This window comes from Janthinobacterium sp. GMG2, assembly GCF_033949445.1.
Taxonomy (GTDB): Bacteria; Pseudomonadota; Gammaproteobacteria; order Burkholderiales; family Burkholderiaceae_D; genus Janthinobacterium; species Janthinobacterium aestuarii.
The window spans coordinates 1-57,671 of record NZ_JAXAWA010000007.1 but is presented as its reverse complement, the minus strand read 5'-3'; the positions used below and the strand labels follow the sequence as shown (position 1 = coordinate 57,671).

Annotated in this window: 47 protein-coding genes (1 of these 47 running past the window's edge); 15 read left to right on the top strand and 32 right to left on the bottom strand. The window is 63.9% G+C overall.

Features of this window, described 5'->3' with window-relative positions; all coding sequences use genetic code 11:
- Nucleotides 1-907: the 3' portion of a sulfate ABC transporter substrate-binding protein gene (locus tag SKZ59_RS22555; RefSeq protein WP_319993012.1), read on the top strand. 149 nt of this gene lie to the left of the window's left edge; 907 of the gene's 1,056 nt are visible here — the last part of the coding sequence; its start codon lies off the left edge, out of view; the stop codon is at nt 905-907.
- 43 nt (nt 908-950) lie between these two features.
- Here SKZ59_RS22555 and SKZ59_RS22550 read toward each other — a convergent pair whose 3' ends face one another.
- Entirely contained in the window at nt 951-2,099 is a 1,149-nt protein-coding gene (locus tag SKZ59_RS22550; RefSeq protein WP_319993011.1) for a LuxR family transcriptional regulator, read from the bottom strand.
- Between the two features lie 4 nt (nt 2,100-2,103).
- Nucleotides 2,104-2,259: a hypothetical protein gene (locus SKZ59_RS22545; protein WP_161781524.1), complete on the bottom strand. Its 156-nt coding sequence runs from the start codon at nt 2,257-2,259 to the stop codon at nt 2,104-2,106.
- On the opposite strand from SKZ59_RS22545, the gene SKZ59_RS22540 reads away from it, so the two are divergent.
- On the top strand, nt 2,258-3,397 hold the full coding sequence (locus SKZ59_RS22540) for a hypothetical protein (RefSeq protein WP_319993010.1): 1,140 nt from the start codon (nt 2,258-2,260) through the stop codon (nt 3,395-3,397). The two genes, SKZ59_RS22545 and SKZ59_RS22540, sit on opposite strands and share 2 nt — an antisense overlap.
- 12 nt (nt 3,398-3,409) lie before the next feature.
- On the opposite strand, the gene SKZ59_RS22535 is transcribed toward SKZ59_RS22540, so the two are convergent.
- On the bottom strand, nt 3,410-3,895 hold the full coding sequence (locus SKZ59_RS22535) for a hypothetical protein (RefSeq protein WP_319993009.1): 486 nt from the start codon (nt 3,893-3,895) through the stop codon (nt 3,410-3,412).
- A 173-nt stretch (nt 3,896-4,068) separates the two neighbouring features.
- Here SKZ59_RS22535 and SKZ59_RS22530 point away from each other — a divergent pair, with 173 nt between their 5' ends.
- Nucleotides 4,069-4,287, top strand: a complete 219-nt coding sequence (locus tag SKZ59_RS22530; RefSeq protein ID WP_034757699.1) for a TOBE domain-containing protein — start codon at nt 4,069-4,071, stop codon at nt 4,285-4,287.
- A gap of 30 nt (nt 4,288-4,317) precedes the next feature.
- On the opposite strand, the gene SKZ59_RS22525 is transcribed toward SKZ59_RS22530, so the two are convergent.
- Both SKZ59_RS22525 and SKZ59_RS22520 read right to left on the bottom strand, forming a co-directional pair.
- Complete coding sequence (locus SKZ59_RS22525) at nt 4,318-5,067, bottom strand: LytR/AlgR family response regulator transcription factor (protein WP_034757697.1); 750 nt, start codon at nt 5,065-5,067, stop codon at nt 4,318-4,320.
- Nucleotides 5,064-6,323: a sensor histidine kinase gene (locus tag SKZ59_RS22520; protein WP_319993008.1), complete on the bottom strand. Its 1,260-nt coding sequence runs from the start codon at nt 6,321-6,323 to the stop codon at nt 5,064-5,066. The genes SKZ59_RS22525 and SKZ59_RS22520 overlap by 4 nt, the downstream gene beginning before the upstream one ends.
- 416 nt (nt 6,324-6,739) lie before the next feature.
- Between SKZ59_RS22520 and SKZ59_RS22515 the strand changes: the two genes are divergently transcribed.
- On the top strand, nt 6,740-7,618 hold the full coding sequence (locus tag SKZ59_RS22515; RefSeq protein WP_034758101.1) for a serine hydrolase: 879 nt from the start codon (nt 6,740-6,742) through the stop codon (nt 7,616-7,618).
- Between the two features lie 46 nt (nt 7,619-7,664).
- Here SKZ59_RS22515 and SKZ59_RS22510 read toward each other — a convergent pair whose 3' ends face one another.
- A complete protein-coding gene (locus SKZ59_RS22510) occupies nt 7,665-8,597 on the bottom strand; it encodes a DMT family transporter (protein WP_319993007.1) in 933 nt (310 codons plus the stop codon).
- Nucleotides 8,598-8,706: 109 nt separating this feature from the next.
- Between SKZ59_RS22510 and SKZ59_RS22505 the strand changes: the two genes are divergently transcribed.
- Nucleotides 8,707-9,606, top strand: a complete 900-nt coding sequence (locus SKZ59_RS22505; RefSeq protein ID WP_319993006.1) for a LysR family transcriptional regulator — start codon at nt 8,707-8,709, stop codon at nt 9,604-9,606.
- 7 nt (nt 9,607-9,613) lie between these two features.
- Here SKZ59_RS22505 and SKZ59_RS22500 read toward each other — a convergent pair whose 3' ends face one another.
- The 16 genes from SKZ59_RS22500 to SKZ59_RS22425 all read right to left on the bottom strand — a co-directional run bounded on the left by SKZ59_RS22500 (nt 9,614) and on the right by SKZ59_RS22425 (nt 36,971).
- Nucleotides 9,614-11,533 carry a methyl-accepting chemotaxis protein gene (locus tag SKZ59_RS22500; protein WP_219328374.1) on the bottom strand — a complete coding sequence of 640 codons (1,920 nt, stop codon included), beginning with the start codon at nt 11,531-11,533 and terminating at the stop codon, nt 9,614-9,616.
- A gap of 150 nt (nt 11,534-11,683) precedes the next feature.
- A complete protein-coding gene (recD, locus tag SKZ59_RS22495) occupies nt 11,684-13,657 on the bottom strand; it encodes an exodeoxyribonuclease V subunit alpha (protein ID WP_319993005.1) in 1,974 nt (657 codons plus the stop codon).
- Nucleotides 13,647-17,306 carry an exodeoxyribonuclease V subunit beta gene (gene recB, locus SKZ59_RS22490; protein WP_319993004.1) on the bottom strand — a complete coding sequence of 1,220 codons (3,660 nt, stop codon included), beginning with the start codon at nt 17,304-17,306 and terminating at the stop codon, nt 13,647-13,649. Before recB ends, recD begins: the two co-directional genes overlap by 11 nt.
- Nucleotides 17,303-20,722 carry an exodeoxyribonuclease V subunit gamma gene (gene recC / locus SKZ59_RS22485; protein ID WP_319993003.1) on the bottom strand — a complete coding sequence of 1,140 codons (3,420 nt, stop codon included), beginning with the start codon at nt 20,720-20,722 and terminating at the stop codon, nt 17,303-17,305. Before recC ends, recB begins: the two co-directional genes overlap by 4 nt.
- Nucleotides 20,723-20,797: 75 nt before the next feature.
- Nucleotides 20,798-23,836 carry a CHASE domain-containing protein gene (locus SKZ59_RS22480; RefSeq protein ID WP_319993002.1) on the bottom strand — a complete coding sequence of 1,013 codons (3,039 nt, stop codon included), beginning with the start codon at nt 23,834-23,836 and terminating at the stop codon, nt 20,798-20,800.
- Between the two features lie 142 nt (nt 23,837-23,978).
- Entirely contained in the window at nt 23,979-24,758 is a 780-nt protein-coding gene (gene cobA, locus SKZ59_RS22475) for a uroporphyrinogen-III C-methyltransferase (RefSeq protein ID WP_319993001.1), read from the bottom strand.
- Nucleotides 24,759-24,772: 14 nt separating this feature from the next.
- Complete coding sequence (locus SKZ59_RS22470; protein WP_319993000.1) at nt 24,773-25,951, bottom strand: CmpA/NrtA family ABC transporter substrate-binding protein; 1,179 nt, start codon at nt 25,949-25,951, stop codon at nt 24,773-24,775.
- Between the two features lie 157 nt (nt 25,952-26,108).
- Nucleotides 26,109-26,747 (bottom strand): ANTAR domain-containing response regulator, encoded by a 639-nt coding sequence (locus SKZ59_RS22465; protein WP_070303064.1) that lies wholly within the window; start codon nt 26,745-26,747, stop codon nt 26,109-26,111.
- Between the two features lie 74 nt (nt 26,748-26,821).
- Nucleotides 26,822-28,321, bottom strand: a complete 1,500-nt coding sequence (locus tag SKZ59_RS22460; RefSeq protein WP_319992999.1) for a CoA-acylating methylmalonate-semialdehyde dehydrogenase — start codon at nt 28,319-28,321, stop codon at nt 26,822-26,824.
- Nucleotides 28,322-28,334: 13 nt separating this feature from the next.
- Nucleotides 28,335-29,132 (bottom strand): 5-deoxy-glucuronate isomerase, encoded by a 798-nt coding sequence (gene iolB, locus SKZ59_RS22455; protein WP_072454587.1) that lies wholly within the window; start codon nt 29,130-29,132, stop codon nt 28,335-28,337.
- Nucleotides 29,129-30,049 (bottom strand): myo-inosose-2 dehydratase, encoded by a 921-nt coding sequence (iolE, locus tag SKZ59_RS22450; RefSeq protein ID WP_319992998.1) that lies wholly within the window; start codon nt 30,047-30,049, stop codon nt 29,129-29,131. The genes iolB and iolE overlap by 4 nt, the downstream gene beginning before the upstream one ends.
- Nucleotides 30,046-31,872, bottom strand: a complete 1,827-nt coding sequence (iolD, locus tag SKZ59_RS22445; protein ID WP_319992997.1) for a 3D-(3,5/4)-trihydroxycyclohexane-1,2-dione acylhydrolase (decyclizing) — start codon at nt 31,870-31,872, stop codon at nt 30,046-30,048. Before iolD ends, iolE begins: the two co-directional genes overlap by 4 nt.
- Complete coding sequence (locus tag SKZ59_RS22440) at nt 31,869-33,815, bottom strand: bifunctional 5-dehydro-2-deoxygluconokinase/5-dehydro-2-deoxyphosphogluconate aldolase (RefSeq protein ID WP_319992996.1); 1,947 nt, start codon at nt 33,813-33,815, stop codon at nt 31,869-31,871. The genes iolD and SKZ59_RS22440 overlap by 4 nt, the downstream gene beginning before the upstream one ends.
- Nucleotides 33,816-33,823: 8 nt before the next feature.
- Nucleotides 33,824-34,609 (bottom strand): ATP-binding cassette domain-containing protein, encoded by a 786-nt coding sequence (locus SKZ59_RS22435; RefSeq protein ID WP_034757661.1) that lies wholly within the window; start codon nt 34,607-34,609, stop codon nt 33,824-33,826.
- Between the two features lie 3 nt (nt 34,610-34,612).
- Complete coding sequence (locus tag SKZ59_RS22430) at nt 34,613-35,746, bottom strand: ABC transporter permease (RefSeq protein WP_319993144.1); 1,134 nt, start codon at nt 35,744-35,746, stop codon at nt 34,613-34,615.
- Nucleotides 35,747-35,921: 175 nt separating this feature from the next.
- Nucleotides 35,922-36,971: a sugar ABC transporter substrate-binding protein gene (locus SKZ59_RS22425; RefSeq protein ID WP_034757655.1), complete on the bottom strand. Its 1,050-nt coding sequence runs from the start codon at nt 36,969-36,971 to the stop codon at nt 35,922-35,924.
- Between the two features lie 248 nt (nt 36,972-37,219).
- Between SKZ59_RS22425 and SKZ59_RS22420 the strand changes: the two genes are divergently transcribed.
- From SKZ59_RS22420 to SKZ59_RS22410, 3 genes are read left to right on the top strand one after another with little or no spacing between them, the layout of a single operon-like run.
- Complete coding sequence (locus SKZ59_RS22420) at nt 37,220-38,086, top strand: MurR/RpiR family transcriptional regulator (RefSeq protein WP_034757651.1); 867 nt, start codon at nt 37,220-37,222, stop codon at nt 38,084-38,086.
- Entirely contained in the window at nt 38,079-39,065 is a 987-nt protein-coding gene (iolG, locus tag SKZ59_RS22415; RefSeq protein WP_319993143.1) for an inositol 2-dehydrogenase, read from the top strand. Before SKZ59_RS22420 ends, iolG begins: the two co-directional genes overlap by 8 nt.
- 27 nt (nt 39,066-39,092) lie before the next feature.
- Nucleotides 39,093-40,115 (top strand): Gfo/Idh/MocA family oxidoreductase, encoded by a 1,023-nt coding sequence (locus SKZ59_RS22410; protein WP_070303056.1) that lies wholly within the window; start codon nt 39,093-39,095, stop codon nt 40,113-40,115.
- Nucleotides 40,116-40,130: 15 nt separating this feature from the next.
- On the opposite strand, the gene SKZ59_RS22405 is transcribed toward SKZ59_RS22410, so the two are convergent.
- Complete coding sequence (locus tag SKZ59_RS22405; protein WP_070303055.1) at nt 40,131-40,466, bottom strand: DNA-binding protein; 336 nt, start codon at nt 40,464-40,466, stop codon at nt 40,131-40,133.
- The gene (locus tag SKZ59_RS22400) at nt 40,435-40,809 is read right to left on the bottom strand and encodes a type II toxin-antitoxin system RelE/ParE family toxin (RefSeq protein WP_413774592.1); all 375 of its coding nucleotides are present in this window, start codon (nt 40,807-40,809) and stop codon (nt 40,435-40,437) included. The genes SKZ59_RS22405 and SKZ59_RS22400 overlap by 32 nt, the downstream gene beginning before the upstream one ends.
- Nucleotides 40,810-41,060: 251 nt before the next feature.
- Between SKZ59_RS22400 and SKZ59_RS22395 the strand changes: the two genes are divergently transcribed.
- The gene (locus tag SKZ59_RS22395; protein WP_319992994.1) at nt 41,061-42,281 is read left to right on the top strand and encodes a hypothetical protein; all 1,221 of its coding nucleotides are present in this window, start codon (nt 41,061-41,063) and stop codon (nt 42,279-42,281) included.
- 12 nt (nt 42,282-42,293) lie between these two features.
- Here the strand turns inward: SKZ59_RS22395 and SKZ59_RS22390 are convergent, their stop codons facing one another.
- From SKZ59_RS22390 to SKZ59_RS22380, 3 genes are read right to left on the bottom strand one after another with little or no spacing between them, the layout of a single operon-like run.
- Nucleotides 42,294-43,757, bottom strand: a complete 1,464-nt coding sequence (locus SKZ59_RS22390) for an ATP-binding protein (RefSeq protein ID WP_319992993.1) — start codon at nt 43,755-43,757, stop codon at nt 42,294-42,296.
- On the bottom strand, nt 43,750-44,463 hold the full coding sequence (locus SKZ59_RS22385; RefSeq protein WP_319992992.1) for a response regulator transcription factor: 714 nt from the start codon (nt 44,461-44,463) through the stop codon (nt 43,750-43,752). The genes SKZ59_RS22390 and SKZ59_RS22385 overlap by 8 nt, the downstream gene beginning before the upstream one ends.
- Nucleotides 44,438-45,766: an ABC transporter substrate-binding protein gene (locus tag SKZ59_RS22380; protein WP_319992991.1), complete on the bottom strand. Its 1,329-nt coding sequence runs from the start codon at nt 45,764-45,766 to the stop codon at nt 44,438-44,440. The genes SKZ59_RS22385 and SKZ59_RS22380 overlap by 26 nt, the downstream gene beginning before the upstream one ends.
- A gap of 355 nt (nt 45,767-46,121) precedes the next feature.
- Here SKZ59_RS22380 and SKZ59_RS22375 point away from each other — a divergent pair, with 355 nt between their 5' ends.
- From SKZ59_RS22375 to SKZ59_RS22350, 6 genes are all read left to right on the top strand, one after another.
- Nucleotides 46,122-47,384, top strand: a complete 1,263-nt coding sequence (locus SKZ59_RS22375) for an ABC transporter substrate-binding protein (RefSeq protein WP_319992990.1) — start codon at nt 46,122-46,124, stop codon at nt 47,382-47,384.
- Nucleotides 47,385-47,498: 114 nt separating this feature from the next.
- A complete protein-coding gene (locus SKZ59_RS22370; protein WP_046685503.1) occupies nt 47,499-48,413 on the top strand; it encodes a carbohydrate ABC transporter permease in 915 nt (304 codons plus the stop codon).
- A gap of 8 nt (nt 48,414-48,421) precedes the next feature.
- Complete coding sequence (locus tag SKZ59_RS22365; protein ID WP_046684851.1) at nt 48,422-49,261, top strand: carbohydrate ABC transporter permease; 840 nt, start codon at nt 48,422-48,424, stop codon at nt 49,259-49,261.
- A gap of 10 nt (nt 49,262-49,271) precedes the next feature.
- Complete coding sequence (locus SKZ59_RS22360; RefSeq protein WP_319992989.1) at nt 49,272-50,405, top strand: sn-glycerol-3-phosphate ABC transporter ATP-binding protein UgpC; 1,134 nt, start codon at nt 49,272-49,274, stop codon at nt 50,403-50,405.
- A 90-nt stretch (nt 50,406-50,495) separates the two neighbouring features.
- Nucleotides 50,496-51,731 (top strand): carbohydrate porin, encoded by a 1,236-nt coding sequence (locus SKZ59_RS22355; RefSeq protein WP_319992988.1) that lies wholly within the window; start codon nt 50,496-50,498, stop codon nt 51,729-51,731.
- Between the two features lie 99 nt (nt 51,732-51,830).
- A complete protein-coding gene (locus tag SKZ59_RS22350; RefSeq protein ID WP_319992987.1) occupies nt 51,831-52,859 on the top strand; it encodes a ParB/Srx family N-terminal domain-containing protein in 1,029 nt (342 codons plus the stop codon).
- A gap of 82 nt (nt 52,860-52,941) precedes the next feature.
- On the opposite strand, the gene SKZ59_RS22345 is transcribed toward SKZ59_RS22350, so the two are convergent.
- The 5 genes from SKZ59_RS22345 to SKZ59_RS22325 all read right to left on the bottom strand — a co-directional run.
- Nucleotides 52,942-54,051 carry an ABC transporter ATP-binding protein gene (locus tag SKZ59_RS22345; protein ID WP_070303050.1) on the bottom strand — a complete coding sequence of 370 codons (1,110 nt, stop codon included), beginning with the start codon at nt 54,049-54,051 and terminating at the stop codon, nt 52,942-52,944.
- 9 nt (nt 54,052-54,060) lie between these two features.
- Nucleotides 54,061-54,936 carry a carbohydrate ABC transporter permease gene (locus SKZ59_RS22340; protein WP_034757607.1) on the bottom strand — a complete coding sequence of 292 codons (876 nt, stop codon included), beginning with the start codon at nt 54,934-54,936 and terminating at the stop codon, nt 54,061-54,063.
- On the bottom strand, nt 54,933-55,817 hold the full coding sequence (locus tag SKZ59_RS22335; protein WP_010397323.1) for a carbohydrate ABC transporter permease: 885 nt from the start codon (nt 55,815-55,817) through the stop codon (nt 54,933-54,935). Before SKZ59_RS22335 ends, SKZ59_RS22340 begins: the two co-directional genes overlap by 4 nt.
- A gap of 112 nt (nt 55,818-55,929) precedes the next feature.
- Nucleotides 55,930-57,183 (bottom strand): ABC transporter substrate-binding protein, encoded by a 1,254-nt coding sequence (locus tag SKZ59_RS22330; protein ID WP_034757604.1) that lies wholly within the window; start codon nt 57,181-57,183, stop codon nt 55,930-55,932.
- 244 nt (nt 57,184-57,427) lie between these two features.
- On the bottom strand, nt 57,428-57,671 hold a 244-nt coding region (locus tag SKZ59_RS22325; protein ID WP_319992986.1), incomplete at its 5' end, for a carbohydrate porin.

Here is a 57,671-nt window from a genome sequence, read left to right as displayed (position 1 = left end):
CGCCTCGTACGACGTTATGCGCGAACTGTTCAAGGATGTGAATCCCGCATTTATTGCTGACTGGAAAGCCAAAACGGGTGAAACCATCACCATCAAGCAGTCGCACGGCGGCTCGAGCAAGCAGGCGCGCTCCGTCGCCGATGGCCTGGAAGCGTCCGTCGTGACCATGAACCAGGCCAATGACATCGATATCCTCGTCGACCGCGGCCTCGTGGTGGCCGACTGGGCCAAGAAATTCCCGAACAATGCGGCGCCGTTTTATTCGACCATGGTGTACCTGGTGCGCAAAGGCAACCCGAAACACATCAAGGATTGGGACGACTTGGCCAAGCCCGGCATCAAGGTCATCGTGCCGAACCCGAAAACCTCGGGCAATGGCCGCTACACCTACCTGGCGGCATGGGGCTATGCCGTGAAAAAAGGCGGCAGCGAAGCGCAGGCGCGCGACCTCGTTACCAAGCTGTTCAAGAACGTACCCGTGCTGGACGGCGGCGGCCGCGGCGCCACGACCACCTTCACGCAGCGTGAAATCGGCGACGTGCTGGTGACGTTTGAAAATGAAGTACAACTGGTGCGCGCCGAATTCGGCGACAACTTCGAAGTCGTGTATCCAAGCATCTCCATCCTGGCAGAGTCGCCGGTGGCCGTCGTCGACAAGGTCGTCGACCGCCGCGGCATCCGCAAGGAAGCCACGGCCTACCTGCAATACCTGTATTCGGAACCCGGCCAGGAACTGGTCGCCAAGCACTATCTGCGCCCCCGTTCGGCAGCAGTCGCCAAGAAATACGCGGCCAGCTTCAAGCCGATCACGCTGTTCACCATCGATGACGTGTTTGGCGGCTGGAAACAAGCGCAAAAGAAACACTTTGACGATGGCGGCGAGTTCGACAAGATTTATCAGAAGTAATCTTCGCCATACCAGCACAAAACCGGGACATGTCCCGGTTTTTTTATGGCTGCGCGCCAGCGTGCCATTCAAGCGCGCTGAACAGGCTGGCGATCTCGCTGCTGCGGTGCGTGCCTGTCTTGGCCAGGATGGCCTGGATCTGGCTGCGTACGGTACTCATGCACACGCCCTGGCGCTGCGCGTACTCGGCTGGCTCCATGCCGTCGGCCAGGGCCAGCGCCAGCGACCACTCCGCGCCCGTCAAGCCGCATGGCCGCTCGGCCGCGCCGGGCCAATGCCGCCGCCCGCTCCTGAACAGTGGCCGCAAGGACAGCATGGCCAGGCTGGCGCCCTCCCCGTCTGCCGGGCCGATACGCACGGGCAGCGGCAGGATGCCGATTTCCAGCGCAGGCCGGCCGTCTGCGTCACTCGCATACAAGGGAGCGGGACGGTGGCACGCCAGTCCGACGCAAGCCTGCCGCACGCGCTGCGCCAGTTGCTGTTGCAGCTGGCTCACGCGCACAGCCACCTTACCGCCATGCAAGGTGATCACGGAGGCGAGCGGCGACGTCGCGGCCAGCAAGCGCTGCGCCGCCAGGTTCATGAAAACCAGCCGCAGGCAGGCATCGGCCAGCAAGATGGCGCGCGGCAAGGCATCGAGCGCCTCCCAGGCCAGCGCGCCATGCGCCTGGGCTTGCTGCGCCGTATCGCGCAGGCAAAAAACATTCGGCAGATGGTCAAGCACGCGCTGCAGCTGGCCGCGCGTGTTCGCGTCATACGGACCCTGGCCCGCGGCGCGGTGCGCGGACAGGATGGTGAGCGCGCCGTTGTCGCGTACGACGCCGCTGCACGAATAGCGCACGCCCGCGCGCAAATAGAAATCCTGGAAATACTCGCTGCGCGCCACGGCCTGCTCGCTGAAATAATCCTGCATCAGGTGCATGCGCCCGGGCGGCCCGCGCGTGAGCACCGCATAGCCGGGATCAAGCGCATGGTAGTAGCGCCGGTAGCCGTCCTCCCAGGCGCTTTGGTCCAGCCCGGTCACATAGCCGCGCGACGGCACCGCGCCCGTTTCCGCCTTCAGGAAACAGCAAGCCACATCGCCACCGGCCAGCCGGGCGAACGCGCGCATGGCCACGCTCCACTGCGGCGGTTCCAATGCCGCCCGGTAAAAGGCGGCGATAACGGGATCCGCGCCTTCCTTGTCCATCATTGCCCTACCTGTAAAAAAAACGGCAAACCAGTACCGCATCCTTCACTTGAAGGATGCGTGGCAACGGGCCGGCACGCACCATGGCATCGACGGCTGCCGCCATGCGCATGCCATCGCCAGTGTTCTCCCTAACCTCGTCCTCATCAAGGAGTAGCATCATGCCTTCAATCGATACCGGTCGCCACACTCTCCACTTGATCCGAGCAGGCAACAAGCCCTTGCGCATGGCCGCGAGCGCTTCTCTCCTGCTGACGCTATCGGCCTGCGCCAACCTGCACACCATCCACCGCACGACCGACTTGCCAGGCGATGGCATGGCCGTCCACCTCGACGCGGCCCAGCGCGTGATTCATGTCACCAAAGACGGCAAAGCCTGTGCCGAGCCGACACCCGATGCCCTGCAATCGTATGCCTCCTCCTTCGGTGGCACCCTTAGCGCCGGCCCCGACAGCGCCGCCGTCTCGAATGCCCTGCGCGCCAATGCCGCCAGCGTGGGCCTGCACTCCCAAAGCATCACCCTGATGCGCCAGCAACTGTTCAATATCTGCGAATACGCGCAAAACAAATGGCTCAACGATGCTGACGTCATGCTGCTCATGGAGCGTTCGCAAGACCTGACCCTGGGTATCCTGGCCATCGAGCAACTGACTGGCGCCGTGGTGGCGCGCCAGCCGGTGCTGGCAGAACATACCGACATAACCGCAGAGGCACAACGGCGCCTCAAGGCGTCCCAGGATGCCTTGGCAACGCAAGCGAAACTGGATCTTGCCATCAAAAAAGAACAAGCCCTGCAAGCCAATGCCGATGCCGATGCCGCCGTTCAAGTCAAGCCAACGGCCCTGGCCACTACGGGCAAGGAAGTCGTCATGCTTAAGACCGCCCAGGAAGGTGCAAGTTCCGCCAGCGCCACGGACGGCAAGGCCGGACAGGTGGAGGCGAACGCGGGGCTGGCGCAAGCACAGGCCGAGCGTGTCGCGCTCGAAGAGGAACTGGCCGACAAGCTGGCGCAAAGCCAGCCCGGTGCCAGCACCATCAATGCAGGAACGGCAGAACACCTTGCCAGGGCCAGTACCGACATCGTCAAGATGATCTTGAACAAGGGGCACTTGACCGATATGTGCATCACCTTTATCAATCATCCGAAGAAGTATGTGGAAATGTGGCAGCACTACAAGGAAGTCATGGACCAATGCAAGGCGGTACTGGCGGCGGATTTGCTCCCGGGTACTGCTTATCCATACAGCCACACCATGCCTAGGCCCAGGGATGCCACGCAGGCCAAGCCGGAACTGGAATAAGGGAAACCAGCCTTACTGCTTCTTCAGCAGCAGCTTGAACTGCGGCACCCAGCGCCCGTCCAGCAGCATCTCGCTGGCCGCCTCATAGGCATCGCCCGATGGTGTCCAGCGCACGCGGTAGGTCAAGGTCTTGCCCTTGGCGCCCACGTAGTCGGTGGCGGGAAAGTCGATCCCGCCGTCCACCGGCTGCATCGTTCCGCGGCTATGGCCGCCGCTGTTTTCCAGATACAGGAAGGCGACCTTGTTTGCGGCGGGATCGTGGTAATACGTGGTTTCGCCCACGTAGTCGGGCTTGCCGGGACTGCGCACCGTGTGCACGTCGCGCAGCATCTGCCCGCCGTACAGCCACTGGAAACAGTGCTCATCCGTTTGCTTGCCACCAGAGAACTCGCCCTTCCAGCAATGGCCCGCCAGGAAGGCCATCGGCTGCAGCGCCGCGACCGGTTGCGCCAGCACGGCAAATGAGGGCAAGAGCAGCAGCAAGGGCAATGGACGCATGGCAAACCTCCAGGATGTTGCAGCCAAGTATAGGCGAATAAAGTGCTAGCGTCAGTGCTGGCGCACGCTTTGCGCATATCGATATGCGCATCGATTCGTGGTCAAAAGCGTGCGCGGGCCGTACTCTGGCCTTGTCGCGCCGCATGGCGTATTACGGGCACAAAGGAAATATCATGGCTATCTCGGAAGTGAATGTACGCAACCAGTTTCGCGGCAAGATCAAGGAAATCATCTTTGGCCCCGTGGTCTCGGAAGTGGACGTGGAAACGCCGCACGGCATCGTCACGTCGGTGATCACCTCGCGCTCGATCAAGGACCTGGACTTGAAGGTGGGCAGCGAAGTCATCGCGCTGGTCAAATCGACGGAAGTGTCGATCGCGAAGATCCAGTAAGCGCGCGGCGTTTGCCTTGCCAGCTAATCGCTAATCGCGGAACAGATACGTAAACGTGCGGCTGACGGGCAGCTTTTCCGTGCTGCCGCGCACCAGCACCTGCATGCGCTCGGCGTCGATGCGTTCAGCCGCCTCGATGGCTTTCACGTTGACCATGGTGCCGCGGTGGATTTGCCAGAACTGTTCCGGATCGAGGCCGCCCAGCAAATCCTTCAATGGCGTGCGCACCAGCGCTTCCGAACCGGCCAGCACGACGCGCGTGTACTTGGTGTCGGCCTGGAAGAACAGCACGTCGTCGATGTCGATCAAACGGATCTGCTTGCCCACGCTGGCCTTGATCCATTTCAACTTGTCGCGCGGCGGCGCCGGCAAGGCCGCGCGCAGCGACTGCAGTAAATTGGCCATGTCGGCAGGCTGGGCGCCGAGCTTGTCGCGCAGCCGGGCCAGCGCCCGCTGCAAGCGCTCGGCCTGCACGGGTTTGAGCAGGTAGTCGACGGCGCCCGCGTCGAACGCGTCGACGGCGTACTGGTCGTACGCCGTGACGAACACCACGTGGGCGCGCTTGCCGATGCGCTCGGCCACTTCCAGGCCCGACAGGCCCGGCATGCGGATGTCGAGAAAGACCACGTCCGGCTCATGCTCGAGGAAACCGTCCCAGGCATCGTTGCCGTTTTCCGCCACCAGCACGACGTGCGCTTCGGGCCAGGCTTGCGCCAGCAGCATTTGCAGGCGCTCGCGCATCAGGGGTTCGTCTTCGGCAATCAGGATGGTGGGGTTCATGCGGCGGGGTCTTTCAGGATGGATGCAATTTTGATGGGTAGCAATATTTCAGCGGTCGCGCCGCCCTCCTCGCCGTCGTGCAGGCTCAGGCTGGCGGACGGATCGGACAGCAATAGCCGGCTGCGCACGTTTTCCAGGCCCAGTCCGCCGCCCTGTGCGCTGTCGGTGCCGCTGGCAGGCAAACCCATGCCCGTATCCTGCACGCGCAGGCACAGCATGCCGCCCACCCGCAGCGCCGACAGGCGGATCTCGCCGCCGCGCAACGACGGTTCAATACCGTGCTTGATGGCGTTTTCCGCCAGGGTCAGCAAGATCATGCTGGGTATCGTCGCGTGCGCAAACTCGGCCGGCAAGTCCAGCGCATAGCGCAGGCGCGAGCCCATGCGCGCCTGCATCACGCGCAAATACGCCGCCACCATGTCGAACTCGCTTTGCAAGGGCACTTGCTCGCTGCGCATCTCCGCCAGGCTGGCGCGCAGGAAGGCGATCAGGTCGGCCGTCAAAGCGGCGGCCTTGCCGGCGCCTTGCGCTCCCTGCTCGGCCAGCTGCTGCACGGCGCCCAGGGTGTTGAACAGGAAATGCGGCTCGATCTGCGCGCGCAGCAGGCGCAGCTGCGATTCGCTCAGTTCGCGCGCCAGACGATCGCGCTCGGCATCCTGCTGCAGTTGCAGGGTCAGCGCTTCGTACTGGCGGTTGCGCCAGGTGGTCACGATCGCCAGCGGCACCATGTAAAACAGGCAAGCCACGAGCAAGGCCGTGCCGCCCACGCGCAGCAAACGCTCGAAGGCCATGTCCATGGAACCGGTATCGCTGAGGCCGGCCATCAGCACGCCAACGGCCACGCCGGCCACGCAGGTCGACACGATCAGCAAGAGTTTCTTGAGCTTGTTGCGCACGGAACTGCGGTAATTGAACCAGACGCCCACCAGGCCCCACGCCAGCGCAAACCCCAGGCCGTTGCTAAAGACCAGGGCCTTGAGCAATTCGAACTTGGCTGGCAGCAGCAAGTGCAGTGCGACGCCGATGGCGCTGAACAACAGCATCAGCTTGAACGCGGCGATGTAAAAACCGGCGCCGCGGTACTTGAGCAGGAAATCGTGCAACTGCTGGCGCTCGATCGGCGTCAGCTTGACCAGCTTCATGGCGATGTAGCGGCGCATCCGTCCCTGGACCTGCTCCGCCATCTCGGGGTGTTTCAGCACCAGCAGCGATTCCTCATCGACACTGCGGTACCAGTCCGTATATTTTTTTAACACGATGCGTTCTCCGTGGTCTGTGATTCAGGCATGAACGCAGTCTACGGCGCCCCTGTTGCAGGGCATAGCGCGGGGCGACGAAGCACGAAGCGGCAGGCATCAACGACGAAGCGCGCGGCGCCTGCCTGGCCCTCGCCATCAATATTGCTCAAATCATACGAAGTTTCCAAGGTGAAATCAATAATTGCGTAACAATTTTCACTACGGCAAGAATAGCCGTTTTTATTTGCCAAATTGGCCGCAACGCCGCCTGTTACGGGCCTGTACCGTAGACATCGCTTGATCTTTAATGGTATTGTCTAAGCTTGGCAAATATTGCCTCCGAGATACACGCCGCGTCCCCGCGCGGCCCCGTTCCGGATTTGCGCGCAGCGCCCACGATGGCGCCCCAAAACTGCTTTTCCACATACAATCCCATGCTCAAAAAAATGTTCGCCGCGGTGCTGATGACGCTTTCGACAGCGGCCATCGCCGTGCCCTTCGGTTCCCAGTCGATACTGGTGGTCGAAGACGGCACAGGCAAAGTCTTGCTTGAAAAAAACTCCAACGTGGTGGTGCCCATCGCCTCGCTGACCAAACTCATGACAGCCATGGTCGTGCTCGACTCCAAGGCGAACATGGAGGAAGAGATCAGCATCGACCGCGAGGACGTCGATACCCTGAAGCACAGCACCTCGCGCGTGCCCGTGGGCGCCACCCTGAGCCGTCACGACGTGCTGCAACTGGCGCTGATGTCGTCCGACAACCGCGCCGCCGCCTCGCTGGCGCGCACCTTCCCCGGCGGCCCGACGGCGTTTGCCGTGGCCGTCAACGCCAAGATCAAGGCCCTGGGCATGCGCCAGACCGTGATCGAAGAGCCGACGGGCTTGTCGCCGAACAACCAGTCGACGGCGGCCGACCTCGTCAAGATGGCCGTGGCCGCCTCGCGCTACCCGGAAATCAGCCGCATCACCACGGATTCGAAGGACGTCATCCAGATCAAGGGCCGCGACGTGGAATACCACAACACGAACCGCCTCGTGGGCGCCAAGGGCTGGGACATCGGCCTGTCGAAAACGGGCTACACGAATGAAGCGGGCCGCTGCCTGATCATGCGCATCAAGTCGGCCGGCAAGTTCGCCACCATGATCCTGCTCAACGCGCGCGCCAATTCCGTGCGCGCCATGGACGCCGTCAACATCCGCCGCATGCTGGCGGCCGAGAACGGCATCGAAGAGCCGAAGGTGATGCGCGCCTCGGTCAGCCGGCACAAGAAGGCGCCGGCGAAGCCGAGTAAACGCCGCCGTGCCCGCTAAGCACGGCTGAATGCTGGGGTCAGACCCGACGGGTCTGACCCCGGAACTATTTCGCTTGCCGGTTGGTCATGATGACGCCGGCAATCGTCACCGCCCCGCCCACCAGCATCGAGGCGAGCACCGGCTCGCCCAGCAGCACCGCCGCCAGCACGATGCCGAACACGGGCACGAGGTTGTTGAACACGGCCGTGCGCGACGGCCCCAGCGCTTTGACGCCCTCGTAATACCAGACAAAGCCGATCACCGTGCCGAACACGCCCAGGTAGCCGATGGCGGCCCACACTTGCCAGCCGAAGCTGCGCCATGGCACGCTCGGGAATTCCACGGCCGCCCCCACCAGCAAAAAGGCCAGGCCCCACATCGACGCATATGTGGTGGCGGCAATCGGCGACAAGCCCTTCAGCGCGACCCGGCCGATCAGGGTATAGGCGGCCCAGCTGGAAATGCCGCAAAACATGAACACTTCGCCCATGCCGATGCCGCCGCCCGTGCCGTGCAGCACGCCGGCCAGATCGCCGCGCGTGATGACGATGGCCGTGCCGCAGAACGCCAGCATGATGCCCAGCCACTTGAACGATCCGAGCCGTTCGCGGAACAGCATGGCCGAGGCCAGCGCCGTGACGATGGGGTTCAGCGCGACAAATAAAGCCGTGCGCCCCGCCGGCATGCGCGACAGCGCGGCCAGGAAGCACAGGTTGTACAAGAAGATGCCCGTCAGGCCCAGGGCCGCCGTCGTCATCAGCTGCTTGCGGTCCAGGCTCGGCAAGCCCCCTTCCAGTTTCCAGGCCAGCACGACGAGCAACAGCACGGCCACGCCGAAGCGTCCGCTGGCAGCCGTCATGGGCGGCATCTGCTGCGCCAGCACGCGCCCCGCGATAAAAGTGCCGCCCCAGAACAGGGCGACGAAAATCAGTTTCAGGTAGACGAGCGGCGATTGCACGGAAGGCAAGGCGGCGGAAGGTATGGCGGTAGTGCGCATGGAAAGTCCTATGATGTCGCTTGTGCAGCGGATGCTGCAGATATATATTAATACTAATATCAACTCATGAAATAATGAGTAAATACTCATAGCACAAAGAAACCACACCATGACCTTCACGCAACTGGAAATTTTTACCTTGGTGGCTGAACTGCACGGCTTTTCCGCCGCCGCCGCGCAGCTGGGCATCAGCCAGTCGGCCGTCTCGCACGCCTTGAAGGCGCTGGAAAAGGAGATGGGCGTGGACCTGATCGTGCGCCACCAGGCCTCGGCCGAGCTGACCGACGTGGGCCGCCAGCTGCTGGTCCGCGCGCGCGAAATCCTCGGGCTATCCGAAGCCATGCGCCAGGAAGCGGCCGACGTGCTGGGCCAGCGCCAGGGCAGCCTGCGTATCGGCTCATTCGGCCCCACGTCATCCCTGAATCTGCTGCCGGCCATCACGGCGCAATTCCGCCTGCGCTATCCGGGCATCGACCTGCGCATCGACGAAGGCGCCGACCATGAAGTGGTGCAGTGGATACGCGAGCGGCGGGTCGACGTGGGCTTCGTCGTGCTGCCCGACGAACGTTTCGATACGGCGCCGCTGGTGGAAGACCAGATGATGGCGCTGGTGCCGCGCAGCCATGCACTGTCCAGCGAAACGTCCATCACCCTGGCCCAATTGTGCGAAGGGCCGCTCATCATGTCCGAGGCGGGCTGCGCCTGCCTGATCGAGCCGCTGTTCGCCAACGCGGGGCTGCAGCCGCAGGTGCCCTACCGCATCAGCCAGGTGATCACCATCCTCGACATGGTCAGCCGCGGCGACGGCCTGTCCATCGTGGCAGAACTGGCCCTGCCCCAGCGGCTGCGCGAGCAGTATCCGGAGCTGGTCGCCCTGCCCTTGAATCCCCCCGTCAGCCGCAAGGTGGGCCTGGCCGTGCGCGACCGGCGCCAGAACACGCCGGCCACCAACGCTTTTTTCGAGGTGGCGAAACAGATGGCGCCGACCCTGGCGCCACGGCGCGCTTGAACGCTACTTAGAAAGTTTCCCACTCCTCGCTGCGTTCCGGCTTGGCGGCGGGCGCCGGTGCTGGCCGGCTGGCGATGCGCGGCGCGATGGCTGCCCGCGCCACCGGTTTGACGGGCGCCGGCGCCTGCCCTTCATCGAGCTTGAACACGCCCACCACCTGCGCCAGGGTACTGGCCTGGTCTTGCAGGCTTTCCGCTGCGGCGGCCGCCTCTTCCACCAGGGCAGCGTTCTGCTGCGTCACCTGGTCCATCTGCGCGATCGCCTGGTTCACCTGTTCGATGCCCGAACTTTGCTCGACGCTGGCGGCCGTGATCTCGCCCATGATGTCGGTGACGCGGCGCACGCTGTCGACGATTTCCTGCATCGTCGCGCCCGCCTCGTCGACGAGGCGCGCGCCAGAATCGACCTTGCCCACCGAATCGTCGATCAGCAGCTTGATTTCCTTGGCCGCCCCTGCGGAACGCTGGGCCAAACTGCGCACTTCCGTCGCCACCACGGCAAAGCCCCGTCCCTGTTCGCCCGCGCGTGCCGCTTCCACGGCCGCATTGAGCGCGAGGATATTCGTCTGGAAGGCGATGCCGTCGATGACGCTGATGATGTCGACAATCTTCTTCGACGAATCGTTGATCGAGGCCATGGTATCGACCACCTGCGCCACCACTTGGCCGCCCTTGCTCGCCACGCCGGATGCCGATTGCGCCATCTGGTTGGCCTGGCGCGCATTGTCGGCATTTTGCTTGACGGTGCTGGTCAGCTCCTCCATCGAGGCGGCCGTCTCTTCCAGCGAACTCGCTTGCTGCTCCGTGCGCGACGACAGGTCCTGGTTGCCGGCGGCGATTTCCGACGACGATACCTTGACCGACTCGCTGGCCGTGCGGATTTTTACGAGCACGGCGGCGATCTTGTCGATGAAGCGGTTGAAGGCGCCGGCGATCTGCGCCAGTTCGTCCACGCCGGAAGCGTCGAGGCGGAGAGTCAGGTCGCCCTCGCCCGAGGCGATATCGTCGAGCGCGTCGCGCACCAGTTCCAGGCGCTTGAGCATCTTGAACACCAGCAGCGACAGCAGCAGCGCGGCCAGCCCGGTCAGCAGCGCGGCCGTGACGGTGGCCGTCGTCAGCATCGTCTGCAAGGCTTGCATGGCTTCCTGCTGGTCGAGCACCACGGCCAGCAGCCAGTCGGTGCCGGCCACGCGCGTGACGTACAGCTTGCCGTCGCGCTCGTTCAATCGCACGGCCTCGCTCGTGCGCGCGCTTTCCAGCCGGTTGACCTGTGCGGCCGACAGCGACGCATCGAGTTTCGCCACCGGCTGCAAGCTCAGGTCCTTGTTCGCGTGGGCGATGATGATGCCGCTCTGGTCGACGAGGAAGGCAAAGCTGTGCGGCGTCGGCTTGATCGCCACCACGTTGGCAATCACGGTATCGAGCAGCACGTCCGCGCCCGCCACGCCCACCAATGCCTGTTTCGGCCCGACGGGCGCCGTGAACGACACCACGAGCTTGTGGCTGGCCGCATCCACATACGGCGGCGTGAGCATCGGCACACCCGCCTTGACGGTGTCCGTATACCAGGCGCGCGCCGTGGGGTCGAAATCGGCCGGGCGGCCCGGATGGGTAAACACGGAACGCTTGTCCGCGTAGCCGATGAACACTTCCGCAAAATCGCCAGCCTTTTCCGCGATCTCGAAGGCGCGCAGCGGATCGGGCGTCTCGGCCGACATGACGACGGACGCCATGACCTTTTTCTTGCCATCGACCCACTGCGCCAGCACCGCCGACTGGCTTTGCAGCAGCTGCTGCATCTGCTGGTCCGACGACGCCAGCATGCTGCTGCGCGTGGTGACGTAATTGGCGACCGACAAGGCGAGCATGGACAATACGACGATGGCCACGCAGATGAGCACCAGCCGCGTGCGAAGGGAAGACAACATGATGGACTCCTCGTTTCGATTTGAGTGACGAGAAACAGTGCTCTGCACTACTTTCTCTATGAAAGCATTTTCACACAAAAATCGGAACAATTATCATCAATATTCGGAATACAACACATATATTTCCACATGGAAACCTGTCAAACCCTATCAGCCGATCAGCCCTCTCAAGCCGCTGGCCCGCTGCGTACGGCGCAGAATCGCGTCGAACAGCACGGCTTGCGTGGGCGAGACGAGGGTAAAGAAGTCGCGCGCGCGCGTGATGCCCGTGTAGACCAGTTCGCGCGCCAGCATGGCTCCGCCTTCCTGGGGCAGCACCAGCACCGTGTGGCGGAATTCCGAACCCTGCGATTTATGCACGGTCATGGCGAACGCCGTCTCCACATGGCGCAAGCGCGTGGCCAGCACGCTGCGCACGTTCTCGCCTTCCAGGAAGTACACGCGCAATGAACCCGGCCGCGCCGGATCGCGCAGGGTCAAGCCGATGTCGCCATTGAACACGCCCGTACCGTAATCGTTACGCGTGACCATTACGGGACGGCCCACATACCATTCGCTGCGGCGTATCAAGCCTTCCTTTTCCAGCCGCAGTTCGATGGCCGTGTTCAGGCCGGCCACGCCCCACTCGCCCTCGCGCACGGCGCACAGGATGCGGAACGATTCGAAAGCGTGCAGCACGGCGCGCACCCAGTCGTCATGCTGCGCGTACGCCGCTTCGCCCGCATTCACCAGTGCCAGGTAGGGCTGGTAGCCGCCCGGCGCGTCCGCGCGGCCACGCAAGGCCAGGCGCAGCACCTCGTCCGGCTGCGCGCTCACGCTCCACGCCAGCTGGCCGCCGCTGTCGCCGGCAAAACACGCTTTGGCAAGATCGGGCCTGCCGCCATTCACGGCCAAGGCCAGCTCGCCGATCGGACCGCTGAAACGGTGGCTGTGGCGCAGCATCACCGTCTGCTGCGCCAGCGCGCCGGCCGCCCCCGCAAAGGCGGGCGGAATGGCCACGCCGCTGGCCGCCTGCGCATACGCGATGGTAGCCGGCGTGTAGCCGCCCGCCTGCGCGTCGTGGCACAAGTCACCGAGCACGGCGCCCGCTTCCACGGACGCCAATTGATCCTTGTCGCCGAGCAGGATCAGGATCGCCGTGGGTGGCAAGGCGTCGAGCACGGACGCCATCATCTCCAGGTGCACCATCGACGCTTCATCGACGATCAGCACGTCGACGTCGAGCGGATTGCCCGCGTGGTGGGCAAAGGCGCGCGTATCGGGCCGCGCGCCCAGCAAACTATGCAGGGTGCGCGCCGCGCCCATGCGCCGCGCCAGTTCCAGCAGGGGCAGCGCATCGCCCGCCTTGGCCGCCAGCCCCTCCAAAGCCTTGTCGATCGACTGTTTTAAACGCGCGGCCGCCTTGCCGGTCGGCGCGGCCAGCGCGATGCGCAGCTGCTCCGGCTGCGGCGAGACGGCAAACAGCAAGGTCAGCAAACTGGCCACCGTGTACGTCTTGCCCGTCCCCGGGCCGCCCGTGATGATGGCCACCTTGCCGCGCAGGGCGATGGCGCATGCCACTTTTTGCCAGTCCGGCCCACCGTCCTGCGTGGGCTGGTCGAACAGGATGTCGAGCCATAGCCGCACCTGCGCCAGCGGCGGATTCGTCAAATCCCGCGCGCGCGCGGCGATTTTTTCACCCACCAGGGTTTCGTCGCGCCAGTAGCGGCGCAAATACAGGCGGTCGCCATCGAGCACCAGCGGCTGGCGCACGTCGGCCTCGCCCACCGTCCACACCTGCGGCGCGCCGGCCAGCAGCGCGCGCCAGCCCTCGGCGCTGCCTGGCAGCGGACCGGAGACGGCCAGCACGCCATGCCACAGCTCTTCGCTCCAGCCCAGCAGCTGCGACGGCTCGCTGGCCAGGTCGGACAGCATCAGACAGCTGTGCCCCCGTCCTTCCAGTTCGGACAGCACGACGCACGCCACGGCCACGGCGGACGCATTCGGCGCGCCCTCGTCCAGCGTGCCGATGAAGCGGGCAAACGCGGCGCTCAGGCGGCGCAGGTGCCCCGCCTCGGCAACGCCGTCGATATGGCTGAACAAGGCATCCATCTGCAGGGTATCCAACTGCGCGTCATGCTGCATGGTGTTCCGTTTCTTCTAACAGTTGATCGAGGCCGTCCAGCAGTTCCAGCTGCGGCGCCAGCCAGTAGCAGCCATGCGTGTCCGCATTCGCGATGCCGCGCAAAAACAGGAAGATGGCGCCGCCCAGGTGCTCGGCCGGGTCGTAGGCGTCGCCCAAACGGCTTTTCAGCAACCGGTGCAAGGCCAGCATGTAGATGGCGCCCTGGATATCGTAGCGGTGCTGCGCCATGCCGGCCGCCAGCGCCTGCTTATGGTAGGCCGCGTCGTTGGCGCCCAGCGCATTCGACTTGTAGTCGAGCACCCAGTAGCGGCCATCCCGTTCGATGACCAGGTCGGCAAAGCCTTTCAGCATGCCGTGCAGCTGGCGCCGCGGCAGCACGGGACGCGGTGCGCCGTCGAGCAGCAAACGCGTGCACAGCTGGTCGAGCGCCGCCGTGGACAAATGCTCGCTGGGGAACCAGAACTCCATCTCGGACAGGGTGCTATCCAACTGCGACAGCGATGCATCGAGCAGCGGCAGCGGCGTGATGGCGATTTCCCTGAGCCAGGCGATGGCGTCGTCCTGGCGGTGGCCCCAGCCCGAGCGCTCGCAGCGCGCGGCCAGGCGGGTGTCGAAGTTGTCATCGTGGACGCTGTCAAACCCTTCGCTGCCCATCCACTCGAGCTGCTCGTGCAGGAAATTGCCGGGCACGGAGCCGCGCGGGAAGCGGTGCCAGGGCGCGTCGCCCATGTGCGTCGGCGAGGCCACGGCGACAGCCGTGCCATCTTCCAGCAAGGTTTCTTCCAGCGCCCGCTGCGGCACGTGCGCGGCCGTCACGGCGCCGATCTGGCGCGTCAGCGACGTGAAGCTGCCCACCGACCAGTCGCGCTCGAATTCGCCCGTGAACACGGGCGCGGGACGCAACTCGGGCCGCCGCTCCACCCGGTCCAGCACCGTGCAGGCGTCGGGCTGCCCCAAGGTGCTGACATAGATGGCGTCGCAGCTGCCCGCCACCTGCTGCCAGCGCAGCAGCAGCTGCTCGAACGGCAGCTTGTCGCCGCCTGTCAGCAGGTAGCCGAGCGCCGATTCGTGCAAGGTGTTCTCGCCCGCCTTGCGCGCCGCCTGGGCGGCCACGCCCAGCCACAGGAAGTGGCGCGCCCGCGTCAGGGCCACGTACAGCAGGCGCAAGTCTTCCTCGATGCGCGCTTCTTCCACAAACGCCATGGCCTCGTCGGACAAGGACAGGTCGAGGCGGCGTTCGCCATCGTCGCCCGCATACTCGAAGAAGCTGCGGTTGCGTTTATCCACCTTGCGCGCCGTGACGGCGAACGGCAGATACACGAGCGGATATTCGAGCCCCTTGGATTTGTGCACGGTGATGACCTTCACCAGTTCCGCATCGCTTTCCAGGCGCAGCACGCGCTCGTCGCCGTTTTCTCCTTCGCCGGCGATCTGCTCGGCCAGCCAACGTATCAGCGCCTGCTCGCCATCGAGCTGGCGGCTGGCCGATTGCAGCAGCTCGGCCAGGTGCAGCAGATTCGTCAAGCGCCGCTCGCCGCCCGTCTGCTGCAGCAGCATGGCCGGCAGCTGCAATTCATGGATGAAGCGGCGCAGCATGGCCAGCACGCCCTGGCGCTGCCAGATCAGGTGCAGGGCCTTCAGTTGCTCGACCCGGCGTTCCCATTCCATTTCATCGCTCGACAGGCGCGCCAGCTCGCCCAGCGACAGGCCGATCGTGCGCGTGGCAAACGCGGCGCGCGCCAGTCCTCCGTCGAGCGGGTTGGCCAGCGCCGCCAGCCAGCGCAGCACGTCCTGCGCTTCCTCGCTGTCGATGACGGAATCCTTGTCGGACAGGTAGACGCTGGCGACCCGGCGGCGCGCCAGTGCGCGGCGGATGGCGGCCGCCTCCTTGCGGTCGCGCACAAGGATGGCGACATCGGCCGGCTGCAGGCGCACAAAACCATCGGGGCCCGTAAAACCGGCCTGCGGGTCGCCCAGCATGGCAACGATATGTTCGGCGCAGTGCTGTGCGAAATACTCTCGGTAGCTGTCACCGCGCAGCGCTTCATCGCTGGCGCAGGCGGCCAGCAGAGCCGGCAGCGGACCGCTGGCGTTCACCAGGTATTCGGCGCGGCCCTTGGCGTCGACGGCCTCGAACGGCAGCGGATTCTCGCCCCCTTTACGGTAGCGGAAGGCGCCGGCAGGCACCTCGTCGCGCTCCGCGTGCAGGAACAGCTGGTTGACGGCCGCCACCAGCGGGGCCGTCGAACGGTAGTTGGTGCCCAGCTGGTAGTGGCGTCCCGTGGTCGCGCGGCGCGCCGCCAGGTAGCTCTGGATGTCGGCGCCGCGAAAGCCGTAGATCGACTGCTTCGGGTCGCCGATCAGGAACAGGCCCAGAGCCGGATCGTTGTCGGCGATCCGGTACAGCAGGTTGAAAATCTGGTACTGGGCGGGCGCCGTATCCTGGAATTCATCGACCATGGCCAGCGGATACTGGTCGATGATGCGCTGGCGCAGGGCCGCGCCATTCTCGCCGGCCAGCGCGTCGTGCAGGCGCTGCAGCATGTCGGCAAAGCCGAACTGGCGCGACTGGCGTTTTAACTGATCCATGCGCCGCGCGATGGCCGCCGCCGCATGCAGGTGCAGCTTGTGCGCCAGCGGCGTGATACCCGCCAGGGCGATCCCCAGTGCCTCCGTATGCTCGAAGCATTCGGGCACCTGCGCCGTGAAACTCTTGGCAAACGCATCCTCGATGCCGAACGGCGTCAAGCGTTCCCACGCCTTGGCCGTGATGGCGGGCAGCAGCAACAGCGGGTCTTGCGCCCATTTACGCAAGCCGTCGAACCACTTCGCCAGGTTCTCCGGCTTCATCTTGACGCCATTAAAACACTTGGGATTGGCGGCGCGGTGGTCATTGATCCACATCGCCATCTGGTCCACGCGCTCGACCCAGCCCGCCTTCAGGGTGGCCAGCTGCGCGGCCAGCGCCCGCTGTTCGCGCGCGATCAACGCCGACAACGGCTCTTCGTCGGCCATGCGCATGATGTCCGCGCGGCGCGCCAGCTCGCGCGCGCCCTTCTTCAGGGCGCCGACGTCGGGCCAGCAGGCGAGCAGCACGTCAAGCGCCTGCGGCGGCAAAGGGTAGACTTGCTGGCGCCAGTAATCGTGTGCCGCATCCTCGAACAAGGCTTGCTCGTCGCTGACCAGTTCCTCGTCGAACAGGCTGCCGCTGTCGAACGCATGCTCGCGCAGCATGCGCTGGCACCAGGCGTCGATGGTGAAAATGGCCGCTTCATCCATCGTCTCGGCGGCCAGCATCAGCCGGTGCGCGGCCTTTTGCCGCTCGCTCTCGTCCGGATAGGATTCGAGCAAGGCGTCGAGAAACGGGTCGCTGCCGCCGGATTCGTGGCGAAAATAAGCGGCCGCCTCGATCAGGCGCTCGCGCACGCGGTTCGACAATTCGCGCGTGGCGGCGCGGGTAAATGTCATCACGAGGATGTCGGCTGGCAGCAGCGGCCGCGTAAATCGGCTCTCGTCGTCGCCATGCCCCAGCACGAGACGCACGTACAGCGCGGCGATGGTCCAGGTTTTACCCGTACCGGCCGACGCTTCGATCAGGCGCGAGCCGTGCAGCGGAAACGCCAGGGGGTTGAGCAGATGGCTCGTCATTGTTCTTCTCCCGCGCCGTCATCGGGCGCGCTGATCGGGTCGATCGTGATGTGCTGTTGCAGCCAGTCGGCCAGCGGGCCATACAGCTCGCGCGTGCAGTCTTCCCACGCTTCCTCCGCGGCCAGCGCGGAAAACTCGGGCCACAAGCGCGCCAGACACAGTTCCGCGCGCTCGCCAGTCATGTCGAAGCCGCCGTCATACACGGCGCGCGGGTCGCCCTGCCGCACCAGCGCCAGCCCCGTCTTGCACGCCGTCGGCAGCGGATGGTTCATGCCTTCGCGCCACAGCGCCAGCAAGGTGGCCAGCGCGTCGCGCGACGTGGCCGGATCGAGCGGCGCCATGCTGACGATGGCGTCGCGCGCCACCAGGTAGCCGGTGACGGAAAAACCGAGGGCGGCGGCGGCCAGCTGGCGCAGCCACATCAGCATCAGCTTGTCGCCGCGCGCCAGACCGTTCTTGTCCGTCACCTTCGAGGAAATCTGCATCAGCCAGGCCGTGTCCTGCCCGTTGCTGCACAATTTGTCGAGCCAGTCGTCGATCTGCACCTCACCAAACGGCAGGTTGATGGCGCGCTTGTCGGCAGCGTACGGGAACGAGGCGCGCAAGGACAACCAGGCGCTGCGCACGGGCACCAGCGCCTCGACCAGCTGCGCCTGTACTTGCCGGCCGATCAGGCCGATCGGCAGCACGCCTTCGCGCGCCAGCTTTTCCGCGCGCGCTTCCAGGCTGGCGCGCACGTCGTCCAACGCTTCCACGGCACCGCCGTCGTCCAGCATGGTGTCTTCCAGCAGATAGCGCTCGAGCGCATTCAGGCCGAACGGTTCTTCATCCTCGCCCAGCATGGCCGCATCGGCGAAATGCACGCTCAGGCGGCGACGGAAAAAGTATTTGACGGGCTGGCGCAAGAAGCTGGCCAGCTCGCCCAGTTTCAAGCGCGTGCCCGGATCGAGCTCGTAAGGGCCCAGCGCCAGTTCCTCGGCTTGGGTCTCCGCATCGGCATGCGCGACGCGCCATTCGCGTGCGTACGTCAGCAAGCCATCGGCCTCGAAATAGCGGCGGCTGAACGGCTGCAGCGCGTGCTCGGTGGTCAGCGAGACCAGGTGCCGGTCCAGCGACCAGCCGGCGGCCAGGTAATCGCGCAGCTGCGACACGAGCACGGACGGCGGCTGCTCGGAATTGTCGCGCACATTGCGTCCCACCCAGCTCACATACAGTTTGTCGCGCGCGGCCAGCAAGGCTTCGAGCATCAGGTAGCGGTCATCGTCGCGGCGCGAGCGGTCGCCCGGGCGCGCCATGCCGGGCAGTGCCAGCAAATCGAAATCGGCCTTTTGCGCGCGGCGCGGGAAGTCGCCATCGTTCATGCCCAGCAGGCACACGACGCGGAACGGCACGGCGCGCATCGGCATCAAGGTGCAAAACGTCACGCCGCCGGAGACGAATTGATGGTTCAGGGTTGGCTCGTCCAGCGCGCCCAGCCACGCCACGCGCAGCACGGACAGCGGCACCGGCTCGATAAAGCCCGCATGCTCGCACGTTTCCAGCCAGCCCTGCAAGGCGCCTTCCAGCTGCGCCAGGGTCAGGCGGTCGCCCTCGTCGTCGGCGTCAAAGAAGGCGCCCAGCAGCGCGCGCGCCTGCACGCCCCACTCGGCTGGTGTGCGCACGCCGGCCAGCACGGTGCGCCAGTGCAGCAGCGCCTCGACCAGCTGCGCCAGCGAGCCCGCCAGCGCCGCATCGAGGCCGCCCACTTCCGCATACGGCTCGATGCCGCCAAAGCTGGCGCCACCGCCGCTGGCATAGCCGAGCAGCATGCGCCGCACGCCGAAGATCCACGCATTCTGCTCGCCGGCCGCGCCCAGCCCCAGGCCGCTGCGGTGATGCTGGTCCAGGCCCCAGCGCACACCCGCCCCTTCGATCCAGGCGCCCAGGGTGACCAGGTCGTCCGGCTGCAGGCCAAAGCGGGTGGCCAGCGCGGGCACGTCTAGCAGGTCGCGCACTTCGCTCTGGCGGCAGCGCTGCTGCGGCAACTGCAGCAGCCACTCGAGCGCGACGAGCAGCGGGTTGACGCTGCGGTCCTTCACGTCGCCGATCTCGAACGGGATGAAACGCTCGTCGTTGCGCCGGTACTGGCCGAAGACGGCGTGGATGGCGGCCGTGAAGGTATCGATGTCGGGCACCATCACCACCACGTCGCGCGGACGCAAACCCGTTTCGGCGCTGTGCGCGAACATGGCCAGCAGCTGGTCGTGCAGCACTTCCACTTCGCGCTGCACGCTGTGCGCCACGTGAAATTCGATCGAGCGGTCGCCGGCGTCGGGCGGTATTTGCTCGTGCTCGGCCAGCGGACGCAGTTCGCGGATGGCCACCTGCACCTGCTGCAGCAGGGTCTCGCCCGTTTCCTCGCCAAACAGGTCGATGCGCAGGCTGTCGTCGCGCCCTTCCGCTTGCGCGTGTTCGTCGAATTCGTCGAGCATGCGGATGAAATCGCGCCCTTGCCTGCCCCAGCTGGCCAGCAGCGGGTGGCTGTGCGCATGCAGTTCTTCCAGCGGAATCCCGGCCAGATCGGTGCCATTGCGCTGGCGCTGGCGCTTGTTTTCCGCGCGCAGCAAGTCGCGCCCGTCGATGATGTCGCCCCAGTAGAACTGGCACGGATTGGGTACGGCCAGCACCACCTGCGTGTGGCGCGCCAGCGCGGCCAGCGCCTGCAAGGTCTGGTACGGCAAGGCCGACACGCCAAACAGCACGACCCTGCGCGGCAGCTTGCCTACCGGCGTATCGCCGGCGGCGATCGCCGCCAGGAAGGCGTCGTGGATGTCGGCGCGGCCCGTGTCGCGCTCGAAATCCTCGACATCGGCCGCCACGGCGCGCCACAACTGCGCCTGCCAGCGCTGGTCTTCCTTCAGAACGATGGAGTCGCCGCGCGCCGTGCGCAACTGGTCGCGCCCGGCCGCCCAATCGGCCAGCCAGTCGGCGCGGTAGACCTGGTACTGGTCGAACAGGTCGGCCAGGCGCTCGGCCAGCTGCAGCCGGCGTTCGCAATCGCCATCGGCAAGGAAGTAGCGCAGCGGCGCGAACACGGGGTGGGACAGCAGCGACGGCAACAGGCGCATCAAACGCCACGTCAGCGGGGACTTGTCGAACGGCGACACGCGCGGCACTCTGTCGCGCCCCAGCATGCCCCGGTAGCTTTCCCACAGCAGGCGCGCCGGCAGCGCGATGCGCGTGGCGGCGCATACGCCCATCTCCTCGGCCAGGGCGATCTTCAGCCATTCGGCCACGCCGTTCGACTGCACCAGGAAGATGTCCGTTTCCAGCGGCGCCAGCGGATGCTGGCGCAGCCACTGGAAGACGGCGGCGCGCAGCTGTTCCAGCTGGTTGCCGTGCAGGATGAGGAGGCCGGGCGTGACGGGTGTATGCATGCTGATCCGATGGGTTGCCGCGCCTCCGGCCCGGTGGCCGGAGACGTCAAACGCCTATTATCGCCGCTGCTTGCGTCAGGGGGTGTCGCTGGCGGCAAATTCCACTGAAATTTGTTCCGCCACCTGCGCCAGCGCCGGTCCCAGGGCTGTCAGCAAGACGCGCGCCTGCTGCAGGTCGCCGCCCACGCGCAAGCCTTCGATCGACGTGCACAGGCCCGCAAAGGCATGGGCGCCCACGGCCAGCGCCGACGATTTGCTGCGGTGGCCCAGGTCGGCCAGGCGCCCCAGGTCTTCCAGTGCCATGGCCTGCTCCATTTCGGCGATGCCGTCGCGTGCCGTGTCGAGAAACAGCTGGGTGTATTTGCGCATCTTCACGGCGTCATTGCTGAACGTGAGGGCCAGGGTGGCCAGGTCGAGGATCGCCGTGTCGCGCAATTCCGGCGCGGCGGCCGATGACGGTGCTGCCGGCGCCGCCGCCAGCCTGTCGCTTGCACGCATGCGGCCGATGTTGCCGATGCCGCCACGCAGACGGAACCATTTCGCCAGCAGGTGAAACAGCAGATTCGGGGCGATCGGCTTGGTCACGAATTCATCCATGCCCGCCTCCAGGCAGCGGGCGCGGTCTTCGCTGCCCGCGTTGGCCGTCATGGCGATCACCAGCAGGCCAGTGAGTTTCGGATCGGCGCGGATGCGGCGCGTCGTCTCGAAGCCATCCATCTCCGGCATCTGCACGTCCATCAGCACGCAGTCGTAGCGCTGGCGGGCCAGCAATTCCAGCGCTTCGCGGCCATTGCCGGCGACGCAGACCGTGGCGCCGGCGTCTTCCAGCAATTCGCAGCCCACCTGCTGGCTGAAGACGTTATCTTCGACCAGCAGGATGGATGCGCCGCGTATCACGCCCAATACTTCCGGCTCGACTTCGGCGATGCGCTCGTCGGACGCCTGCGCGCTTTTCTCCAGCCGCGCCGTGAACCAGAAGGTGCTGCCCAGGCCCGGCTGGCTGTACACGCCCACCTTGCCGCCCATGAGCTCCACCAGCTGCTTGCTGATCACCAGTCCCAGGCCGCTGCCGCCATACTTGCGCGTGGTCGACGGGTCGGCCTGGTGGAAGGAGCGGAACAGCTGCGCCACCTCTTCCTGGTTCATGCCGATGCCCCGGTCCTGCACTTCGAAGCGCAGCATGGCGTAGCTGCCGCGCTCCTCGGACTGGCGCACGCGCACGAAGATGCTGCCATTGTCGGAAAACTTGATGGCGTTGCTGGTCAGGTTCAGCAAGACCTGCTCCAGGCGCAGCGGGTCGCCGCGCCAGCGCTGCGGCAGCTCCGGCGCGATATCGAACTGCAGCGCCAGGCCCTTGACGGCGGCCGCGTCGCCCAGCTGGCTGGCGATGTTCGCCAGCAGGGTGTCGAGGCGGAAATCCAGCACCTCGAGTTCCAGCTTGCCCGCCTCGATCTTGGAAAAATCGAGGATATCGTTGATCAGCCCCAGCAAATGCTGGCCCGAATGATAGATTTTTTGCAGGTAGTCGCGCTGGCGCGCGTCGGCCACCGATTTGAGGGCCAGGTGCGCCATGCCGATGATGCTGTTCATCGGCGTGCGGATTTCATGGCTCATGTTCGACAGGAAGTCGCTCTTGGCCTGGCTGGCCGCGTCGGCCTGCTCTTTCAGGCGGTGCAGTTCCGTCACGTCGGTGGACAGGCCGATCAGGCCCGTGACGGGACCGGGCAAGCCCAGCGGCACCTTCACGCTCCACAGGTGATGCACCTGCCCTTGCGCATCGACGAAGCGCTCCTCGCCGACGAACTTGGCGCCGCTGTCGAACACCTGGCGCTCGGTCAGCTGCGCGGCGGCGGCCGCATCGCCCAGCATCAACTCGCCATCCTGGCGGCCGATCAGCTGCTCCACCGGACGGCCCAGGATGGTGGCCGTGCGCGCATTCACGTAGCGGTAGCGCAGGTCGGCATCCTTCATGTAGACGTAGGCATCGACGCTGTCGAGCACCGTATCGAGCAGGGTGCGCTGCGCCACCGCGTTGCGGCGCGAGCGGTACAAGGTAAAGATGTAGCCATAGATGAGCAGGGTGCCGGCCACGCCGACGCCCAGCGCCAGCCATGGAAAGTAGCGGTCGAAGGGGCTGTACAGCTCCGCCTTGCGCACGCGGAAATGGGCTTTCCACAGGCCCCCCTGGTAGGCGACGGGCAGCACCCGGTCGAAATAACCGGCATCGCCGCCCGGTTGCGGCGGCGCCGCCGCCAGGTCGCCGTCATCGTTGAACAGCAGGCGGTCCTGCGGCGTGATGGACAGGGCCCCGCTGGCCGGCAAAGGACCGGCCGCGCTGTACAGGGTCAGGTGCAGCGGTTCCAGGGCGCTGCGTTCGAGCGCGCTGTGCACCAGCCGCGCCACGCCAAAGCCGATGCCGACGGAACCCTGGTAGGCGGCGCGGCGCTCGGCCACGCTGCCCTGCGGCATGCCATTGCGGTACACGGGCAGGCGCATGCCCAGGCCCACGTGCGCGGGCGGCCCCTTGATCATGATCACCTGCCCCGACGCACTGACCTTGCCGCTGTCGCGCGCTTGCGCCAGCGATTGCGCCACCAGCGGATTGGCGCCGATATCGACGCCCATGCGTTCGGCCAGCAGGGAATCGGGTTCCAGGTAGGTGAGCACCGTGTATTCCGGCCGCTCCCCCGCAGGCCGGATGGTGAAGGCAGGATAGCCGCGCGGCGCCAGGCTGGTGTCTTTGCGCACGGACTCGATGAAGGCGGCGCGCTGCGCCGATGTCACGGCCGCCGCGTAGTTGACCGATTCGATGGCCGGGAACTGGCGCACGATATCGAGGCCGGCCACGTAATCGTGGAACTGGCGCCGCGTCAGGTGCTCGCTGGTGCGGAACAGGGCTTCGAGGCCGCGCAGCAGGTCGGAATAGCTTTTTACGCGCGTGATCAGGCTGTGCTGGGCACTATGCGTGAGATTGTCGAAACGCTGTTCGGCGTCGTCATTGACCGTGCGCGCCGCGCCCGCATACAAGGCGCCGCCCACCGCCAGGGCCAGCAGCAGGCCACCCGCCCATATCCTGATACCTGATCCCGCCCCGCCCTTGCTCAAAGTGTGCATTGTCGATCGCTTATTCCGGTTTCCTCGAATGGACGGCGCTGCGGCCGCCCAGCAAGTACGAGGATACTATCAAAGCTCATGCCCGACGCGCTTGTGGAAGAAAAAAAGCGCGTACGATGGTTGCACTGGAAACACCGGGTGCTTAAGCTTCCCGCAGTGCCCCGGCCAGCAAGGCGCCGGCGCCATGGTCATCCCAGGCATCGGCGCAGCGCACCACGTCGCCCACGACGATGATGCTGGGACTGCCCAGGCCGCTGGCCAGCAGATCGTCCGGCAAGTGTTGCAAAGTGCTCAGCAACTGGCGCTGGTTGGCCAGGCTGGCCGATTGCACCACGGCCACGGGCGTGCCGGGCGCCATGCCGCCGGCCAGCAAGCCGGCCTGGATGGTCGCCACCCTGGCCACGCCCATGTAGATGACGAGGGTGAGCTTGCTTTGCGCCAGGGCCGACCAGTTCGGTTCGGACGCGGCGTCCTTGCCGTGGCCCGTGACGAAGATGGCGCCCTGGCTCCAGCCACGGTGCGTGAGCGGCACACCGATGGACGATGGCGCGGCCAGGCCGCTGCTGATGCCCGGGATCACTTCGACGGGCACGCCATGGCTGCGCAGGTAGGCGCGCTCTTCGCCGCCCCGTCCGAACAGATACGGGTCGCCCCCCTTCAGGCGCACCACATGCAGCCCCGCGCGCGCTTCGGCCAGCATCAAGCGTTCGATGAACGCTTGCGGCGTGGAAGCGCAGCCGCCCCGCTTGCCCACTTCGACCACGCGCACGCCGTGTGCCGCATGCGCGAGGATGGCCGGGTTGACGAGGTCGTCGATCAGCACCACGTCGGCCCGTGCGATGGCCTTCACGGCCTTGAGGGTCAGCAGGTCCGGGTCGCCGGGACCGGCGCCGACCAGGGTCACGCTACCACATTGCGCCATGATGAACTCTCCAATCAAAAAAAGTGGCCGATGGCAAACGATGCCGCGTACGCTTCCGGCGCGCTGCCGTCCCACACGACGCCGTCGCACAGGGTCGAGCTGCGCATCGGGGATTTTGGTACGGGTGTAGCCGTCATTTCCGCCGCTTGGCGGTACAGGTCGATGCGGTTGACCTGGCGCGCCACCGCCAGGTAATCGGGTTCGTCGCGCAGCAAGCCCCAGCGCCGGTGCTGGGTCATGAACCACATGCCGTCCGACAAATAAGGGAAATTGACGGCGCCATCGCCGTAAAACTTCAAGCCGTGCGCCTCGTCCCAGGTCTTGCCCAGGCCATCCTGGTAATGGCCGAGGATGCGCGGCGCCAGGGTTTCCTGCGGCGTATGCAGATAAGCAGGCTCTGCCAGGGTGGCCGCCATGGCCAGCCGGTTGGTGTCGCTGGCGTCGATCCAGCGTCCCGCCTCGAGCACGGCGGCGATCAGGGCGCGGCAGCTGTTCGGATGCTGCTGCGCAAATGCGGCGCTGGTGCCCAGCACCTTGCCCGGATGGTCGGGCCAAATGGCGCCGCTGGTGGTGGCCGTCACGCCCACGCCATCGACGATGGCCTTGTAGCCCCACGGTTCCCCGGCGCAAAAGCCATCCATCTGGCCCGCGCGCAAGGCGGCCACCATTTGCGACGGCGGCACCGTCATCACGCGCGCGTCGCGCAGCGGATCGATACCGTGCGCGGCCAGCCAGTATTGCAGCAGCATCGCGTGGTTGCCGGTCGGGAAAGTATGCGCAAACGCAAATGGCCGCGCCGCGCCGCGCATGTGCCGCGCCAAGGTGGTGCCATCGTGGGCGCCCTCGCGCGCCAGCGCCGCCGACAGGGTCACGGCCTGGCCGCTGTGATTGAGGTTCATCAGCACGGCCATGTCGTGCTGTTGCCCGCCGATGCCCATCTGCACGCCATACACGAGACCGTACAGCACGTGGGCAGCGTCGAGTTCGCCGTTGTTCAATTTGTCGCGCACGCCGGCCCACGACATCTCCCGGCTCAGTTCAATCTTGATGCCGTATTTTTCATCGAGGCCCAGTTTTGACGCCATCACCAGCGAGGCGCAATCGGTCAGCGGCAGGTAGCCGATGCGTATCGTCTGTTTTTCCGGATGCATGGAGCGCATCGCATGGGCACTCGTGCCCGCTTGCTGTGTCATACCATTCCTTGCTGATAAGTACTGTTTTGCCGCGCCGACATGGGCAAGGCCATAACCATCCAGCAGCAAGGACCGTGCCTGTGCATGCCCGGTCCCAGGCAGGTGAAAATGCACCGGAATGGTGCACTGCACCAGCATGTGTCAGGAAATGCGCGCTTCATCCCAGCAAGTCCTCCACGTCGAGGATACGCTGGGCAATGTCCGCCAGTTTGAGTTTCTTGTTCATCGCCATGCTGCGCAAGCGCTGGTAAGCCTGGTCTTCCGTCAAGCCATGATGCGTCATCAACAGGCCCTTGGCCCGTTCGATCACCTTGCGCTCGAGCAGCTTGTGCCGCGTGTCGAGCAATTCGGCGCGCAGTTTTTCTTCCTGGCGAAAGCGCGCCAGGGCCACATTGAGCACGGGCAAGATGCGCTCGGCATGCAAGCCGGCCACGATATACGCGGATACGCCGGCCGCCATGGCCGCATCGATGCTGGCCGTGGCGCCGTCTTCGGTAAACAGGACGATGGGACGGCGCTCGTCGCGCGTGGCGATGACGATGTGCTCGAGCACGTCGCGCGCGTCCGATTCCGCATCGATGATGATGAGGTCAGGCTGCAGTTGCGCGATGCGCTCGGGCAGGTAGAGGTCGGCTGGCAGCGAGGCGACGATATCGAAGCCCGATTCCAGCAAGCCGATGCGCAAGGCATTGCCGCGCTGCACCTGGGCAGCCAAGGCCGCATTCTCGTGCACGCCGTGCTCGACAATGGTGTTGACGACAACGATGCGCAAAGGCTGGGTACGGCTGGACGTCATGGGAACGATCTGCAATGGCTAAACACAACCATTGCAGTAAGCAAGAAGCGAACCAGCCGGGTTTACACGGTACTTTACTTCAGGGTCGGCATGGCAAACTCGGCGCCGGCCGCCGTCGATGCGGGCCAGCGTTGGGTCACGGCCTTCTGTTTCGTGTAGAAGCGTACGGATTCCGGGCCATGCGCGTGGTGGTCGCCGAACAGGCTGCGCTTCCAGCCGCCGAAGCTGTGGAAGGCCATCGGCACGGGAATCGGCACGTTCACGCCGACCATGCCCACCTGCACACGATGCGTGTATTCGCGCGCCGTGTTGCCATCGCGCGTGTAGATGGCCGTGCCGTTGCCGTACTCGTGGGCATTGACCAGGTCCAGCGCCGTCGTAAAGTCCGGCACGCGCACGATGCACAGCACGGGGCCGAAGATTTCTTCCTTGTAGATCGTCATGTCCGGCGTGACATGGTCGAACAGGCTGCCGCCAAGGAAAAAGCCTTTTTCATGACCAGGCAGCACGAAACCGCGCCCGTCGGCCACCAGCTTGGCGCCCTCTTCCACACCGTTGGCGATGTAGCCGGCGATCTTGTCCTTGTGCACTTGCGTGACGACGGGGCCCATCTCGGCCGACAGATCCATGCCCTGCGTGATTTTCAGGGCGTTAATACGCGGCACCAAGGCTTCGACCAGCTGGTCCGCCACATTGCCCACCGCGACGACGACGGAAATGGCCATGCAGCGCTCGCCGGCCGAGCCAAACGCCGCGCCCATCAGCGCGTCGACCGTCTGCGGGATGTCCGCGTCGGGCATGACGACCATGTGGTTCTTGGCGCCACCCAGGGCTTGCACGCGCTTGCCCTGCGCGCAGCCGGTCGCATAGATGTACTCGGCGATTGGCGTGGAGCCGACAAAGCTGACGGCGCGCACGTCCGGGTGGTGCAGCAAGCCGTCCACGGCTTCCTTGTCGCCCTGCACCACATTGAAGACGCCATCAGGCAAGCCCGCGTCCGTCAGCAATTGCGCCAGCAGCAGGCTGGCCGACGGGTCGCGCTCGGACGGTTTCAAGACAAACGTATTGCCGCAGGCAATGGCCATCGGGAACATCCACATGGGCACCATCACGGGGAAGTTGAATGGCGTGATGCCGACGCACACACCGAGCGCCTGGCGGATCGACCACGCATCGATGCCGCCGGCCACTTGCTCCGAATACTCTCCCTTCATCATTTGCGGGATGCCGCAGGCAAACTCCACCACTTCGATGCCGCGCGTCACTTCCCCTTTGGCATCCGTAAATACTTTGCCGTGCTCCGCCGTGATCAGGGCGGCCAGTTGGTCGGAGTGCTCTTCCAGCAATTCCTTGAACTTGAACATGACCCGGGCGCGACGCAGCGGCGAGGTTTGCGACCAGGCGGGAAACGCCGCGTGGGCTGCCGCCACGGCCGCGTTCAGTTCGGACGGCGTGGCCAGCGCCACTTTCGCCGTCACGGCACCGGTGGCGGGATTGAACACATCGCTCGTGCGCTCTGAGCGCGAAGCCATCGGGTTGCCACCAATAAAGTGGCCAATCATCGGGGTCGTCATCATTTGTCCTTGGTTATTTCGTCATCAGCCAGTCATGGGCCGGGTCATTTTTAAAGTGCCACACGCGTTTCGGGCCGGCCATCACATTCAGGTAATAGCCGTCGTAGCCATACGGCACGGTCACGGGGTGGTAGCCCCTGGGCACCATCACCACGTCGTGGTTTTCCACGGCCATGGCTTCATCGATGGAACGGTCGTCCGTGTAGACCCGTTGGTAGGCAAAGCCCTGCTCGGGATTGAGGCGGTGGTAATACGTTTCTTCGAGCGAGCTTTCCAGCGGCACGTTGTCGCTGTCGTGCTTGTGCGGCGGATAGCTCGACGAATGACCCGATGGCGTGACCACCTCGACCACCAGCAAGCCATCGGCCTCGGCCGTTTGCGGCAGGATGTCGCACACATAGCGGGTATTCGCGCCCTTGCCGCGCACGGAGCGCGTCATGGTGGCGGGGTCGATCAGGCGCGCCGGACGGCGGGTCGTGGCGGGCGCGCTGCAAAGTCCGACCTCGGCATTGCTCACTGCCGTGATGTTGACCGTTGTATCCAGCGGGACATACACGGCGTACGGCGAACGGTCCTCAAAGACGCTTTGGCGCTGACCGATCTCGCGCCACTGCTGTTCACCGGCCTGTACGGTGACCGTACCCGTCAGCACGACGATGCACAGTTCGCGGCCGCCCGTCTCCAGTAGCAAGGACTCGCCCGCCTGAAGGCGGTGCGCGGCGAACCCGACATGCGTCCAGCCGGCCGACTCGGGCGTCACCTCGACGATCTTGCCGCCGGCCTTGTTCGCTTTGACTAATAGCGGGCTCATGCCGCCTCCCGGCCCAGGCGCGGGATGGCCTCGACGAGCTTGGCCAGGTAGTCATGGCCCATCTTCGCGTATTCGTAGCTGGGGGCCACGGCCGGATCCTGCTCCGCTTCCACCACGAGCCAGCCTTCGTAGCCGTGCAGATACAAGCGCGTGAGGATGGCCGGAAAGTCGATGCTGCCGTCGCCCGGTACGCTGAAGGCGCCATTGATGACGGCCTGCAAGAAACTCCAGTGGCCATTGCGCGCCAGTTTCACGACGTTCGGGCGCACGTCCTTGCAATGCACGTGGCAGATGCGATCGATGTGTTTGTTCAGCACCGCCAGCGCATCGCCGCCGGCAAACGTGATGTGGCCCGTGTCGAACAGCAAGCCGACTTCGGCCCCCGTCAAAGCCATTAGTTGATCCACGTCGGCCGGCGTTTCCACGTAGGCGCCCATGTGGTGGTGATACGCAAGGCGTACGCCATGCGCGAGCAAATGGGCGGCAAAGGCCGTCAATTTGTTGGCGTAGTCCTGCCATTGCTGCTGCGACTGGAAACGCGGGCGTTTATACAGCGGGCGCGCTTCGCCCTGGATCGCGTCGGCCACTTCGCCGTAGACCATGACGGTGGCGCCGCTGTCGGCAAGCAGCCGTAAATGCGATGATACGGAAGCGATCTCTTCTTCGACCGAGCGATGCGCCAGCCGTCCCGAATACCAGCCGGAAACACAGGCGAGATTGTATTTGCCCAGCACCGCGTTCAGCGCTGGGGCATCCTTGGGAAACTTGTTGCCCAATTCAAAGCCTACGTAGCCGATCTCGGCGCCTTCCTTGAGGGCTGTTTCCAGCGGCGTTTCACCGCCCAGGCTCGGCAAATCGTCGTTCATCCACGAGATCGGGTTGATGCCGATCTTCACATTCCATGTCGGTGCGTTCATTGTTGTTGTCCTTGGCGGTCAAGTTCATAACGGGCGCGCGCAGCTTGCACGGCTGGCTGCGTGGAGACCTCGGGCACGGCCACTTCCCACCAGCAACCGCCGTCTTCGGTCGTGCGCGTGTCGTCCGTATCGATGCAAATCAGATACGTGCGGGGTGCGGCCCGGGCACGCAGCATCGCCTGCTCCAGCTCGGCAATCGAGGCCACGTGTTCGGACAGCGCACCCAGCGATTGCGCATGCAGGGCAAAGTCGATATGCGGGGCGCTGTCGGGCAACATATTGTTGAACGAAGGATTGCCGCAAGCCTGCTGCAGGCGGTTGATGCAGCCATAACCGCGGTTGTCGAGCACGACGATGATGAGTTTTTTGTCCAGCATGACGGACGTGGCGATTTCCGAATTCATCATCAGATAGCTGCCGTCGCCCACCATGACGATGACTTCCGATTCCGGTTTGGCCATCTTGACGCCGAGGCCGCCGGCGATTTCATAGCCCATGCACGAGTAGCCGTACTCCATGTGGTAGCCGCCCGGCGTACTGGTGCGCCACAGTTTATGCAGCTCGGCCGGCAAGGTACCCGCCGCGCAGACGACGATATCGTTGCTGGCCGAGTCCGCTGAAGAACGTTGCACGGCGCCGATGACTTCGCCGTCGTACGGCAAGCCGGCCACGTCGCGCCGGCCCGTGATGCTTTTGACTGTCTCGCGCCACGCGTTCCCTGCCTGCTGCGCCCGGTCCATCCACTGGCCCGCGCTATTCCAGCTGCCCAGCAGCCGCGACAGGCCTTGCAGGCCTAGTGTCGCGTCTGCCTGCAGGCCCAGGCCGCGGCGTTTCAGCGCATCAAAACTGTTAACGTTCAGGCTCACCAGTTGCGCCTGCGCAAACAGGGAGTTCGACCCGGTGGTGAAATCCTGCAGGCGCGTGCCGACGGCCAGCACCACGTCCGCGTCCGCCGCCAGGCTGTTGGCCGCAGGCGAGCCCGTCACACCGATGGCGCCCAGCTGCAGCGGATGGTCCCACGGCAAGGCACTTTTGCCGGCCTGGGTTTCCGCCACGGGTATGCCATGGCGCTCGGCAAACGCCTGCAAGGCGGCGCTGCCTTTTCCGTACAGCACACCGCCACCGGCGACGATCAGCGGCTGTTTCGCGTGTTTCAACAACGCTGCCGCCTCTTCCAGTTCCTGCTCAATAGGCGGCAAGGAGCGGAAACGCACGATGCGCGGTTCAAAGAAATCCACGGGATAGTCATACGCCATCGTCTGCACGTCTTGCGGCAAGGACAAGGTGACGGGACCGCAAGCGGCCGGGTCCGTCAAGGCGGCAATGGCGCGCGGCAAGGCCGTCAATAGCTGTTCCGGATAGACGATGCGGTCAAAGTAGCGCGACAGCGGCTTGAACGCATCGTTCACCGACACGCTGCCATCCGTGCCATCTTCCAGCTGCTGCAGCACGGGATCGGGCGCGCGCGAGACGAAGACGTCGCCGGGCAGCAAGAGCACGGGCAAGCGGTTCACGTGGGCCAGGGCGGCGGCCGTCAGCAAGTTGGTCGCGCCCGGGCCGATGGAACTGGTCACGGCCATCATGCGCCGGCGCATGTGGGCTTTCGCATAGGCAATGGCCGAGTGCGCCATCGCCTGTTCGTTATGGGCGCGGTAGGTCGGGAAGCTGTCGCGGTACTGGTACAGCGCCTCGCCCAGGCCCGCCACGTTGCCGTGGCCAAAGATGGCAAAGGCGCCGCCGAACAGAGGTTCGCCCCCCTCCACCCGCAAGGCGGCCAGGTAGCGCACCAGCGCTTGGGCCATGGTTAAACGAATCGTGCTCATGCTGCACGCTCCAGACGGTTGCGTGTACGCTGCCACAGGGAAATGAGCTGCTCGAAGTTGGCGCGCACGGCGGCGATCAGGCCGGCATCGTCGAGTTCGCCGGCCAGCCAGCGGCGGCTCGGTTCCTGGAAGATGGTGCGGCCCACCATGAAGCCGCGGCACGTCGTGCTGGCACTGGCTTGCTCGAAACTGGCGGCCAGGGCGGCGATCGGCGCGTTCAAACCCAGCAGGACGACGCCACGGCAGTACGGATCGCGCTCGTGCACGAGGACATCGATGGCTTGCCATTGCTGGGCTGACATGCTTTCCAGCTTCCACCATTCCGGGTAAATGCCCAGGTTGTACAAACGCTTGACGGCGCGCAAGACCGTGTCGTCACCGTGCGGCAAGGCTTCCGACGGTATGACTTCGAGCAACAGTTCGTGACCGCTCACTTGCGCCGCGTCGTACAGGGCCTTGATCTGCGCTTCCTGTTCCAGCCGGTTTTCTACGGCATCGTCCGGGTGCAGTTGCACCAGGCACTTGATCACGTGTTCCTTCGGCCAGCTGAGCAGGTGCGAGCCGATGGAACGGCCCCAGTCGAACTGCAGCGGGTTCGATCCCGGCAATTCCACGGGACGGCCTATCCACCAGCCACGTCCCGTCGCATCGTTGAGGGCATCGACGCCATAGCGGCCGTCGATCAGCACGCCCGTCTTGCCGGCCAGTTGCAAGGCCGTTTCCGTCTGCGCCACGGCTTGCACCATCAATTGCTTCAGGGCGGAAATGGCGGACTCGGGCGCGCCCGTCTGTTGCGCCAGCTCGAAGAATTGTGTGCGGTGATCAAAGGCAAACACGCACAGCTCGTTCCACTCTTTGCGCGCCACCGTCGTGCGGTGCAAGCGGGACAAGGTGGCGTCCTGGTCCGGCTGCGTCAGTTTGGCCACATTGGCGAGGAAATAGTCGAGCTCGACGGGCGACGGCATGGCCGGCGCGCAGCCGTGGCGCGACACGACGAGGGCGCCGCAGCCATTCGCGTAGCGGCAGCACGCTTCGTAATCCTCGCCGCGCAGCCAGCCTTTCAGGAGGCCCGACAGAAACGCGTCGCCCGCGCCCAGCACATTGAGCACTTCCACGCGCACGCCACGGTAGTTGTATGCATCATCGAGGCTGTGCGGCACCACATTGTCGATGACAGCGCTGCCCAGCGGGCCACGCTTGACGACCAAAGTGGCCAGGGTGGCGGCCCGCACGGCGCGCAAGGACGCCATGATGTCGGCACCGCCGCCGGCGATCATGAATTCCTCTTCCGTGCCGACGATCAAGTCGAACTGCGGCAGAATCGCCTGCAAATGTTTGGTCACGCCTTCGTTCGAAACGAAACGCGTTTCGCCATCAGCCTTGCCCGACAAGCCCCATAGGACGGGCCGATAATCGATGTCGAGCACGGTGCGCACGTTGTTGGCGCGGGCCAGCTGCAACGCCTGCGTGCTGACGGCGTGCATGGCAGCCGTGGAGAAATGCGTGCCGGTGATCAGCAAGGCCTTGCTCGAGGCAATGAATGCCGCATCCACCGACGCGGCGTCGATGGCCATGTCGGCGCAATTTTCACGGTAGAAAATCAGGGGAAACGTGTTCTTGTCCTTGATGCCCAGCATGACCAAAGCCGTCAGACGGTCGCGGTCGATACCCACGTGGCTGACGTCGCAGCCCTCTTTCGACAGGGTGTCGGTGAGGAAACGGCCCATGTGGTCGTCGCCCACTTTCGACAGCATGGCCGATTTCAAGCCCAGGCGGGCCGTGCCGAAGGCGATATTCGCCGACGAGCCGCCCAGGTACTTGGCGAAGCTCGTCGCGTCTTCCAGCGTGCTGCCGATCTGCTGCGCGTACAGGTCCACCGCCAGGCGGCCCAGGCAGATCACGTCCAGCGCCCGGCCCTGGGCAAATTGTGTGGAATTATTCATGGCTATCCTTAAATCGTGACACCGTCGAGTTCACTCATCAGCGTTTGCATTTCCGCACCGCCCGCCATCATGTCCAGCAAGGCATCCTTGCTCACCGTATCCTTGGTGAAGGTACCCAGCGACTTGCCCCGGTTCAACAACGTGAACGAGTCGCCCACCGGATACGCATGGTGCACATTATGCGTAATAAAGATCACGGATATGCCCCGCTCGCGCGCCTTGTAAATCAGTTTCAAGACATTGAACGATTGCTTCACGCCCAGGGCTGCCGTCGGTTCGTCGAGGATCAGCACCCTGGCGCCGAAGTGGATCGCGCGGGCAATGGCCAGGCATTGCTTCTCGCCGCCCGACATGGTGCCGATGGCCTGGTGCGGGTCGCGCACCATGATGCCCATCTCGGCCAGCTTGTCGCGCGCCGTCTCGGCCGCATAATCGATATCCATCACGGGCACCAGGCCCAGCAGTTTTTTCATCGGCTCGCGGCCCATGAAGAAATTGCGCGCCACAGACAGCAGCGGCACCAGCGCCAGATCCTGGTAGACGGTGGCCACGCCCATGTCCAGCGCTTCGCTGGGCGAATTGAAGACGACGGGCTTGCCATCGACCAGGTATTGGCCATCGGTGGGCTTGTGCACGCCGGCCAGGGTCTTGATCAGGGTGGACTTGCCGGCGCCGTTGTCGCCCAGCAAACAGTGCACTTCGCCTTCCTTCAGGCGCATGGTGATGTTTTGCAAGGCCAGCACGGAGCCGAAGCGCTTGCTGACATTTTCCAGGGCAAGAATATGCTCGCTCATGATTTATCTCGCTTCCGTGACGCGTGAGCGTACAAAGTTATTAAACAGCACCGCGATCAGCAGCATGACGCCGAGGAACACGCGGAACCAGTCCGAATTGATGTTGGTATAAGTGATGCCGATCTGTACCACGCCGAAGATCAGCGCGCCGAAGCAGGCGCCGACGACGGAACCGTAGCCGCCCGTCAGCAAGGCGCCGCCGATGACGGCCGCGATGATGGCTTCGAATTCCTTTTGCATGCCCCGGTCGGCGGCGGCCGAACCCACGTCGCATACTTGCAAGGTCGCAAACAGGCAGGCGCAGAAAGCCGTGAAGACGAACAGCGAAATTTTCACCTTACGCACGGGCACGCCCACATTCTTGGCCGCGTTGGCGTCGCCGCCCACGGCGAACATCCAGTTGCCGAAGCGGGTACGCGACAACACGAACGCGGCGCCGGCAGCCAGCACCAGCCACCAGGCGATGACTTTCGGGATGCCTTTGACCAGCGGCGAGCCGTCGTCGAGCACGGCGATCCAGCCATGCGCGCCCATCCACTGGAACAGGCCAGTGGCCACATTGCCGTGGAACAGCAGGCTGGCCAGCCAGTCCTGCGCCGCCAGGTCGCCCACACCGCTGACGATGGTACGGTTGGCAAACATGATCGACAGGGCCAGAGTCAGGCCGCGCAGGATAAACAGGAATGCCAGGGTAACGATGAACGATGGCAAGCGCGTCTTGATAACGATGTAGCCGTTGAGCCAGCCCAGCGCCATGGAACCGGCGAAGGCGAACAGGATGGCGGCCCACAGTGGCCAGTGGAAATAGATTGTCGGGATGGCGATCATCATGCCGGCAAAGCCGATCATGGAGCCGATCGACAGGTCGAATTCACCGGCGATCATCAGCAGGCAGGCGCCGATGGCGATGATGCCCAGGTAGGACGCCACTTGCATCCAGTTGACGACGCCATCGAGGTTGAACATGCCGGAATCGCCGGCCGTGATGACGAAGAAGGCAAACACGAGCACCGCGCCGGAAATCGAGGCGAACTCGGGGCGGCCAAAAAACCGTTTGACCCAGCTGGTCGTGCCCACGCGCTCGTCGGCGGCGGCAACTGGCTTGCTGGAGGCGCCGGGAGGCGGGGGAGGATTCATGCCGGGGCTGGCCAGGCTGGTTTTGAGCGCAGTCATACGATGTCCTTTCAGTGATACTTGTTACCAATTCCAATTACTTTCCTGCCAGCATCGCTGGCGCCAGGCGTGTTCTTCCCATGCGCCGCCCGCAGGAGGCGGTGCGGCGCAGGGAAACTCCTGGTGGCGACTGTGTGGATTAGCGGTATTGGCCGGCGTATTTTTCGACCTTGGAAATATTTTCCTTGGTCACGAAACCGGGGCCGGAGCTGATATGGCGTGGGCCGTAGATCGGTGTCAGGCCGTATTCCGCCAGGCGCGCCTGGTATTTCGGATTGGCGATCAGGATTTCCTTGACCTTGGCCAGGTCAGTGATCTTTTGCTGTTTCATGATGGCCATCACGGCGACAGGAATGTAGCCTTGCAGGTAGGGCTGCTGGTCGATGGCGAACTGGATGCTGCCATCCTTGATGCCCTTGGCGATTTCTTCCGACAAGTCGAAGCTGGCGAAGTACATCTTGCCTTTCAAGCCCAGCTTCTCGACGGCGCGCATGGCGGCCGGCGCCGAATCCGGTCCCAGCGCCAGCACGGCTTGGGTCTTCGGATTGCTGCGCAGATAGGCGCTGACCTTGCTTTCGATGACGCCAGGGTCGACGCCATTGGTGTCGAGCGTGGACGATTTGAAGTCGACGCCGAGCGCATCGGCAAAACCGCGGCAGCGTTCGAACGACGACGCATTCATCGCATAGTGATTCACGCACACGAACGACTTGATGCCCGCTTCCTTGGCGCGCTTGCCGGCGCCCAGGCCCGCGTCATACTCGGGTTGGCCCACGTGCATGATGGCTTTCAACTGTTCGCTTTGCGCGATGGTGCCCGAATTGATGGTCACGAGCATGATTTTCTTGGCCACGACCGTGCCCAGCGGTTTTTGCAGCACGCTGAAGTCGGCGATGTCGGCGATCAAGCCATCGTAATTGCGCGCGGCCGACTGCTCGATCAGGCGCGCCATGTCGGCCAGGTCGCCATTGGGCGGATTGCGGTAGTCGACGGACACGTTGAAGTCTTCACCGGCTTGCTTGATGGCGTTCTTGATGGTGTTCCACCATGAATCGGAGTCCGGCGCGTGGCTGACCATGACGAATTTCTCGCCGGCAGCATGGCTGGCGCCCGTGCTCAAACCCAGGCTCAGGCCCAGGCTGGCGATGGCCAGGCACTTCATCAAACCCTTGCTTTTATTGCTATGCATGAATGTCTCCTAGACGGATTAATTTTTATAGTTGCGAGCTTTTATGAAGGGTGTCACCGGCCTGGCCTTGCGGCACACGAACCGATGCACTGCGCACAGCTTAGGCCACAAAAAAGACAAATGCAATAAAATTTTCAAAATAAATTTAAATAGAAATTCGTTTCTATTTTTAAGATTCCCTCCTATAATTCTCGCCAGAACCAGCCGCACGGAGACAGCGGCACAGCAAGTACACCAAGGAAAAAATCATGGCAGCCACCGCCCCCATCGAACAACTGATGCAGCACATTGCCGCCGAGTACGACAACCTGTCGCGCCAGTTGAAAGTCATCGCCCAGTACATTGAAAAGCACCGGGCCAGCCTGATGCTCGAACGCATCAGCGACATCGCCGCCGCCTGCGACGTGCAGCCGTCCGCCATCGTGCGTTTCGCGCAGCGCTTTGGCTACACGGGCTTTTCCGAAATGCAAGACGTGTTCCGCCAGGCTTATACGGACCAGGCCGGCGCCACGCCCGACTACCAGCAGCGCATCCGCAAGCTGATCTCCACGCGCGACGCCGCCCTGAGCGCAGGCGACCTGACGCGCGAATTCGTCGGCGCCAGCCGCGCCGGTCTCGACGACCTGGCGGCAGGACTCGACGACGCCCAACTGGAAGCGGCCGTCAACCTGCTGCTGAAAGCGGAAAATATCTATGTGATCGGCGTGCGCCGGTCCTTTCCGATCGCCTCCTACATCGCCTATGCGCTCGAACACACGGACAAGCGCGTGCACCTGATTAGCGGACTGGGCGGCATGCACCGCGAACAGATGCGCAGCGTGCGCGAACGCGATGTGGCGATCGCCATCAGTTTCTCGCCTTACGGCAAGGAAACCCAGCAGTGCATCAAGGCGGCGCAGGACAAGGGCGCCAAGGTCCTCGTGATTACCGACAGCAAACTGGCTCCGCTCGCGCGGGCCGCCGACGCGCTGCTCACCGTCACCGAGGGCAGCGCCTTCGCCTTCCGCTCGCTGACCAGCACCATCTGCCTGTGCCAGGCGCTGTTCATTGCGCTGGCCTACAAATTAGAGCTCGACATCGAAGAAATCCACACCCCAGGAGAACATGATGATTGAAGTAGCATTGTTTGGCGCCGGACGCATCGGCAAAATCCACGCGGCCAACCTGGCCGCGCAAGCCGGCGTCCAGTTCAAGTACGTGGTCGACGTCAACCAGGAAGCAGCGTCCGCGCTGGCCGGCTTGCATGGCGGCAGCAGCGCCTCGGTGGAAACGGCGCTGGCCGACCCGGCCATCAAGGCCGTCGTCATCGCGTCCAGCACGGACACGCACGCGGACTTGATCCTGCGCTCGGCCGCCGCCGGCAAGGCCATCTTTTGCGAAAAACCCGTCGACCTGACGATAGACCGGGCGCGCGCCTGCGCCGCCGCCGTCAAGGAAGCCAAGGTGCTGTGCATGCTGGGTTTCCAGCGCCGTTACGATCCCACTTTCAATGCCGTCAAGACACGCATTGAAGGAGGCGAGATCGGCACACCCGAATTGCTGGTCGTCACCAGCCGCGACCCCGGCCCCCCACCGGTCAGCTACATCAAGGTCTCGGGCGGCATCTTCAAGGATATGCTGATCCACGATTTCGACATCTTCCGCTGGATACTCGACGATGAAGCCGTCAGCGTGCACGCCACGGGCAGTTGCCTCGTCGACCCGGCCATCGGTGTAGCGGGCGACCTGGACACGGCCGTCGTCACCATCCGCACGGCCAAGGGACGCTTGTGCCAGATCAATGCCTCGCGCCGCGCCGCCTACGGCTACGACCAGCGTTTCGAAGTGCTGGGCAGCGCCGGCATGCTGCAGGCGGGCAACCACAAGCCGACGGAAGTGACGGCCTATGGTTCGGTGAACGTCAGCGTCGACAGGCCGGAAGATTTTTTCCTGGAACGTTATCGCGTGGCCTACGCGCAGGAAATGGCGCACTTCTTTGATGCCCTCACCCACGGCACGCCGCTGCGCACGACCGTCCACGATGGCTTAAAGGCGCTGGAACTGGCCGAGGCGGCGACGCTGTCGTGGCGCGAACAGCGTGTGGTCACTTTATAAACAAGAATAAAAATATCTGGAGACACCATGTCATCCCCAACATTAAAAGTCGGCATCGTCGGCCTGGGCCGGCTGGGCCAGCGCCACGCCATCAACCTGGCGCAGCGCGTGCCGAATGCCGAAGTCGTGGCCGCCTGCAGTCCCGTGCCAGCCGAACTGGACTGGGCCGCCAGCCAGCTCGGCATCACGACCGGCTATGCCGATTACGACGCCCTGCTGGCCCACCCGGGCCTGGACGCCGTCTTTCTCGTCACGCCCACCTCGCTGCATGCGGACCAGATCATCGCCGCCCTGCGCGCCGGCAAGCACGTGTTTTGCGAAAAACCGCTGTCGCTGGACCTGGCCGACTGCCTGAAGGTGGAAGCGGAAGCGGCGCGCCACCCGCAGCTGACGATCATGATCGGCTTCGTGCGCCGTTTTGACGCCAGCTACCATGACGCGCAGCAAAAGATCGCCCAGGGCCTCATCGGCAAGCCGTATCTGGTGCGCTCGCAAACCTGCGACCAGAACGACCCCAGCGGCGCCTTCATGCGCTTCGCCCCCACCAGCGGCGGCATCTTCCTCGATTGCAGCGTGCACGATATCGACCTGGCGCGCTGGCTGCTGGGCAACCCCGCACCCAAGCGCGTGTATGCGAGCGGCACCAACGCCATCCACACGGGCTTGCAGGCGTTCGGCGACGTCGACAACGGGCTGGCAACGGTCGAATTTTCCGATGGCAGCATGGCCAGCTTCATGGCCTCGCGCACCATGGCGCATGGCCATGAAACCCTGACGGAAGTGTTCGGCACGGGCGGCCGCCTGGCCGTGGGCAGCAATCCACGTCTGAACAGGGTGGAAATTTCGGATGCGCATGGCGTGCGCAATGAGTGCACGCCAGACTTCTATGCCCGCTTCGCCGACGCCTTCTTGATCGAGGCGCAGGAGTTTACGGATGCGGCACTGGGCCGGCGCACCTTGTCGCTGACCTTGCACGACGCAACAGAGGCGACGCGCATCGGCTTGGCCATGACGCAAGCGATGCGCGAGGCACGGCCCGTGGAGTTTTAAACCCAGGGCGGGGACTCAGGCAGCCGGTGCGGAAAATGGACGTTCGGGCTGCCTGGGTTCCACGGCCAGGCGCAAGCCCATGGCATCGAGGATGGCCGTCAAGGTACTCAGGGAGGGATTGCCATCGGGCGACAGGGTGCGGTACAGCTGGGTAGGGTTGAGCTTAGCCGCCTGCGCCACGGCGGGCACGCCGCCAAAGGCGCGCGTCAGCTGGCGCAGCACGGCCAGCAGTTCGCCGTGGTCGCCATCGACGAGGATATTGTTGATCAGTTCAAGTGCGAAGGCGGGATCGTCGCGGTACAGTTCAGCCATCGCTTCATCATGCGAGCGGTCTCTTGCTGGTTTGTTCATGACCTGTTTCACGTCCTCTTTCATGTCCTCTCTCCTTCCAGTCGTGCCAGCAGGCACAGGCGTATTCGATGTCTTTCGACTGCGTGCGCTTGTCGCCACCACACAGCAATAAAATAATCTGGCCCTCGTCGATGGCATAGTAAATACGGTAACCGGCGCCCACATCGATGCGCAATTCCCACACGCCGTCGTGGCAAAATTTATGATCGCCAAAATTGCCCGGAATCATACGCAGCACGCGCCGCACGATGGCTACCCTGGCCGTATTGTCGCGCTGGCGCTTCAGCCATTCCGTATATAAATCCCTGCCCGATGATGTCAGATAGTGCCGGATCTCGTACATCATATTCGTCCATAAACGAAGAAAAATCAAGGGGAAAATCACGTGTACACATAAAAAAGAAGACCACGCCATCTTGCTACCAAACCCGCACGCGCAGGCCACGAACGCCGGGTTCACTGAGCTATATCAAGATGCATTTTTCTAATTGTTATAGGGAAATGAGGCCGCCCGTCCGTGCTCCGTGTCCGTGCCTCGCTCCAGCCTGTTGCGCTATACAATAAGCGCCTGCCCAACCGCAAAACCAGGTCGCCATGACAAACAACGACAGCAACTCCCCTACTCTCGCCGGCGTGGCCGAACGCTACGTCAAACTGGTCCTGGCCATGGGCCAGCACGATGCCTCGTATGTGGACGCCTATTACGGCCCGCCCGCATGGCAACAGGAAGCGGTGGAACAGCAACTGGGTTTAAGCGATATCCAGGCTGCGACGGACAAGGCGCTGGCCCTGCTGGCCGGTGAAACTGGCCTGCGCGCCCTCAACCTGCGCAAGCAGCTGCAAGCCGTCATGGCGCGCGCGGAGATGCTGCAGGGATCGCGCCTCGATTTCGATACGGAAAGCGCGCGCCTGTACGACGCCGTTTCGCCCCATCACAGCCGCGCATACTATGCAGCACTGGTGGCGCAGATCGACGCCCTGCTGCCTGGCGACGGCACGGTCAGCGACAGGGTCAACGCCTTGCGCGCACAGCTCATCATTCCCGCCGACAAGCTGCACGCCGTCATGGATGCGGCCATCCGCGCGGGCCGCGAACGCACCTTGCGCTACATCGCCCTGCCCGAGGGCGAAGATTTTATATTGGAATTTGTCACCGACAAGCCGTGGAGCGGCTACAACTGGTACAAGGGCAACTACCAGAGCGTGATCCAGATCAATACGGACTTGCCCGTGTACATCGATCGCGCCGTCGATCTCGGCTGCCACGAAGCGTATCCGGGCCACCACGTCTACAACGTGCTGCTCGAGCGCGACCTGGTGCGAGGCAAGGGCTGGATGGAGTACTGCATCTATCCGCTGTATTCGCCGCAATCGTTGATCGCCGAAGGCACAGCCAATTACGGCATCGAACTGAATTTTACGGATGAAGAACGGCTGGCTTTCGAACAACAGGTGCTGTACCCGCTGGCCGGCCTCGACCCGGCGCTGGCGCCCCGCTATGCGCAACTCAACGCGCTGCTGGCCAAACTCGGTTATGCCGACAACGACATCGCGCGCCAATACCTGAAAGGCAGCCTGACGCGCGAAGAGGCACTGGAATGGCTGGTCAACGTGCGCCTGTACCCGGCCGAGAAATCCGCGCAGCGCCTGCAGTTCTACGATGCCATGGGCGCATACGTCATCAATTACAACTTGGGCCAGGACATGGCGAAAGCCTATGTCGAACGCCAGGGCGCGACGCGCGCCGAGCACTGGGCCGCCTTCCGCGACCTGATGTCTTCGCCGCGCGTGCCCAGCGCACTGCTGGCCGGGTAAAGCTGACGTCGCTTACTGGGCCGGCAGGCGAATGGTCGCTTCCAGGCCGCCATCGCGGTGATTCGCCAGGGTCAGCTCGCCGCCGTGAGCCTGGACGATGCTGCGCGCGATACCGAGCCCCAATCCCATGCCATGCGCGTTTTGCTCGCGGCCATGTTCCAGGCGCACATAGGGCTGGAACAGGCTGGCGAACGCCTCTTCGGCCACGCCGGGGCCGTCATCGCGGATGCGGATGACCACGTTGGCGCCCTCGCGGCACGCCGAAAGGTGGGCGGTCTTGCCGTAAAACAGGGCATTGTCGAGCAAGTTGCCGATGGCGCGCTTCAAGGCCAGGGGCTTGGCCTTCACGCTCAGGTCCGTTTCCACGTAATGCACTTCATGGCCGGCCAGCTGGGTTCCGCGCACCATGCGCTGCAGCAAGGGGTCCAGGCGCACCTCGGTGGCGTTTTCATGGATATCGCTATCCTTCACGCATTGCAGCGCCCCCTTGACCATCATGTCCAGCTCATCGAGGTCATCGTGGAATTCGTTGCGCTGCACGTCGTCGTCGAGCAATTCCGTGCGCAATTTCAGGCGCGTGATGGGCGTGCGCAAGTCGTGCGAAATCGAAACGAACAGCCGTTCGCGGTCTTCCAGGTAGCGCTGGATGCGTTCGCGCATGCCGCTGAAGGCGCGCGCCGTCTGCACAAACTCGCGGCTGCCCGTCTGCGGCAGGGGTGGCGGCGTCTCGCCACGGCCAAACGCTTCGGCCGCGTCCGACAGGGCCGCCAGCGGCCGTGTGGTCCAGCGTACGACGAGGATCGACAGCAGCAGCACAGCCGCCAGCGACAACGCTTGCAGCAATACCCGGTCGAGTGTCCATGGATTACTGCTTTGCAAGAAATACGGGTTGGGCATCAGTGCCGCCAGGTACAGCCAGTTGCCCGGCTCCAGCTCGGCCTGGATCACGAGGACGGGCGCGGGATTCGGTTTCAGCAGCAAGATGTGCTGCACCCAGTTTTCCGGCAAGTCGCCGATGTGCGCGCCGCTGTCGGCCACCACCAGGTCGCTCGGCCAGGCGAAGCCCACGCGGTAGCCGGCCAGCTGCGGCAAGTCGCTCTTCAGCGCCGCACCCACCGTGGCCACCACCGTATCGGCCAGCGCGTGCGGAGCAATTTCGCGGATGGCCAGCGGCCCCTGGTTGACGTTGACAAAGAAGCGCGTGCCGCCCATCTCGCGAAATTGCTGGATCAGGATGGGGCGGTAGTTGGCCGGCAGGCTGAGGAAGAAACGGATGGTGCTGGCGGCGCTGCGGGCCAGGTGCTGCGACGCCATGCGCGCCTCCACTGCCGAGTCGCGGCGCAGCTGCGTGGCCCAGATCAGGTTGCCCACCAGTTGCGTGGCCAGCACACCGGCCACCATCACCACGGACAGGCGGCCCAGCAGCGATGGCGGCAGCAGACGCTCGAGCAGCCGGCGCACGCCCTGCTCAGGCATGTCCACTGCTCACGTCGGCAGAAAACACATAACCGGCGCCGCGCACCGTCTTGATCAGCATGGGCTGCTTGCCGTCGTCCTTCAGGCGCAGCCGCAGCCGGCTCACCTGTACATCGAGCGAGCGGTCAAGCGGCCCCGCGTCGCGCCCCCGCGTCTGTTCGCACAGCACGCTGCGGTCGAGGATATCGCCCGGATGCTCGACAAAGTAGCGCAGCAGCTGGAAATCGAGACCCGTCAGCTGCAGCGCTTCGCCGTCGGCATCAGTCACCGTGCGCTCCAGCGTATCGAGGGTGAAGCCGACGAAGCGGTAATAGCGGGGCGGCGCGGCCGCGTCGATGCCCGTGCGGCGGTGGATGGCTTTGATGCGCGCCAGCAATTCGCGCGGACTGTAGGGCTTGGCGATGTAATCGTCGGCGCCCAGTTCCAGCCCCACCACCCGGTCCGTCTCGTCGGAGCTGGCCGTCAGCATGATGATGGGCACGTTCGAGCGGGCGCGCACCACCTTGCACAGGGCAAAGCCATCCGTGTCGGGCAGCATCACGTCGAGGATCACCAGCGACAGGCTGTCGACGTGGCGGTGGAATTCGACCAGGAAGGTGGCGCCATCGTGCGCCAGGCCCACCTCGTACTGGTTCTTTTCCAGGTAGGCCTTCAATAGCATGCGGGTCTTTTGATCGTCGTCAACGACGAGGATTTTGCGTGACATGGTCTCGTCCTTTTTTATTCAGCGCCTGCAACATGCTGCCGATGCGGCGTTGCGCGTCGGCCGCGCTGATCGTCTCATCGAGGAAATAGCGGTGCACTTCGGCGATGATGGCGTCCTTGCTGGTTTCATCGGTGGCCATGCGGTGCACGAGGCTGGGCGCCTGGAACGCGGCGCCGCGCGCGAATGCCTGCGCCGAGGCGCGCGCGCAGCTGTCCAGACGCGACAGGTCGGCCTGGCGCAAGGCGGGAATCGAGCCCTTCACCTGGCTGTATTCGAGCTGCACGGGCAGCGAAGCGACCACCTGCGCCAGCTTTTCCTGCGCGCCCTGGTGCGTGTAGTCGGAGGCGAACATGGCCAGCGTATCGATGCTGTACAGGTGGTAGTCGCCCGTGTCGGGCGCGGCGGCGCAGCCGAATACCTCGTCCGTGGCGCGGCCCCAGGCGTTCAGCTCACCCTTGACCCAGTCGCCCATGATGTACATGGCCGCCTCGCCATCGCCCACCTGGCGCGCCATCTCGGGCCAGCCCTGTTCGCGCAGCGGCATGCCCATCCATTGCTTCAGCGACCTCAAGCGCTGCAAGGCGTGGCGCAGGCGCGGGTCCGCATACGCCTCGGCTTTCTTCTCGACAAACAGGGCGCGGTAATACGCGGGCCCCGATTCGGCCAGCACCAGCGTTTCAAACAGGGTCGCTACCTGCCACGCTTCACTGCTTTGCGCCAGCGGCGTGATGCCGGCCTGGCGCAGCTTGCCGGCCACACGCTCGAAGTCGCTCCAGCTGCGCGGCACGGCCAGGCCCAGGCGCTGGAAGATCTTGCGGTTGTAAAACAGGGTATTGATGCGGTGGATGCCGGCCGGCACGCCCATCGTATGGCCGCGATTTTGCAGCAAGCCCCATACGGTGGGATACATGGTCGCGCGCCAGTTGTTGCTGGCGGCGACGCTGTCGAGTTGCAGCAGCAGACCCAGGTCGCTCCACTCGCCCAGGGTATAGCCGATCAGCTGCATGACTTCCGGCGATTTGCCGGCCAGCACGCGGCTCTTCAAGACCTTGCCCGCACCGACCCCGGCGCCGCCCGCGATGGCCGCGTCACGCCATTCGACGCCTTCCTGCGCCAGGCGCGCCACCAGCACGTCGGCGGCGCGGCGTTCGCCGGCCGAGGTCCACCAGTGCAGCACTTGCAGCGCTTCGGCCCGCGCCGGCACGCTGCTGCACATGAAGGCAAGCAGCGCCAGCGCCGCCACGCCGCGACGGCGGGCGGCCCCGGCATGGCGGTCGGCGGTGCTGTGCGGCGGCGTCTTCAATCCTGTCCCCTTGTTCTTGTCGCGACAAACTATAGCCCAACTACAAAACAGCAGGTTGGTAATTTAGTACCCTGATTTGTAAAGAAACGTGAGCTTTTGTTGCACTACCTTGCGCACCGCACAAGGGGCGCCACACACCCGACGCCCCGCGCGGTGCGCCACGGCAGCGGACGACGGTAAGGAAAGGTAAGCAAGCACCCCCGCGCATTTCAAGATTTTTCTTTTAAATCAACGAGATAAGAAATAATCGTCGGCACAATACCGGACGCTGGCGTCACATTTCCCCCGATGCTACTGTCCGCCAACTGCAGCGTAACAGGCAGCCAAACAAGACCAACACCAACAAGGAGACGACATGCAACTGCATGCAAAAGGCGGCGCGGCCGCGCGCAATACATTGCTGGCCCTGCTGCTGGCCAGCGGCACGGCACAGGCGGGCACGCTCACCATCGAAAGCTGGCGCGTGGATGACAAGACCCTGTGGGAAACGGTGCTCATTCCCGCCTTCCAGAAAAAGCATCCTGGCATCGAGATCAAGTTCTCGCCCACGGCCCCTACCGAATACGATTCCACCCTGAACGCGCGCCTGAGCGGTGGCACGGCCGGCGACTTGCTGGCCTGCCGACCGTTCGACGTCTCGCTGGCCCTGTACAAGCGGGGCCAGCTGGAAAAGCTCGACGGCAAGGCCGGCATGGACAACTTCCCCGCCTCGGCCAAGGTGGCGTGGCAGACGGACGATGGCAAGGACACCTTCTGCATGCCGATAGCGTCCGTCATGCATGGCTTCCTGTACAACAAGAAAATCTTCCGTGAACTGAAACTGCAACCGCCCGCCACGGAAGAGGAATTCTTCAAGGTGCTGGAAACGGTCAAGAAAAGCGGCAAATATGCGCCCTTGGCCCTGGGCACGGCCGACCAGTGGGAAGCGAACCAGGTGGTGTTCACCAGCATCGGCGCCAATTACTGGAAGGGCGAAGAGGGCCGCAAGGCGCTGATCGCCGGCAAGGCCAAATTTACCGATCCGCAATTCGTCGCCGCCTGGGAATATGAGGCACGGCTGGGCAGCTACCTGTCCAAGGGCGCCAGCGCGCAAACCTATGGCGACAGCCAGAACCAGTTCGCGCTGGGCAAGGCCGCCATCTACCCGTCCGGCTCCTGGGACATCGCCTACTTCAAGCAAGATCCGGAACTGGAACTGGGCGCCTTCAACCCGCCCGTGCGCAAGGCTGGCGACAAGTGCTATATCTCGGACCACACGGACATCGGCATGAGCATCAACAAGAAGTCGAAGAACAAGGAAGACGCCTACAAATTCCTCGCCTGGCTCGGCTCGCAGGAATTCGCCGACATCTACACCAACAAGGTGACGGGCTTCTTTTCGCTGTCGAACCATTTGATCTCCATCAAGGACCCGCTGGCCAAGCAGATGAACGGCTGGCGTGCCAGTTGCGCCTCGACCATCCGCCTGAACGCGCAAATCCTCAACCGTGGCGAGCCGAGCATGGAAAACGAGCTGTGGAACGTCAATGCCCAGGTCTTGAACGGCAAACTGGCGCCGAAGGACGCGGCGCGCCAGATCCAGTCCGGCTTTGCCAAGTGGTACAAGCCGCAACAGTAATCACCACGTCTACCCTCCCCGAGCAACCGGCCTGAGCAGTGCGATGCGGCAGCCGGTGGCACGGTTTTGCCGGCGGCCCCGCCGCCGGTGCTTTTCTTCGTATGGAGTTTCGCCGTGAAAAAAGCTTTCCCATGGCACGTCCTCGTGTTCCTGGCCCCGGCGCTGGTCATTTACTCGCTGTTCAGCGCCCTGCCCCTGGCCGATACCCTGCGCCTGGGCCTGTACACGACCGATGAGAGCGGCCAGCACCATTTTGCCGGCCTGGCCAACTACGCCACCATCCTGTTCGACCCGCAATGGTCGCAAAGTTTCTGGAATGCGATGTGGAACAACTGCAAGTTTTTCCTCATCCACATGCTGCTGCAAAACCCCATCGGCCTGCTGCTGGCCACCCTCTTCAGCCTCAAGGGTTTGAAGGGCGAGCGCAGCTACCGTACCCTGATCTTCCTGCCGACCCTGCTGTCCGTCGTCATCATCGGCTTCATCTGGCAGCTGATCTTGTCGCCGCTGTGGGGCGTGGGCCAGTCGCTGATGGATGGCGTCGGCATCGGCACTTACTTCGCGCCATGGCTGGGCCAGGAATCGACGGCCCTGCTGACCATCGCCCTCATTTCTGTTTGGCAATATATCGGCATCCCCATGATGCTGATCTATGCGGCCCTGCTGGCCGTGCCCGAGGAAATCATCGAGGCAGCCCACGCGGAAGGCGCCAGCGCCATGCGCATCTTCTGGCAAATCAAGCTGCCGCTGATCTGGCCCACCCTGGGGCTGGTGACCATCCTCACCTTTGTCGCCAACTTCAATGCCTTCGACCTCGTGTATTCCGTGAAAGGCGCGCTGGCGGGGCCGAACTACGCCACCGACATCCTCGGCACCTTCTTTTACCGCACCTTCTTCGGTTACCAGGCCCAGCTGGGCAGCCCCACCATGGGCGCCGCCGTGGCCACCATGATGTTCCTCGTGATCCTCGTGGGCGTGGGCGTGTATTTCTTTTTCGTGCAGCGCAAGCTGACACGCTACGAACTGTAAGGGCCGCCATGCGCAACGTTTCCACCCGCCCCCTGGGCCGCGCCGCCGTGCATGCGATCCTGGCCGGCTACACCATCATCGCCCTGTTTCCCATCGTCTTGATCCTGATCAACTCAGTCAAGACGCGGGCCGCCATCTTCGACAATCCGCTGGCCTTGCCCACGCCCTCGACCTTTTCGCTCGTGGGCTTTCACAAGGTGCTGGCCAATTCCGACTTCCTGCTGTACTTCGGCAACAGCCTGTTCGTCACCCTGCTGTCGCTGCTGCTGATCGTGCTGTTCGGCGCCATGGCGGCCTGGGCCTTGTCCGAATACACGTTTACGGGCAATCGCCTGCTGACCCTGTACCTGGCGCTGGGCATCATGATCCCCATCCGCCTGGGTACGGTGTCCATCCTGGAACTGGTGGTGCGGCTCGACCTGATCAACACCTTGACGGCGCTGGTGCTCGTGTACACGGCGCAGGGCCTGCCGCTGGCCGTGATGATTCTGTCCGAATTCGTGCGCCAGGTGCCGCGCGAACTGAAGGATGCGGCGCGCTGCGACGGCGTGGGCGAATTCGCCATCTTCTTCCAGGTGATCCTGCCCCTGATCCGCCCCGCCATCGCCACGGTGGCCGTGTTCACCATGATTCCCGCCTGGAACGACCTGTGGTTCCCGCTGATCCTGGCGCCGTCGGACCGCACCAAGACCGTCACACTGGGCGTGCAGCAATTCATCGGGCAATACGTGACGGACTGGAACTCCGTGCTGGCGGCGCTGTCGCTGGCCGTCATTCCCGTGCTCGTCATGTACGTCATTTTCTCTCGTCAACTGATCCGCGGCCTGACATCCGGCGCGGTCAAATAATAGGTGCGCCATGGCCCATGTAAGCCTGCAACAACTGACCAAATCCTACGACGGCCGCCACAATGTGCTGGCCGGCATCGACCTCGACATCCGCGACGGTGAATTCGTCGTGCTGGTGGGCCCTTCCGGCTGCGGCAAATCGACCTTGCTGCGCATGCTGTGCGGCCTGGAAAGCATTTCGCAAGGCACCTTGTCCATCGGCGGCAAGGTCGTCAACGACTTGCCGCCGGCCGAACGGGGCATCGCCATGGTCTTCCAGAGCTATGCGCTGTATCCGCACATGAGCGTGTACCGCAACATGGCGTTCGGCCTGAAGATCGCCGGCGCCAGCAAGGACGCCATCGCCCAGCGCGTGCGCCACGCGGCCGCCATCCTGAAGATCGACCACCTGCTGGAACGCCTGCCGCGCGAACTGTCGGGCGGCCAGCGCCAGAGGGTGGCCATCGGCCGCGCCATCGTACGCGAACCGCAGCTGTTCCTGTTCGACGAGCCGCTGTCGAACCTCGACGCGGCCCTGCGCGTGCAGACGCGGCTGGAAATTGCCAAGCTGCACCACCAGTTGAACGCCACCATCGTCTACGTCACGCACGACCAGGTCGAGGCGATGACCCTGGGCGACAAGATCGTCGTCATGCATGGCGGCCATATCCAGCAGGCGGGTACGCCTTTGGAGCTGTACCAGCAGCCGGCGAACCGCTTCGTGGCCGGCTTCATCGGCGCGCCGATGATGAATTTCTTCGAAGGCAAGGTCGTCGCCGCACAGGACGATGGCGTGCGCGTGGCGCTGTCCAGCGGCCAGGAAATCACGGCCCTCGTCGACCCGGCCGGCCTGCATGCGGGCGACGCCGTCACGGTGGGCCTGCGGGCCGAACACATCCTGGAAAACGGCGACGGCAGCGCCCAGTTCCAGGGCGTCGTCAGCCTGGTGGAACACCTGGGCGAAGCCAACTTCATTTACCTGGCGCTGGACAACGGCCAGGAACTGGTGATACGCGGCGACGGCAACAACCGCGTACCGCTGGGCCAGCCATTCACGGTCTCGGCCGCCAGCAGCGCCTTCCATCTGTTCGACGCGCAAGGCGTGGCGCGCACGCGGCGCCAGCCCGGCAACCTGATTTCATCGAAACAGATATTGGCCGCCTGAGCTTCCCGCCCAGGCAGCTCCCCGATTGGATCGGCAGCGATCCGGTACGACGTGCCCAAGCACGCATTTTGATAACGACAAGGAGACTGTATGCAACACCCGATGAAGACCTCGCTGGCCCTGGCCTGCGCCATGCTGCTGGCCTGCGGCGCCGCCCACGCCAGCGATGCCGAAGGCGAATACCACGGCTACTTCCGCGCCGGCCTCGGCTCGAGCACGGACAGCCGCGGCCCGCAAAGCTGCTACGGCCTGGGCGGCAACACCATGCGCTACCGGCTCGGCAACGAATGCGACACCTATGGCGAATTCGAATACCAGAAGGAAATGGCCAAGTCGCCCAACGGCGTCAGCTTCGTCGGCCATATCATGGTGGCCGCCTATACGCCCAGCTCCGCCGTCAGCGATTCGGACCTGAGCATGTCCAAGATGTACGTGGAAGCGAAAAACATCGAAATCCTCAACGGCGGCACGGCCTGGATCGGCAAGCGCTACTACATGCGTCCCGACATCCACATGCTGGACTTGCAATACATCAATATGAACGGCACGGGCGGCGGCATCGACCAGTACAAGCTGGGACCGGGCCGCATCAGCTATGGTTTCTTCAAGGATAACGACAAGCCCGGCAGCTCGGCCATCCGGCAAAACCTCGTCTACCAAGGTATCCCCATCAATCAGGATGGCACGCTGGAAGTGCTGACCACCCTGATCACGCCCGACAAGAAGGACAGCACCTCGCACAGCGGCTGGCAAGCCACCGTGCTGCACAAGCAAGATAAAGTATGGGGCGGCGCCAACACCTTCGGCATCCAGTACGGCGTCGGGCCGGGCACGGGCGCCGGCGGCCAGTGCTGCAACCGCATGGGCACGACGGGCTCGATCCGCAACGGCAGCGACGTCACGCGCTTGCGCATCTTCAATTCGCTGTGGATACAGCCGACGCCGGAATGGAGCGCGGAAATGATCGCCATCGTGCAGCGCGACAAGTCCGACGCCACGGGCGGCAGCTCGACCTGGACCACCCTGGGCGTGCGCCCCGTGTATGCCGTCAACGACAACTTCAAGCTGCAGTTCGAACTGGGCACGGACCGCGTGACCTCGCCCACGGGCGGCGCCGCGCAGCGCCTGACCAAGCTGACCTTCGCGCCCACCCTGACGGCGGGCAAGGGTTACTGGTCGCGTCCCGAGCTGCGCGCCTTCGTCACCTACGGCAAATGGAACGACGCCGCCACGGCCGCCGTCAACAAGGCCAATGAATCGGGCCCCGTGTACGGCAACGCCACCAGCGGGACCTCGTTCGGCCTGCAAGTGGAGACGTGGTTTTAAGAAGCTGTCTTGATATGGCGCAGTGCATGCGCCTGTCGGACTGCGCGAAATCGCGTGCCGCGCTATGCTGCACGCCATACCGCTCACTTCGGAGGCCGCATGCACGCCGCATTCCCCCGGGCCGCCGCCGCGCTAGCCCTCGCTTTCACCAGCATGGCCTGGGCCCGCGACGCCGCCGTCGCGCCGGCACCGGCCCTCAGCGCGCGCCAGCAGGCGCTGATGGCCACCGTCGTGGGCAGCGCCGCCCATCCGCGCATCCTGCAAGTACGCCTCGATGAACTGCATCCGACCCAGCCGGCCATCGGCTACGACCAGGTGTATTACAAGCTGGGACGCTATGCGGCCGAAGAAAAACACATCGCCGACATCGCAAAGCCAAAGAAATTCGCCGACCTGTGCGAAGCCAATGGCCAGGGCGACGTCTTGCCCAATACGGCCAATGTGACCGGCGCCACGCTCAGCGCGCCACCGGCCGGCTACCGCTGCAAGGCGGCCGTGGGCAGCCGTCCGGATGACATGAAGACCGTCGTCATCGGCCCGCACGGCATCGTGTATTTGACCGATGGCCACCACACGTTTTCCACATTTTGGGAGGCCGACGGCGGGCGCAATCGTCAAATGAAAGTCTGGGTCAAGGTCAGCGACAATTTCAGCGCGCTGGGCGAAGCGGCGTTCTGGACGCGCATGCGCGAGGAAAACAAGGTGTGGCTGAAAAATGGCCGCCACCAGGCCATCACGCCGCGGCAGCTGCCGCCCGCCATCGGCCTGCAGTCCCTGGGCGACGACCCGTACCGCTCGCTCGTCTACTTTACGCGCGAAATCGGCTACGAGCCGCCGGAGCACGCCACGGAATTTCTCGAGTTTTACTGGGCTGGCTGGCTGCGCCGCATGCCGGCGCTGGACCTGGCGCGCGTCGACCTGCGCGATCCCACCGCGTATGCCAATGCGGTCCTGCTGGCCGCGCAGGCGATGGTGGCGCTGCAACCGGACGATATCGTCAGCGGCGGCAAGAGCGCGCGCGAGCTGGGTGCCCTGCGGGAAGTCAACCGGGAAGCGTTCGATGAACTGATCGACGACAAGGGCAAGCTGCGCCACGCCATCGCCTATAAAAAATCGCTGGCGCAATAAGCGCGGCAGCGTAAACAAGCTGCGTAAACGACAACGGCCCGCCTGTCATGCGACAAGCGGGCCGTTTTTATGGAGACAACGCTTAGGCGATGCGTTCGCCGTTGGCCGGATCGAACAGGGCCGCTTTCGACAGGTTGAACGACAACTGCATGGTCTGCCCCGGCAGCACGGCTTCGCGCGGGTGCGTGCGGCAAGTCACGGCCGCGCCGTTCAAACGCGTCGTCAGCAAGGTGTCGGGACCGGTTGGCTCGACGAGGTCGATCAGACAACCGAGTTCCTGGCCCACGTCGCCGTGTGCGCTGCTCATGTCCGTGATCTGCTCCGGACGCACGCCCAGGATCACGTCGCGGCCCGCATAGCTGCGCAGCTTGTCGGCGGCAAACGGCAAGGCCAGGCGCAAGCTCTTGCCCGCGTTCTCGATGGCGACAAACACCTCGTTGCCTTCGATGACAGGCTTGACGGTGATGAAGTTCATCGACGGCGAGCCGATGAAGCCGGCCACGAACAGGTTGGCCGGATTGTCGTAGATTTCCTGCGGCGTGCCCAGTTGCTGCACCACCCCATCCTTCATGACGGCGATCAGGTCGCCCATCGTCATCGCCTCGATCTGGTCATGCGTGACGTAGACGATGGTGGCCTTCAGGCGCTGGTGCAGCAGCTTGATCTCGGCGCGCATTTCCACGCGCAGCTTGGCGTCCAGGTTCGACAGCGGTTCGTCGAACAGGAACAGCGACGGCTTGCGCGAAATGGCGCGGCCCATGGCGACCCTCTGGCGCTGGCCGCCCGACAGCTGCGCCGGACGGCGGTCCAGCAAGTGCGTGATCTGCAGGGTTTCGGCGACGCGGGCGACGATTTCTTCCTGCTCCGCCTTCGGCACTTTTTTCACGTTCAGGCCGAACGCGATGTTTTCACGCACCGTCATCGACGGATACAGCGCGTAGGACTGGAACACCATGGCGATGTCGCGGTCCTTCGGCGGCAGGTCGTTGACGACCTTGCCGTCGATGAGGATTTCGCCGGACGTGACGCTTTCCAGGCCGGCCACCATATTGAGCAAGGTCGACTTGCCGGAGCCGGAGCCGCCGACGAGGATCAGGAACTGGCCATCCTTGATCTCGATGTCGATGCCCTTGAGGACTTCGACGCCATTCGTGTACACCTTGCGGATGCTGCGTATCGATAAACTGGACATATTCTTTCCTTAACCTTTGACTGCGCCTGCGGTCAGACCGCGCACAAAATAACGGCCTGCGACCAGATAGACCAGCAGGGTCGGCAGCGCGGCAATCACCGCGGCCGCCATGTTGACGTTGTATTCCTTCACGCCCGTGGACGTGTTGACCAGGTTGTTCAAGCCCACCGTGATCGGCTGCGAATCGCCGCTGGCGAAGACGATACCGAACAGGAAGTCGTTCCAGATCTGCGTGAATTGCCAGATGATGCAGACGACGAAAATCGGACCCGAAATCGGCAGCACGATCTTGCGGAAGATCAGGAAGAAGCCGGCGCCGTCGATGCGGGCCGCCTTGATCAGTTCTTCCGGCACGCCGATGTAGTAGTTACGGAAGAACAAAGTCGTGAACGCCGTGCCATACACCACGTGCACGAAGACGAGGCCCGTGGTGGTATTGGCCAGGCCGAATTCGCCCAGCAGGCGCGCCATCGGCAGGATCACCACCTGGAACGGAATGAAGCAGCCGACCAGCAAGGCGGCAAACAGGATTTCCGAACCGCGGAAGCGCCAGTGCGCGAACACATAGCCGTTGAAGGCCCCAAGGAAGGTCGAGATCAGCACGGCGGGAATCACCATCTTGATCGAGTTCCAGAAGAACGGCTGCATGCCGTCGCAGGTGACGCCCGTGCAGGCCGAAGACCAGGCCTTGGACCAGGAATCGAACTGCCACACGTGCGGCAAGGCCAGCAGGTTGCCGCTGCGGATCTCGTCGAGCGACTTGAACGACGTCGACAGGGTCACGTACAGGGGCACGATGTAGTACACCGCGAACAGGATCAGCAGCAGATATAACACCACCCGTCCCAGGGTGAGTTTGTTGTTACGTGTAGGAGTGTGTGTCATCTCATCGCCTTTGCGCTGCGCGTTTCCAGATACATCAGCGGCACGAGCACGGCCACGATGGTGGCCAGCATCATCATTGCCGATGCCGAGCCCAGGCCCAGCTGGCCGCGGGTGAAGGAAAACTGGTACATGAAGATGGCCGGCACGGACGACGAGTTGCCAGGTCCGCCAGCCGTCAGTGCGATGACCAGGTCGAAACTCTTGATGGCGATATGCGCGAGGATCAGCAGCACGCTGAAGAACACGGGACGCATGGCGGGAATCACGATGCGCCAGTAGATCGTCGGCAGGGACGCGCCATCGACCTGCGCCGCCTTGATGATCTCGTCATCGATGCCGCGCAGGCCGGCCAGGAACAGGGCCATGACAAAGCCCGACGACTGCCATACGCCGGCGATCACCACCGTGTAGATGGCCATGTCGGAGTTCACCAGCCAGTCGAAGGTAAACGAGGTCCAGCCCCAGTCGTGCATGACCTTTTCCAGGCCCAGGCTGGGATTGAGCATCCATTTCCAGGCCGTGCCGGTGACGATGAAGGACAGCGCCATCGGATACAGGTAGATGGCGCGCAGCGCGCCTTCGGCGCGGATTTTCTGGTCCAGCAGGATGGCCAGGAACAGGCCGATGGCGATGCTGCAACCGATGAACAGGACACCGAAGATGCCGAGGTTCTTGAGCGAGGTCCACCAGCGCTCGTTGTCGAACAGCTCGACGTATTGCACCAGGCCGGCGAACTCGTAGTTCGGCATCAGCCGCGATTCGGTCAGCGACAGCCAACCGGTCAAAAAGATAAAACCATAGACGAATACCAGGCTGGCGATGAGCGTGGGGCCCAACACCATCTGCGGTATCCATCGGTCGAATTGCTTGCGTATGGACATAGGAGAGCCGTAGAGAGAACTGCGTGTGGCGCCGGCCTGGTCGAAGCCAGGGCGGACGCCTGCGATGCATGCAATGCAGCGGGCGCCGGCGAGCGTGCCGGCGCCGTCGTGATTACTTCACTTTTGCCGCTTTGGCCAAAGCTGCAACCGCATCTTTCGAGCTCATGTTGGTGTTCATGAACTTGGCGATGACGTCGGTCACGGCGCCTTGCGTGGCCGATGGCAACGCCATGCCGTGGGCGAACGATGGCACCAGGCCGCCGGACTTGTTGGTGGCGTCCATGTCTTCCATCGATTTCAGGGCGCAGGCGTCAAACTTGTCCTTCGATACGCCGGAACGCACGGGGATCGAACCCTTGTTCAGGTTGAAGATCGACTGGAACTTCGGATTCATGATGGCGTTGGCCAGGGCGATCTGCCCTTTCTTCGCATTCGCATCCTTTTGCGTGAACATGGCAAACGAATCGATGTTGAAGGTGTAGGCCTTGTCCGTGCCAGGAGCGGCCACGCACAGGTAGTCCTTGCCCGGCACTTTGCCAGCGGCCGTGAACTCGCCCTTGGCCCAGTCGCCCATGAACTGGAAGCCGGCCTTGTTGTTGATGACCATGGCGGTCGCCAGATTCCAGTCGCGGCCTGCCGCATCCTTGTCGATGTAGGTCTTCACCTTGCCCAGGGTGTCGAACACCTTGAGCATGGTCGGGCCGGTCAATTCCTTCTGGTCCAGCTTGAGGATGGCTTTCTTGTAGAACTCGGTGCCGCCCACGCCCAGCGCGACGGATTCAAACACGGTGGCGTCTTGCCAAGGCTGGCCGCCGTGAGCGATCGCGATGCCGCCCGACTTCTTGATCTTCTCGGCCGCGTCGAAGAACGCATCCCAGGTCGTCGGGGTGGTGGCCACGCCGGCTTTTTTCAGCACTTCCGGATTGACCCACATCCAGTTGACGCGGTGGACGTTGACGGGAGCGGCAACGTAGTGGCCCTTGTATTTCATGATGTCGGCGACGACTTTCGGCAGCACGGCATCCCATTTGCCTGGAATGGCGGCATCATCGATATTGGCCAGCACGCCTTCAGCGCCCCACTCCTGGATCGATGGGCCCTTGATCTGGGCGGCCGTCGGCGGGTTGCCGGAAATGACGCGGGTTTTCAGCGCGGTCGCGGCGTTTTCGCCAGCGCCGCCGGCCACGGCGAAGTCTTTCCAGCCGAAGCCGCTTTCCTTCACGATCTGCTGCAACTGGCCCACGGACTTCGCTTCGCCGCCGGAGGTCCAGTAGTGCAACACTTCCACGTCGGTCGCAAAGGCGCTGCCAGCGAATGCCAGGGTGGTCAATGCGGCCAGTTGGGTAATCTTGAATTTCAGTTTCATCTCCACATTCCTTTTTTGATCAAGCTTTTAGGGGGCTTCGGCATACGGGGGCCGAAAAAGGTGAAATCTGCGCCTGTGCCGGCGCTCTTGTGCTCAGACCCGCTTGCAAACGGGCATCATCTTGGTGTAAAGACGGCGCCGTGATCCATGACATGACTACATTGCATTTATATCACGGGACGGCGCCAAAAACGCATCCGCGAAGGATGCGCCAGGTTGAACTTGACTTACAACGCCTGCAAACTTAGAACCAGGTTTCTACCTGGAAACCGTAGGAAGTGCCGCTGGTATTGTTGTTGTAGATCGGGCCGCCGTTGTTCGACGCATTGACCGAGGCGGTGGCCGCATCGTTCCATTTGCCGTAGGTCACGAAAGCGCGCAGTTCAGGACGCGACCACAGGCCAGGACCTGCCGAGATCGTCGGTGCGATGGTCAGCTTGGTCAGGCGCTTGGCTGGCTGGCCGCCCGATTGCGTCACGCGGTCCGTG

Bases quoted from the DNA above. Each gene is read 5' to 3' on its own strand.
- SKZ59_RS22550 (WP_319993011.1), bottom strand. From the start codon at position 2,099: ATGATGGACAAGGAAGGCGCGGATCCCGTTATCGCCGCCTTTTACCGG.
- SKZ59_RS22540 (WP_319993010.1), top strand. From the start codon at position 2,258: ATGCCTTCAATCGATACCGGTCGCCACACTCTCCACTTGATCCGAGCA.
- SKZ59_RS22545 (WP_161781524.1), bottom strand. From the start codon at position 2,259: ATGATGCTACTCCTTGATGAGGACGAGGTTAGGGAGAACACTGGCGAT.
- SKZ59_RS22535 (WP_319993009.1), bottom strand. From the start codon at position 3,895: ATGCGTCCATTGCCCTTGCTGCTGCTCTTGCCCTCATTTGCCGTGCTG.
- SKZ59_RS22530 (WP_034757699.1), top strand. From the start codon at position 4,069: ATGGCTATCTCGGAAGTGAATGTACGCAACCAGTTTCGCGGCAAGATC.
- SKZ59_RS22525 (WP_034757697.1), bottom strand. From the start codon at position 5,067: ATGAACCCCACCATCCTGATTGCCGAAGACGAACCCCTGATGCGCGAG.
- SKZ59_RS22515 (WP_034758101.1), top strand. From the start codon at position 6,740: ATGCTCAAAAAAATGTTCGCCGCGGTGCTGATGACGCTTTCGACAGCG.
- SKZ59_RS22510 (WP_319993007.1), bottom strand. From the start codon at position 8,597: ATGCGCACTACCGCCATACCTTCCGCCGCCTTGCCTTCCGTGCAATCG.
- SKZ59_RS22505 (WP_319993006.1), top strand. From the start codon at position 8,707: ATGACCTTCACGCAACTGGAAATTTTTACCTTGGTGGCTGAACTGCAC.
- SKZ59_RS22500 (WP_219328374.1), bottom strand. From the start codon at position 11,533: ATGTTGTCTTCCCTTCGCACGCGGCTGGTGCTCATCTGCGTGGCCATC.
- recD (WP_319993005.1), bottom strand. From the start codon at position 13,657: ATGCAGCATGACGCGCAGTTGGATACCCTGCAGATGGATGCCTTGTTC.
- recB (WP_319993004.1), bottom strand. From the start codon at position 17,306: ATGACGAGCCATCTGCTCAACCCCCTGGCGTTTCCGCTGCACGGCTCG.
- recC (WP_319993003.1), bottom strand. From the start codon at position 20,722: ATGCATACACCCGTCACGCCCGGCCTCCTCATCCTGCACGGCAACCAG.
- SKZ59_RS22480 (WP_319993002.1), bottom strand. From the start codon at position 23,836: ATGCACACTTTGAGCAAGGGCGGGGCGGGATCAGGTATCAGGATATGG.
- cobA (WP_319993001.1), bottom strand. From the start codon at position 24,758: ATGGCGCAATGTGGTAGCGTGACCCTGGTCGGCGCCGGTCCCGGCGAC.
- SKZ59_RS22470 (WP_319993000.1), bottom strand. From the start codon at position 25,951: ATGACACAGCAAGCGGGCACGAGTGCCCATGCGATGCGCTCCATGCAT.
- SKZ59_RS22465 (WP_070303064.1), bottom strand. From the start codon at position 26,747: ATGACGTCCAGCCGTACCCAGCCTTTGCGCATCGTTGTCGTCAACACC.
- SKZ59_RS22460 (WP_319992999.1), bottom strand. From the start codon at position 28,321: ATGACGACCCCGATGATTGGCCACTTTATTGGTGGCAACCCGATGGCT.
- iolB (WP_072454587.1), bottom strand. From the start codon at position 29,132: ATGAGCCCGCTATTAGTCAAAGCGAACAAGGCCGGCGGCAAGATCGTC.
- iolE (WP_319992998.1), bottom strand. From the start codon at position 30,049: ATGAACGCACCGACATGGAATGTGAAGATCGGCATCAACCCGATCTCG.
- iolD (WP_319992997.1), bottom strand. From the start codon at position 31,872: ATGAGCACGATTCGTTTAACCATGGCCCAAGCGCTGGTGCGCTACCTG.
- SKZ59_RS22440 (WP_319992996.1), bottom strand. From the start codon at position 33,815: ATGAATAATTCCACACAATTTGCCCAGGGCCGGGCGCTGGACGTGATC.
- SKZ59_RS22435 (WP_034757661.1), bottom strand. From the start codon at position 34,609: ATGAGCGAGCATATTCTTGCCCTGGAAAATGTCAGCAAGCGCTTCGGC.
- SKZ59_RS22430 (WP_319993144.1), bottom strand. From the start codon at position 35,746: ATGAATCCTCCCCCGCCTCCCGGCGCCTCCAGCAAGCCAGTTGCCGCC.
- SKZ59_RS22425 (WP_034757655.1), bottom strand. From the start codon at position 36,971: ATGCATAGCAATAAAAGCAAGGGTTTGATGAAGTGCCTGGCCATCGCC.
- SKZ59_RS22420 (WP_034757651.1), top strand. From the start codon at position 37,220: ATGGCAGCCACCGCCCCCATCGAACAACTGATGCAGCACATTGCCGCC.
- iolG (WP_319993143.1), top strand. From the start codon at position 38,079: ATGATTGAAGTAGCATTGTTTGGCGCCGGACGCATCGGCAAAATCCAC.
- SKZ59_RS22410 (WP_070303056.1), top strand. From the start codon at position 39,093: ATGTCATCCCCAACATTAAAAGTCGGCATCGTCGGCCTGGGCCGGCTG.
- SKZ59_RS22405 (WP_070303055.1), bottom strand. From the start codon at position 40,466: ATGAACAAACCAGCAAGAGACCGCTCGCATGATGAAGCGATGGCTGAA.
- SKZ59_RS22400 (WP_413774592.1), bottom strand. From the start codon at position 40,809: ATGTACGAGATCCGGCACTATCTGACATCATCGGGCAGGGATTTATAT.
- SKZ59_RS22395 (WP_319992994.1), top strand. From the start codon at position 41,061: ATGACAAACAACGACAGCAACTCCCCTACTCTCGCCGGCGTGGCCGAA.
- SKZ59_RS22390 (WP_319992993.1), bottom strand. From the start codon at position 43,757: ATGCCTGAGCAGGGCGTGCGCCGGCTGCTCGAGCGTCTGCTGCCGCCA.
- SKZ59_RS22385 (WP_319992992.1), bottom strand. From the start codon at position 44,463: ATGTCACGCAAAATCCTCGTCGTTGACGACGATCAAAAGACCCGCATG.
- SKZ59_RS22375 (WP_319992990.1), top strand. From the start codon at position 46,122: ATGCAACTGCATGCAAAAGGCGGCGCGGCCGCGCGCAATACATTGCTG.
- SKZ59_RS22365 (WP_046684851.1), top strand. From the start codon at position 48,422: ATGCGCAACGTTTCCACCCGCCCCCTGGGCCGCGCCGCCGTGCATGCG.
- SKZ59_RS22360 (WP_319992989.1), top strand. From the start codon at position 49,272: ATGGCCCATGTAAGCCTGCAACAACTGACCAAATCCTACGACGGCCGC.
- SKZ59_RS22355 (WP_319992988.1), top strand. From the start codon at position 50,496: ATGCAACACCCGATGAAGACCTCGCTGGCCCTGGCCTGCGCCATGCTG.
- SKZ59_RS22350 (WP_319992987.1), top strand. From the start codon at position 51,831: ATGCACGCCGCATTCCCCCGGGCCGCCGCCGCGCTAGCCCTCGCTTTC.
- SKZ59_RS22345 (WP_070303050.1), bottom strand. From the start codon at position 54,051: ATGTCCAGTTTATCGATACGCAGCATCCGCAAGGTGTACACGAATGGC.
- SKZ59_RS22340 (WP_034757607.1), bottom strand. From the start codon at position 54,936: ATGACACACACTCCTACACGTAACAACAAACTCACCCTGGGACGGGTG.
- SKZ59_RS22335 (WP_010397323.1), bottom strand. From the start codon at position 55,817: ATGTCCATACGCAAGCAATTCGACCGATGGATACCGCAGATGGTGTTG.
- SKZ59_RS22330 (WP_034757604.1), bottom strand. From the start codon at position 57,183: ATGAAACTGAAATTCAAGATTACCCAACTGGCCGCATTGACCACCCTG.